Source organism: Microbacterium sp. LWH3-1.2 (genome assembly GCF_040675855.1).
Taxonomy (GTDB): domain Bacteria; phylum Actinomycetota; class Actinomycetes; order Actinomycetales; family Microbacteriaceae; genus Microbacterium.
The window spans coordinates 729,950-786,014 of record NZ_JBEGIK010000001.1 but is presented as its reverse complement, the minus strand read 5'-3'; the positions used below and the strand labels follow the sequence as shown (position 1 = coordinate 786,014).

General features: G+C 70.6%; 51 protein-coding genes (2 of these 51 cut by a window edge). 36 read left to right on the top strand and 15 right to left on the bottom strand.

The features are described 5' to 3' along the window. Positions 1-901: the 3' portion of an ABC transporter substrate-binding protein gene (locus MRBLWH3_RS03750; protein WP_363428844.1), read on the top strand. The gene continues 467 nt to the left of window position 1, outside the view; 901 of the gene's 1,368 nt are visible here — the last part of the coding sequence; the start codon falls outside the window, past its left edge; the stop codon is at positions 899-901. Positions 902-933: 32 nt separating this feature from the next. Continuing rightward, positions 934-4,110 (top strand): hypothetical protein, encoded by a 3,177-nt coding sequence (locus MRBLWH3_RS03745; RefSeq protein ID WP_363428843.1) that lies wholly within the window; start codon positions 934-936, stop codon positions 4,108-4,110. A 241-nt stretch (positions 4,111-4,351) separates the two neighbouring features. On the opposite strand, the gene MRBLWH3_RS03740 is transcribed toward MRBLWH3_RS03745, so the two are convergent. Beyond that, positions 4,352-6,844 carry a transglycosylase domain-containing protein gene (locus MRBLWH3_RS03740; RefSeq protein WP_363428841.1) on the bottom strand — a complete coding sequence of 831 codons (2,493 nt, stop codon included), beginning with the start codon at positions 6,842-6,844 and terminating at the stop codon, positions 4,352-4,354. A 157-nt stretch (positions 6,845-7,001) separates the two neighbouring features. On the opposite strand from MRBLWH3_RS03740, the gene MRBLWH3_RS03735 reads away from it, so the two are divergent. After that, complete coding sequence (locus MRBLWH3_RS03735) at positions 7,002-7,568, top strand: dihydrofolate reductase family protein (RefSeq protein WP_363428839.1); 567 nt, start codon at positions 7,002-7,004, stop codon at positions 7,566-7,568. A 49-nt stretch (positions 7,569-7,617) separates the two neighbouring features. Here the strand turns inward: MRBLWH3_RS03735 and MRBLWH3_RS03730 are convergent, their stop codons facing one another. After that, the gene (locus MRBLWH3_RS03730) at positions 7,618-8,529 is read right to left on the bottom strand and encodes a LysR family transcriptional regulator (protein WP_363428837.1); all 912 of its coding nucleotides are present in this window, start codon (positions 8,527-8,529) and stop codon (positions 7,618-7,620) included. A gap of 73 nt (positions 8,530-8,602) precedes the next feature. Between MRBLWH3_RS03730 and MRBLWH3_RS03725 the strand changes: the two genes are divergently transcribed. From MRBLWH3_RS03725 to MRBLWH3_RS03715, 3 genes are all read left to right on the top strand, one after another. Then, positions 8,603-9,550, top strand: a complete 948-nt coding sequence (locus tag MRBLWH3_RS03725; RefSeq protein WP_363428835.1) for an EamA family transporter — start codon at positions 8,603-8,605, stop codon at positions 9,548-9,550. A 139-nt stretch (positions 9,551-9,689) separates the two neighbouring features. After that, positions 9,690-10,055: an ArsR/SmtB family transcription factor gene (locus MRBLWH3_RS03720; protein ID WP_363428833.1), complete on the top strand. Its 366-nt coding sequence runs from the start codon at positions 9,690-9,692 to the stop codon at positions 10,053-10,055. A 5-nt stretch (positions 10,056-10,060) separates the two neighbouring features. Beyond that, entirely contained in the window at positions 10,061-11,101 is a 1,041-nt protein-coding gene (locus tag MRBLWH3_RS03715) for a cation diffusion facilitator family transporter (RefSeq protein WP_363428831.1), read from the top strand. Between the two features lie 103 nt (positions 11,102-11,204). Here the strand turns inward: MRBLWH3_RS03715 and MRBLWH3_RS03710 are convergent, their stop codons facing one another. After that, the gene (locus MRBLWH3_RS03710) at positions 11,205-12,092 is read right to left on the bottom strand and encodes a LysR family transcriptional regulator (RefSeq protein ID WP_363428829.1); all 888 of its coding nucleotides are present in this window, start codon (positions 12,090-12,092) and stop codon (positions 11,205-11,207) included. 113 nt (positions 12,093-12,205) lie between these two features. Here MRBLWH3_RS03710 and MRBLWH3_RS03705 point away from each other — a divergent pair, with 113 nt between their 5' ends. Continuing rightward, the gene (locus MRBLWH3_RS03705) at positions 12,206-13,141 is read left to right on the top strand and encodes an aldo/keto reductase (RefSeq protein ID WP_363428827.1); all 936 of its coding nucleotides are present in this window, start codon (positions 12,206-12,208) and stop codon (positions 13,139-13,141) included. 126 nt (positions 13,142-13,267) lie between these two features. On the opposite strand, the gene MRBLWH3_RS03700 is transcribed toward MRBLWH3_RS03705, so the two are convergent. Next, positions 13,268-13,954 carry a type 1 glutamine amidotransferase domain-containing protein gene (locus MRBLWH3_RS03700; protein WP_363428825.1) on the bottom strand — a complete coding sequence of 229 codons (687 nt, stop codon included), beginning with the start codon at positions 13,952-13,954 and terminating at the stop codon, positions 13,268-13,270. Positions 13,955-14,073: 119 nt separating this feature from the next. Here MRBLWH3_RS03700 and MRBLWH3_RS03695 point away from each other — a divergent pair, with 119 nt between their 5' ends. Beyond that, entirely contained in the window at positions 14,074-14,976 is a 903-nt protein-coding gene (locus tag MRBLWH3_RS03695; RefSeq protein WP_363428823.1) for a LysR family transcriptional regulator, read from the top strand. Positions 14,977-15,038: 62 nt separating this feature from the next. On the opposite strand, the gene MRBLWH3_RS03690 is transcribed toward MRBLWH3_RS03695, so the two are convergent. Both MRBLWH3_RS03690 and MRBLWH3_RS03685 read right to left on the bottom strand, forming a co-directional pair. After that, the gene (locus MRBLWH3_RS03690; protein ID WP_363428821.1) at positions 15,039-15,218 is read right to left on the bottom strand and encodes a CsbD family protein; all 180 of its coding nucleotides are present in this window, start codon (positions 15,216-15,218) and stop codon (positions 15,039-15,041) included. A gap of 38 nt (positions 15,219-15,256) precedes the next feature. Further along, entirely contained in the window at positions 15,257-15,427 is a 171-nt protein-coding gene (locus MRBLWH3_RS03685) for a hypothetical protein (protein ID WP_363428819.1), read from the bottom strand. Positions 15,428-15,587: 160 nt separating this feature from the next. On the opposite strand from MRBLWH3_RS03685, the gene MRBLWH3_RS03680 reads away from it, so the two are divergent. Together MRBLWH3_RS03680 and MRBLWH3_RS03675 are read left to right on the top strand one after the other, a co-directional pair. Then, on the top strand, positions 15,588-16,400 hold the full coding sequence (locus MRBLWH3_RS03680; protein WP_363428817.1) for an alpha/beta fold hydrolase: 813 nt from the start codon (positions 15,588-15,590) through the stop codon (positions 16,398-16,400). Continuing rightward, the gene (locus MRBLWH3_RS03675) at positions 16,397-16,705 is read left to right on the top strand and encodes a SelT/SelW/SelH family protein (RefSeq protein WP_363428815.1); all 309 of its coding nucleotides are present in this window, start codon (positions 16,397-16,399) and stop codon (positions 16,703-16,705) included. Before MRBLWH3_RS03680 ends, MRBLWH3_RS03675 begins: the two co-directional genes overlap by 4 nt. A 78-nt stretch (positions 16,706-16,783) precedes the next feature. Here MRBLWH3_RS03675 and MRBLWH3_RS03670 read toward each other — a convergent pair whose 3' ends face one another. Both MRBLWH3_RS03670 and adhP read right to left on the bottom strand, forming a co-directional pair. Continuing rightward, positions 16,784-17,221: a hypothetical protein gene (locus MRBLWH3_RS03670; RefSeq protein WP_363428813.1), complete on the bottom strand. Its 438-nt coding sequence runs from the start codon at positions 17,219-17,221 to the stop codon at positions 16,784-16,786. A 164-nt stretch (positions 17,222-17,385) separates the two neighbouring features. Beyond that, entirely contained in the window at positions 17,386-18,399 is a 1,014-nt protein-coding gene (adhP, locus tag MRBLWH3_RS03665) for an alcohol dehydrogenase AdhP (protein ID WP_363435266.1), read from the bottom strand. A 226-nt stretch (positions 18,400-18,625) separates the two neighbouring features. Between adhP and MRBLWH3_RS03660 the strand changes: the two genes are divergently transcribed. From MRBLWH3_RS03660 to MRBLWH3_RS03650, 3 genes are all read left to right on the top strand, one after another. Further along, positions 18,626-20,011, top strand: a complete 1,386-nt coding sequence (locus MRBLWH3_RS03660; protein ID WP_363428811.1) for a pyridoxal phosphate-dependent decarboxylase family protein — start codon at positions 18,626-18,628, stop codon at positions 20,009-20,011. A 94-nt stretch (positions 20,012-20,105) separates the two neighbouring features. After that, complete coding sequence (locus tag MRBLWH3_RS03655) at positions 20,106-20,834, top strand: acyl-CoA synthetase (RefSeq protein WP_363428809.1); 729 nt, start codon at positions 20,106-20,108, stop codon at positions 20,832-20,834. Further along, positions 20,831-21,175 (top strand): amino acid transporter, encoded by a 345-nt coding sequence (locus MRBLWH3_RS03650; protein WP_363428807.1) that lies wholly within the window; start codon positions 20,831-20,833, stop codon positions 21,173-21,175. The genes MRBLWH3_RS03655 and MRBLWH3_RS03650 overlap by 4 nt, the downstream gene beginning before the upstream one ends. Before the next feature lie 41 nt (positions 21,176-21,216). Here MRBLWH3_RS03650 and purB read toward each other — a convergent pair whose 3' ends face one another. Both purB and MRBLWH3_RS03640 read right to left on the bottom strand, forming a co-directional pair. Beyond that, positions 21,217-22,599, bottom strand: a complete 1,383-nt coding sequence (gene purB, locus MRBLWH3_RS03645; RefSeq protein WP_363428805.1) for an adenylosuccinate lyase — start codon at positions 22,597-22,599, stop codon at positions 21,217-21,219. A 47-nt stretch (positions 22,600-22,646) separates the two neighbouring features. Beyond that, complete coding sequence (locus MRBLWH3_RS03640) at positions 22,647-23,150, bottom strand: low molecular weight protein-tyrosine-phosphatase (protein WP_363428803.1); 504 nt, start codon at positions 23,148-23,150, stop codon at positions 22,647-22,649. A 296-nt stretch (positions 23,151-23,446) separates the two neighbouring features. Between MRBLWH3_RS03640 and MRBLWH3_RS03635 the strand changes: the two genes are divergently transcribed. Beyond that, positions 23,447-23,749, top strand: a complete 303-nt coding sequence (locus MRBLWH3_RS03635) for a hypothetical protein (protein WP_363428801.1) — start codon at positions 23,447-23,449, stop codon at positions 23,747-23,749. Beyond that, a complete protein-coding gene (locus MRBLWH3_RS03630; protein ID WP_363428799.1) occupies positions 23,746-25,263 on the top strand; it encodes a hypothetical protein in 1,518 nt (505 codons plus the stop codon). Before MRBLWH3_RS03635 ends, MRBLWH3_RS03630 begins: the two co-directional genes overlap by 4 nt. A gap of 1 nt (position 25,264) precedes the next feature. Here the strand turns inward: MRBLWH3_RS03630 and MRBLWH3_RS03625 are convergent, their stop codons facing one another. Further along, the gene (locus tag MRBLWH3_RS03625) at positions 25,265-25,654 is read right to left on the bottom strand and encodes a phage holin family protein (protein ID WP_045301844.1); all 390 of its coding nucleotides are present in this window, start codon (positions 25,652-25,654) and stop codon (positions 25,265-25,267) included. Positions 25,655-25,794: 140 nt separating this feature from the next. Between MRBLWH3_RS03625 and MRBLWH3_RS03620 the strand changes: the two genes are divergently transcribed. The 11 genes from MRBLWH3_RS03620 to MRBLWH3_RS03570 all read left to right on the top strand — a co-directional run bounded on the left by MRBLWH3_RS03620 (position 25,795) and on the right by MRBLWH3_RS03570 (position 37,431). Continuing rightward, entirely contained in the window at positions 25,795-26,883 is a 1,089-nt protein-coding gene (locus tag MRBLWH3_RS03620) for a histidinol-phosphate transaminase (protein ID WP_363428797.1), read from the top strand. 95 nt (positions 26,884-26,978) lie between these two features. Then, complete coding sequence (locus tag MRBLWH3_RS03615; protein ID WP_363428795.1) at positions 26,979-28,109, top strand: thiamine pyrophosphate-dependent dehydrogenase E1 component subunit alpha; 1,131 nt, start codon at positions 26,979-26,981, stop codon at positions 28,107-28,109. 56 nt (positions 28,110-28,165) lie between these two features. Continuing rightward, positions 28,166-29,131 (top strand): alpha-ketoacid dehydrogenase subunit beta, encoded by a 966-nt coding sequence (locus MRBLWH3_RS03610; protein ID WP_363435263.1) that lies wholly within the window; start codon positions 28,166-28,168, stop codon positions 29,129-29,131. A gap of 86 nt (positions 29,132-29,217) precedes the next feature. Beyond that, entirely contained in the window at positions 29,218-30,582 is a 1,365-nt protein-coding gene (locus MRBLWH3_RS03605) for a dihydrolipoamide acetyltransferase family protein (RefSeq protein ID WP_363428793.1), read from the top strand. A gap of 425 nt (positions 30,583-31,007) precedes the next feature. After that, the gene (locus MRBLWH3_RS03600) at positions 31,008-31,988 is read left to right on the top strand and encodes a metal ABC transporter solute-binding protein, Zn/Mn family (protein ID WP_363428791.1); all 981 of its coding nucleotides are present in this window, start codon (positions 31,008-31,010) and stop codon (positions 31,986-31,988) included. Next, entirely contained in the window at positions 31,985-32,821 is an 837-nt protein-coding gene (locus MRBLWH3_RS03595) for a metal ABC transporter ATP-binding protein (protein WP_363428789.1), read from the top strand. The genes MRBLWH3_RS03600 and MRBLWH3_RS03595 overlap by 4 nt, the downstream gene beginning before the upstream one ends. Beyond that, entirely contained in the window at positions 32,818-33,696 is an 879-nt protein-coding gene (locus MRBLWH3_RS03590; RefSeq protein WP_363428787.1) for a metal ABC transporter permease, read from the top strand. The genes MRBLWH3_RS03595 and MRBLWH3_RS03590 overlap by 4 nt, the downstream gene beginning before the upstream one ends. 45 nt (positions 33,697-33,741) lie before the next feature. Next, entirely contained in the window at positions 33,742-34,155 is a 414-nt protein-coding gene (locus MRBLWH3_RS03585) for a Fur family transcriptional regulator (RefSeq protein WP_363428785.1), read from the top strand. Continuing rightward, on the top strand, positions 34,142-35,209 hold the full coding sequence (locus tag MRBLWH3_RS03580; RefSeq protein WP_414685279.1) for a permease: 1,068 nt from the start codon (positions 34,142-34,144) through the stop codon (positions 35,207-35,209). The genes MRBLWH3_RS03585 and MRBLWH3_RS03580 overlap by 14 nt, the downstream gene beginning before the upstream one ends. Beyond that, positions 35,202-36,020 carry a TIGR03943 family putative permease subunit gene (locus MRBLWH3_RS03575; protein ID WP_363428783.1) on the top strand — a complete coding sequence of 273 codons (819 nt, stop codon included), beginning with the start codon at positions 35,202-35,204 and terminating at the stop codon, positions 36,018-36,020. The genes MRBLWH3_RS03580 and MRBLWH3_RS03575 overlap by 8 nt, the downstream gene beginning before the upstream one ends. Continuing rightward, on the top strand, positions 36,010-37,431 hold the full coding sequence (locus MRBLWH3_RS03570; protein WP_363428781.1) for a hypothetical protein: 1,422 nt from the start codon (positions 36,010-36,012) through the stop codon (positions 37,429-37,431). The genes MRBLWH3_RS03575 and MRBLWH3_RS03570 overlap by 11 nt, the downstream gene beginning before the upstream one ends. A 235-nt stretch (positions 37,432-37,666) precedes the next feature. On the opposite strand, the gene MRBLWH3_RS03565 is transcribed toward MRBLWH3_RS03570, so the two are convergent. After that, positions 37,667-39,307, bottom strand: coding sequence for an MFS transporter (locus tag MRBLWH3_RS03565; RefSeq protein ID WP_363428779.1), 1,641 nt, complete (start codon positions 39,305-39,307; stop codon positions 37,667-37,669). Positions 39,308-39,380: 73 nt separating this feature from the next. Between MRBLWH3_RS03565 and MRBLWH3_RS03560 the strand changes: the two genes are divergently transcribed. Further along, positions 39,381-40,058, top strand: coding sequence for a DNA-3-methyladenine glycosylase (locus MRBLWH3_RS03560; protein ID WP_363428777.1), 678 nt, complete (start codon positions 39,381-39,383; stop codon positions 40,056-40,058). On the opposite strand, the gene MRBLWH3_RS03555 is transcribed toward MRBLWH3_RS03560, so the two are convergent. Next, entirely contained in the window at positions 40,042-45,255 is a 5,214-nt protein-coding gene (locus tag MRBLWH3_RS03555) for an SCO7613 C-terminal domain-containing membrane protein (RefSeq protein ID WP_363428775.1), read from the bottom strand. The genes MRBLWH3_RS03560 and MRBLWH3_RS03555 overlap by 17 nt on opposite strands. A gap of 392 nt (positions 45,256-45,647) precedes the next feature. On the opposite strand from MRBLWH3_RS03555, the gene rpmB reads away from it, so the two are divergent. The 6 genes from rpmB to MRBLWH3_RS03525 all read left to right on the top strand — a co-directional run bounded on the left by rpmB (position 45,648) and on the right by MRBLWH3_RS03525 (position 50,293). Next, a complete protein-coding gene (rpmB, locus tag MRBLWH3_RS03550; protein ID WP_013584774.1) occupies positions 45,648-45,884 on the top strand; it encodes a 50S ribosomal protein L28 in 237 nt (78 codons plus the stop codon). After that, positions 45,884-46,054 (top strand): 50S ribosomal protein L33, encoded by a 171-nt coding sequence (gene rpmG / locus MRBLWH3_RS03545; RefSeq protein ID WP_018173550.1) that lies wholly within the window; start codon positions 45,884-45,886, stop codon positions 46,052-46,054. The genes rpmB and rpmG overlap by 1 nt, the downstream gene beginning before the upstream one ends. A 3-nt stretch (positions 46,055-46,057) precedes the next feature. Next, complete coding sequence (gene rpsN, locus MRBLWH3_RS03540; protein WP_018173549.1) at positions 46,058-46,363, top strand: 30S ribosomal protein S14; 306 nt, start codon at positions 46,058-46,060, stop codon at positions 46,361-46,363. A gap of 146 nt (positions 46,364-46,509) precedes the next feature. Continuing rightward, complete coding sequence (locus MRBLWH3_RS03535) at positions 46,510-48,057, top strand: alpha-N-arabinofuranosidase (protein WP_414685278.1); 1,548 nt, start codon at positions 46,510-46,512, stop codon at positions 48,055-48,057. A gap of 38 nt (positions 48,058-48,095) precedes the next feature. Further along, positions 48,096-49,097, top strand: a complete 1,002-nt coding sequence (locus MRBLWH3_RS03530; protein WP_363428770.1) for a LacI family DNA-binding transcriptional regulator — start codon at positions 48,096-48,098, stop codon at positions 49,095-49,097. 95 nt (positions 49,098-49,192) lie between these two features. Then, positions 49,193-50,293, top strand: a complete 1,101-nt coding sequence (locus MRBLWH3_RS03525; RefSeq protein WP_363428768.1) for an alpha/beta hydrolase — start codon at positions 49,193-49,195, stop codon at positions 50,291-50,293. Positions 50,294-50,446: 153 nt separating this feature from the next. On the opposite strand, the gene MRBLWH3_RS03520 is transcribed toward MRBLWH3_RS03525, so the two are convergent. Beyond that, entirely contained in the window at positions 50,447-51,283 is an 837-nt protein-coding gene (locus MRBLWH3_RS03520; RefSeq protein WP_363428766.1) for an alpha/beta hydrolase, read from the bottom strand. A gap of 224 nt (positions 51,284-51,507) precedes the next feature. Between MRBLWH3_RS03520 and MRBLWH3_RS03515 the strand changes: the two genes are divergently transcribed. From MRBLWH3_RS03515 to MRBLWH3_RS03505, 3 genes are all read left to right on the top strand, one after another. Continuing rightward, complete coding sequence (locus MRBLWH3_RS03515) at positions 51,508-52,101, top strand: TetR/AcrR family transcriptional regulator (protein ID WP_363428764.1); 594 nt, start codon at positions 51,508-51,510, stop codon at positions 52,099-52,101. Between the two features lie 211 nt (positions 52,102-52,312). Beyond that, positions 52,313-52,600 (top strand): HU family DNA-binding protein, encoded by a 288-nt coding sequence (locus MRBLWH3_RS03510; protein WP_045301792.1) that lies wholly within the window; start codon positions 52,313-52,315, stop codon positions 52,598-52,600. Between the two features lie 102 nt (positions 52,601-52,702). Further along, the gene (locus tag MRBLWH3_RS03505; RefSeq protein ID WP_363428762.1) at positions 52,703-54,682 is read left to right on the top strand and encodes a cytochrome c oxidase assembly protein; all 1,980 of its coding nucleotides are present in this window, start codon (positions 52,703-52,705) and stop codon (positions 54,680-54,682) included. A 1-nt stretch (position 54,683) separates the two neighbouring features. On the opposite strand, the gene MRBLWH3_RS03500 is transcribed toward MRBLWH3_RS03505, so the two are convergent. Then, a protein-coding gene (locus MRBLWH3_RS03500; RefSeq protein ID WP_363428760.1) for a SulP family inorganic anion transporter crosses the window boundary here: on the bottom strand, positions 54,684-56,065 show its 3' portion. The gene runs 391 nt beyond the window's last position; the window shows 1,382 of its 1,773 coding nt (coding positions 392-1,773); its start codon lies off the right edge, out of view — the gene reads right to left on this strand; the stop codon is at positions 54,684-54,686.

Genomic DNA, 56,065 nt, shown 5'->3' with positions numbered 1-56,065 from the left:
CGCGACCTTCTACAACGAGAAGATGGTCGAGGAAGCCGGGATCACACCGGAACAGCTGTCCGAGCTGGCTTGGAGCCCCGATGGCTCCGGCACCTTCGACGAGGTGGTCGCGGCGCTCACCGTCGACGCGAACGGCGTGCGCGGCAACGAGGACGGGTTCGATCCTCGCAACGTCGCGGTGTACGGTCTCGCGCTGAGCGGAAACGGCTTGAACGCGTCGGGCCAGCAGACGTGGGCACCCTACGCGCTCGGCAACGACTGGTACTTCGGCGACAAGACGCCCTGGACCACCGAGTGGAACTTCGACGACCCGAAGTTCGTCGAGACCATCGAGTGGTACAAGAGCCTCCAGGAGCGCGGCTTCATGCCGTCGGTGGACATCGCTCTGTCCGAGGCCGACCCGCTCAACGGCTACCTCGCCGGTCGCTACGCCCTGGTCACCGATGGCAGCTGGATGAACGGGTCCTACCTCGGCCAGTCCGACGTCCCCACGAAGGTCGTGCCGACGCCGGTCGGTCCGAGCGGGCAGCGCGCCAGCGTCTTCAACGGCCTCTCGGATGCGATCTGGGCCGGCAGCGAGCACCCGGACCAGGCGTGGGAGTGGGTGAAGTACCTGGGATCGGCCGCATGTCAGGACGTCGTCGCCGAGAACGCGGTCGTCTTCCCCGCCATCAAGACGTCCACGGAGCTGGCCACTGCGGCGTTCGCCGAAAAGGGGTGGGATGTCTCGGGCTTCACCGTGCAGGTCGATGACGGCACGACAGCCCTTCTGCCGATCGCCGACCACTGGTCCGAGATCAACGACACCGTGACGGCTGCGGTCGAGTCGTTCCTGCAGGGCAGTGCCGACAGCAGCGTCTTCAAGACCGCGAACGACAGCGTCAACGCGCTGTTCCAGTGACGAACTCACCGATCCCCGAAGGAGTGGAACCAATGTCAACCCAACTCACCAGACGCGCAGGTGGAATCCTGCTGACCACCGCCGTGGTGGCCGCAGGCGTCCTCGCCGTCGCGACACCGGCGGTGGCCGCGAGCGAATCCGTCACTGTCGATTTCAGCGACTCGACCGGTGCCGTACACGGTGGAGCGACGGGCTATCTGTACGGTCTCGGCGATCCCGGCGTGCCGACGACGTCCGTCGTCGCCGGCGCGGGGGTCCGCCACGTCACTCAGATGCCTGAAGGCGGACTCCAGCATCCCAACGGCGGCGCTCTCACCAATGCGCCCGACTTCTTCTCGTCAGGAGGCGAGGAGATCTACATCAACATCCAGGACGACTACGCCCAGTGGCCCTATGCGGGAAACACGTATCCCGGCCAGGCGGAGTACCTGACGCACGTCGAGAAGGTCGTGCAGAAGGTCGCCGACGTCACGGATCCGGAAGACTACGAGCGGTACATCTTCACGCCGTTCAATGAGCCCGACTGGATCTGGTACGCCGACTGGGCGACGCGGAAGGAGCAGTTCTTCTCCGACTGGTCGGCCGCGTACGACCTCATTCAGGAGATCATGCCGGGCGTGCGCGTCGCGGCGATGGGCGATTCGTACTGGCACGCCGACCGCACACGCGATTTCCTCGCGTACGCGAAGGAGCACAACCAGGTGCCGGACGTGTGGACGTGGCACGAGCTGTCCGACTCGTCCTTGCAGTACTTCTCGTACAACCTCTCCACCTTCCGATCCATCGAGGACCAGCTCGGCATCGAAGACCTGCCGGTGAACATCACCGAGTACGCTCTGCGACGTGATACCGGGGTGCCCGGTCGCATGATCCAGTGGATGTCGATGTTCGAGCGGGCCAAGGTCGACGCCCAGGTCGCGTACTGGTCGCAGTCGGGCAACCTCGACGATCACGTGGCGCAGGTCAACGGCGGAAACGGTGCCTGGTGGCTCGTCAAGTGGTACGCCGACCTCACCGGGGAGACAGTGCGGCTCACCCCGCCCGTGGCGAACCGCCCCGGAACGGTGCAGGGCATCGCCGCGATCGACGAGTCCAGGAAGACGGCGACGGTGCTGTTCGGCGGCGGTCAGGTCGATGCGCAGCTGAGCTTCACGGGCCTGGACGCGTCGACCTTCGGCGGACAGGTCGACGTGCAGGTGCAGCGCACGCAGTTCAGCGGCCAGGAGGGGTTCGCCGAGCAGCCGCCGGTCATCCTCTCCACGCGGATCTCCCTCGACGGGTCCGGTGGCGGAAGCGTCACCGTGCCCAATGGAGACCCCATGGACGCCTATCGGGTGATCATCACTCCCGCTGTCGAGTCGGCGCCGGTCGTGGATGCCGCGTGGCAGACCCGCGTCGAAGCGGAGGCGACCACGCTCGCCGGGGGAGCGACCGTCACGAGTCTGGCGACCAACGCCCAGGCGACGTCGGGTTTCAAGGACGTGCGCGGGTTCTCCAACGCCGCTGCATCGTCGACGTGGACTGTCGATGTTCCGCGTGATGGCAGGTACCTGCTCGGCATCCAGTACGGGACCAGCGAGAAGGCCGACGGTACGAACATGAAGTCCGGTCGTCACGCGCTGTTCGTCGATGACGCCTTCGAGGATCTCGTGCAGTACACCTCGACGCTCAGCGTCACGTACAAGGGCCGTGTCGAAGTACCGGTGACCCTGACGGCCGGCACGCACACCCTGTCGCTGCGGGCGAGCCAGAACGGCACGGCCGCGCTTCCGGGCAGCAACGTCGCACTCGACCGTCTCGACCTCACCGAGGCCACGGCCGCGGAGAAGTCCACCTACCCGGCGACGCTCGCCCGCCTGTCGGGCGATGCCACTGTGTCGTGGGGTGCGGGGTCGTTCGGCGGCGGCGCGACCCTCGGTAGCGACGGCCAGGCGGCCTTCTACTTGGGTGCAGCCGAAGACGGGTACTACGACCTCACGGTCGAGTACGAGACGACGGATGCCGGCGACCTCGCGGTCGAGCTCAACGATCGCGAACTCAGCGGCATCGGTGCCGAGACGGCCGGCACCTGGAAGACCACGGCGACGGTCCACGTCGCGCAGGGGATCCAGGAGCTGACCGTCGCGGGAGCGGGAGTGAAGGTCCGCGGCGTCACGCTGGAGCGCAATGCAGAGGCCGACTCGCGCGTGGTCACCATCCAGGCGGAAGACCCGTCGGTGACGCGTTCAACGGGCACGACCGTCGAGACCCCGGCAGCTACCTACGGGTCGAACGCGCAGGGGCAGTACGTGGGGTGGCTCACGGCCGGCCGCACGCTGACCATCCCGCGCCCGTCCGGCACCGATGCGGGCCAGTACAACCTCCTGGTCCACTTCGGCAACGCCACACGGAACACCACGCACCCGTACAACACCGACGGCATCAGCCGGCGCGCGACCGTCACCGAGGTCGGGGGTGAGAACAGCGCGACGGGGTACTTCCGGTACAACTACAGCTACTTCAACTTCTGGTGGCAGAACGTCCCGCTCGACCTCACGACCGACGACGGCGCGCTGGTCGTGGGTAACCCCACGGGGGATGCGCCGAACATGGACGCGTTCCAGCTGGCGCCTCTGATGGCGTCACTGGTCACCGAGCGGGTCGACCCCGATACGGTCAAGCCGGTCGCCACGCTGGTGACACCGACGACGGCAGGTCCCTTCCGAGCGCTGGAACTGCGGGTGGATGCCACCGACGACCGTGGCCTGCAACGCGTCGTGGCAAACATCTATAAGGACGGCAAGCTGGTCAAGAGCACGCAGACCGCGGCAGACGGCGAGCGCACGGCCACCCACTCGGCGACCGTCACCCTGCCGGACGGCGCATACACGATCAAGTACAACGCCTCTGACCTCGCGGGCAATGTCGCGAAGACCGGAACGTTCGACGTCACGATCGATGCGACCCCGCCGACGGCGACGATCAAGGAGGGGACGTCTTACACGGTCAAAACCGGTGAGACCTACGATCTGATCTCGTTCAAGCTCCACGATGCGGGCAAGATCGACAAGGTCGAACTCAACGGCAAGACGAAGGACCTGACCGACAACGTGTGGTCGGACATCAACTTCATCGCGCCGCCCAGGTTCGGTGCCGTGCAGGGGGTGAACACGCTCGTCGTGTTCGACGTCGCGGGCAACACCCAGACGTACACCTTCACGCTCAACTAGGTCTCACCGCGCGAAGAACGCCCGGCCCGCCCCCGCGCAGGCCGGGCGTTCTTCGGCCCCATGCGGACGTCGTCGGTCACCTCTCGCACCGACCTCGCGCGCAGCGTTCGACGCTGCGGGGGACATTCTGAAACGTCCTTTCGCGCAGGACCGGCCAACGGGCACTTCGGCGATGCGGTGACGCCTCCCAGCCTCCACGGAGATGAGTACCAAGCGGCCTCACCGGAATCCGCCCGTGGCGTCAACCGTTTCCGTTCCCGTTGTCGTCCGGGGGCTGGTCCGGGGCGGGAGCGGGGCCAGGGGCAGGGCCAGGTGCGGGGGCGGGGCGGGGCGGCGGCGCGGCGCGGCGTACCAAGTCGGCGGGGGGCGCGGGGAAGCCGCCGGCCGGGTAGAGCTGGTTGGCGGCCGCCTGAATGTCCCGGGTCATCGGAAGGCGGATGGTCGACAGCGCGCGGCCGTTGTAGAAGGACCGGAACACGTCACCGAATCCGGTGGTGTTCCCCACCCACACCGCCGTCGTCACGCGGGTGCTCGACTCGACGAGCCACGTCTGGATGTTCTCGTGCGTTCCCGTCTTGCCCATCATCGGCGTCCCGTCGTTGGGGTTGCCGCCCGACCCGGTGCCGCCGGGGCGCATGACGCCCTGCAGCGCGAACGCCGTCGCGGCCGCCACTTCGGGGCTGATGGCCTGCGTGCACCGGTTGCCGGGGACCGGCAGCTCGACGCCGTCGGAGTTCACCACGCGCTCGATGGCGCGCGGCTTGCAGTAGACGCCGTTGTTCGCCACCGTGGCGAACGCCCCGGCCAGGGCGACGGGTGCGATGTTCTTCGTGCCGATGATCGACGCGGCGCCGTCGAGATTCACGGGGGCGCCGTCGCCGAGGGTGACGCCCATGCGGGCCGCGACTGCCTCGATGTCGCAGAGGTCGAGCTGCTCCGCCATGCCGAGGAAGCCGCTGTTGAGCGACTGTGCCGTGAACTGCATCGGCGTTCCCACGTAGCCCGGAGTGCCGCCGAAGTTGCGCACGACGTGGTTCTCGCGGTTGACCCAGGTGCCTTCGCAGCGGTCGCGCAGGCGAGGGATGGCCCGCAGCGTGCCGTTGACGCTGTCGGACAGCGTGTGCCCCGTCTCGAGCCAGTCGATCAGCGTGAACAGCTTGAACGTCGATCCGGTCGGGAATCCCGTCGAGACCCCGTGCATCATGTCTCCGGCGTAGACGAGCGATGTGTACGCGGGGTCCGTGAGCGAAAGGTCGCGGTCCTCTGTGAACCGGTTGTTCTGGCTGATCGCGAGAATGCGCCCGGAGCCCGCTTCGATGCTCACCGACGCCGACCCGAACGACATGCCTGCCACAGTCTCCGGGGCATAGCGGTGCATCGCATCCTGCGCTGCGTTCTGCAGGCTCCAGTCCAGTGTCGTGTAGATGTTCAGGCCCTCGCGCGTCAGCGACCTCTTCCTGTCTTCCGGGGTCGCGCCGAACGCGCTCGCGTAGTCCGGGTCCAGGCGCACGGTGTTCACGATGTACTGGCAGAAGAACGGGGCGGCGCTGGACCCGCACCTCGTGGGCGGCGGCTGCAATGCCGGCGTGATCGGCTCGATCGCCGCCGCCACGTACTGCTCGACGGTGATCCGCCCGTCTTCCCGCATCCGGTCGAGGACGTAGAGCTGCCGGCCCTTGGTCGCGCTGTATGCGTCCCCGGCCGCGAGGTACTGCTCCTGCGTGATCGAGCCGTCGGCGAGGAGAGTGTCGAGACCCGCGAGCGTACCAGGGGTGACGTCGTCGAGGGAACCGTCCGCGGCCTTGTTGTAGGTGGCCCCGTCGGCTCCGAAGATCGAGCCCCCCGGCCGGTCGATCCGGAACGTGTTGGGGTTCTGCACGATGCCCGCGAGCGTCGCCGCCTGGGTCAGCGTGAGGTTCGCCGCAGTGGTGCGGAAGTAGAACCGTGCCGCGGCCTCGATGCCGTAGGTCGTGCCGCCGAAGTTCGCGATGTTCAGGTAGCCCAGGAGGATGTCGTTCTTCGAGTACTTCTGCTCGAGCTGGACGGCGTAGCGGATCTCCTGGAGCTTGCGCTCGTAGCCCTCGATACCGTCCGCCTGGGTCGCGTCCTTCCAGCACTCCCGCAACACATGCTCGCGAGACAGCTTCACCACAGGGGCGCCGTCCTCGTCGAGGACCGCCTCACCCGCCTCGTTCGTCTCGTAGAGCGTCCCCGCATCGCGTTCGCAGCGCTGGACCAGCACGTTCTTCACGTACTGCTGGCTGATCGAGGAACCCCCCTGCGTCTGACCTCCCTGGGCGTTCTTGATGAGCGCGCGCGTGGTGCCGACGATGTCGACCCCGCCGTGCTGGTAGTACCGGGGATCCTCGGACGCCAGGATCGCGTCGTACATGACGAGCGACACCTGATCGAACTCGACGGGTTCGCGATTCTGGTCGTAGAAGGATGTCAGCTCGACGTCCTGTCCGCTCGCGGGGTCGCGGGCGTAGATCGTGGTCGGCAGCATCAGGCGGTCGATCTCGAGGTAGCTCGGCATGCCGTCGAACAGCGACACGGCAGAGCCCGCCGCGTGTCCGGAGATGGCGATGGCCGGGGCGAGAGGCGCCACGACGAGCACGCCCGCGATGACGCTGAGCGCGAGGAGTCCGACGAGACCGCCCAGCACCCCGGCCGCAGTGCGCCGGTAGGGCGGCAGGGACGGGTCCTCTGCCGAGACCTCTCGTGACCGCTTCATGCTGCTTCCCATCTGCGGTGTGAGAAATCATGTCAGACCGCCCGCGATTGCGCGACGGGTTCCGATATGCCGACCCGGCGCATAGTCTCGGGCGCGAGGCATCCGCTCGAAAAGGAGTCCTGCGCGCAGGCGCGGAACCGGACACGAGGAGACTCTCATGCAGACCGTGACGGTCGACTTCATCATCTCGCTCGACGGCTACGGGGCCGCGGAGGGGTGGCCGGGATTCTGGGGAATGGAGGGACCCGAATACCTCGGCTGGCTCGCGGAGTCGCCAGAGAAGGACGACCCGCTGCTCATGGGCGCGACGACATATCGCCTCATGTCGGAGCTCACCGCTGGGGGCGAGGAAGGCACCGACATGCTCGGCGGGGTGCAGAAGTACGTCTTCTCATCGACTCTCGAGGATCCGCTGGCGTGGGAGAACTCCACGCTGGTCCGCGAGGACGCGGTCCCGTTCGTCCGGCGGTTGAAGCAGGATTCCGACCGCCCGCTGCGCACCCTCGGCAGCGTCGCTCTCTGCCGGTCGCTCCTGCTCGCGGGGCTCGTCGATCGGTACCGCGTCGGCGTGTTCCCGGTGATCACCGGGGCGACCGGACAGGATCGCATCTTCGACGGCTACCCCGACGTACGGCTGGATCTCGTCGAGGCCCGCACGTTCGACGGCCGCATCCAGCTGCTCGAGTACGTGCCGACGGTGCTCGACCGCCCGCCCGACATGTGATCGGGCACCCCTGAGCGGGACGGATGCTGCGGCCGCAGCATCCGTCGCCTCACCACGTGCGCGCGTGCTCCACGAACGCGTCGAGCGCCGTGCGCAGCGCGGGAGAATCCTCCTGCGACCGGCGATGGACGGCGAGCACGTCGCGCGTCGACGCCGGTGCAGCGGTGGGGATGGCCACCAGGTCCGGTCCGAGGTCACCTCGTCCGAGGCGCGGCACCAGCGCGACCGCCCGGCCGGCGCGTGCGAACTCGAGGTGGTTCTGGAACTCCATCGACTCGTGCACGATGCGCGGTGCGTTCGGTACGCCGTCGAACAGCCGCCGCAGCCACTGCCGGCAGATGGTGGCCTCGAACGTCGCGACCCAGGTCTCGCCCGCGAGCTCCTCGGGGTGCAGCTCGGTGCGGCCGGCGAGCGGATGGTCGCGGTGCAGGATGACGTCGGCGACGTCGGTGAACAACGGCGTCGAGACGAGGTGGTCGGGCATCGCGAGGGCGACCCCGCCCCACCGGTGGACGACGCCGAGGTCGCGCTGACCCGATGCGACGAGCGCGATCGTCTCCCACGGCTCGCTCTCGCGCAGCGGCAGCGAGAGATCGGGGTGCCGCTCGGCGAGGTCGCTCAGCACCGGTATGACCAGCCCGCGCACGACGGTCGAGAACGCCGCGACCCTGATCTCGCCGACGACCCGATCGCCGGCCCCAGCGGTGAGCTGGAGATCCGCGCGGAGGCGCTCGAGGTCGGCGAGGATCGGCGTGGACGCGACGACGAGGCGCGTGCCCGCCTCCGTGAGGATCACTCCCCGCCCCGCGCGTTCGAGGAGGGGGATGCCGGTCTCGCGCTCGAGACGCTTGACCTGCTGCGATACCGCGGACGGCGTGTAACCGAGGCTCGCCGCCGCGGCGACCACGCTGCCCTGCGTGGCGACCGCGCGAAGGGAGAGCACCGCTTCAAGGTCAATCATGAAGCAACGCTACATCGTTTCGTGGAGAAAGCATCGCTGGTGCTTCATTCGATGCTCGGGTGAAGTGGGACTCATGAAGAGACGCGACATGGTGCTGGCAGCAGCCGTGGCATCGTTCTGGGGATTCAACTTCGTCGTGATCGACTGGGGGATGACGGGCGTGCCGGCACTTCTCTTCGTCGCGATCCGCTTCCTGGTGGTCGCGCTTGCGGTCTTCGTCGTCCCGCGGCCCCGCACCTCCTGGCGCACGGTGGTCGGCGTCGGCCTCTTCATGAGCCTCGGGCAGTTCGGACTGCTGTACACCTCGATGGCGCTGGGGCTTCAGCCGGGTCTCGCCGCGCTCGTGCTCCAGGCGCAGGCGGTGTTCACGATCCTCATCGCGGCCGCGGTGCTGCGTGAACGCCCGACCGCGCCGCAGATCGCCGGTGTCGCACTAGGCGTCGTCGGCCTCGCCATCGTGGCCGCCGGACGAGGCGGCGATGCTCCCGCCCTCGCCGTGGCGCTGGCGCTCGCCGCGGCGTTCTCGTGGGGCATAGGCAACGTCATCTCGCGTCGCGCCGGGTCCGTCAGCGGGCGGGGCCGCTTGGGCTCCCTGTCGCTCACGGTGTGGTCGGCCCTCGTGGTGCCGATCCCCGCGCTGATGCTCTCCTTCGTCGTCGAAGGCCCGGTGGCGATCGTCGCGGGGATCGCCGCGTTCGGCTGGCAGTCTGCGGTCTCGACGCTCTACACGGCCGTGTTGTGCACGATCATCGGCTACTCGATCTGGAACGGCCTGCTCGCTCGCAATCCGTCCGCCGCGGTGGTGCCGTGGGTGCTGCTCGCGCCGGTCGTCGCGATGGCGTCGGCCGCGCTGCTGCTCGGCCAGATCCCCACTCCCGCGGAGCTCGTCGGCGGGATCCTCCTCGTCGGAGGCGTGCTCATCACAGGACTCCGCCGGGTGTCGTTCCGTCGGCGCGTGACGACGGATGCTGCCACCCGGCGATCGGTTAGAAGGGCGGTGCGCCCGGCCGTCCGCGGATGACGTCGCGCGCAGCTTCTGGAGCGGCGTCCTCTCTGCGCCCCTGTCTTCCTTGCCGCCGGCGCGTGGGCCGCCCTCGCGAAGGGCTGATCGGACCTCTTCGGAGAGTCGTCCTGCAGAATCGATGATGTAAGATCTGCGTATGCGTGCAGATAAGCAGGGATGCGGATACGCGGTCGAGAGCCCCTTCGTCGAGCTCGCGGTCGAGGTCTTCGCGATGCTCGCCGACGCCACCCGGGTGCGGATCGTCCTTGCGCTGCACGACTCGCGCGAGCTCTCGGTGAATCACCTCGCCGAGATCGTCGACAAGTCGCCGGCGGCCGTGTCCCAGCACCTGGCCAAGCTCCGGCTCGCCCGCATCGTCTCGACCCGCCAGGAGGGTCAGCGGGTCTTCTACCGGCTCGAGAACGAGCACGCATCGCGCCTGGTCGCCGACGCGATCTTCCAGGCCGAGCACTCGCTGGGCGGCACGCCCCGCCACCACCGGGCCGAGAAGGCCGCCGAATGAGCGCGATGACCACCGGTAACCACGCCCACGACGAGGGCCGGCACCACGCCGGTCACGGCCACGGCGCCCACGACCACGGCGCCCACGATCACTCCCACCCCGGCGGCCTCCGCGGTGTGCTGCACGAGCTGTTCCTACCGCACTCCCACGACGCCGCCGACTCGATCGACGATGCGATGGAGGCGCACTCCGCCGGCATCCGCGCCCTGAAGATCAGCCTGGTCATCCTGCTCGCGACGACGGTGCTTCAGGCGGTCGTCGTGGCGTTCAGCGGCTCCGTCGCCCTCCTCGCCGACACCGTCCACAACCTGTCCGACGCCCTCACGGCGGTCCCGCTGTGGATCGCGTTCGTGCTCGGTCGTCGCGCGTCCTCCCGTCGCTACACGTACGGACTGGGTCGGGCCGAAGACCTCGCGGGCCTGTTCATCGTCTTCGTCGTCGCATTGTCGGCCGTCGTCGCGGCCTGGCAGGCGATCGATCGCATCCTGCATCCGCAGCCCCTTGACAATCTCGGGTGGGTGATCGCCGCGGGCGTCATCGGATTCGCTGGCAACGAGGCGGTCGCGATGTACCGCATCCGGGTAGGCAAGCGGATCGGCTCGGCGGCGCTCGTCACCGACGGTGTCCACGCCCGCACCGACGGCTTCACGTCGTTGGCGGTCGTGCTCGGCGGCATCGGCGTGCTCTTCGGCTTCCCGCTCGCCGATCCCCTTGTCGGCCTCATCATCGCGGCCGCGATCTTCGTGCTGCTCATCGGGACTGTGCGCAGCGTGGGGCGCCGGCTCCTCGACGGCGTCGAACCCGAACTCGTCGACCGCGCCGAGCACGCCGTCGAGCAGGTCGACGGGGTCGAGCGCATCGGTCGCGTCCGCCTCCGCTGGGTCGGACACCGCCTCCAGGGCGACGCGATCGTCATCGCCGCACCGGGGACGGATGCCTCGCTCCTGGCCACTGCGGCGGAATCCAGCATCCGTTCGCACCTGCGCAACGTCGACGACTTCACGGTCACCGTCCGGTCCACGATGGACGTCGGCGGTCGCGAATAGGCTCGTGGGCTGTCCGTGACGACGCGCCACGGCGCACGAGCACCCCAAGGGGTCCTGCTCGACCGGCGGCACCGGGCTCGCGAGACCGTCCGGCGCACGACCGTCATGCTGCCTCGGCTTCGGCACGCTCCTCGTCGAGGATCTCGAGAAGACGGGGCGCGAGCGAGGCGTTGCCGGCCACGAGGGTCGACACGACCCACACCGGAGCGCCGGGAGGGACGGGGAGCGCGACCAGGCCTCTCGCCTGCGGCTTGTTCGCGACATGCTGCGGAACGATCGCGACGCCGAGCCCGCGCACGACGAGGTCGAGGAGGGTGTGGACGTCGTCGACGGCGCAGCGCACCCGCCGCTCGACGCCGTGCCGGTGGAACGCGTCGTCGTTGATGGTGCGCAGGGCCCATGCCGGCCGGAAGTCCACGAAGTCGGCGTCGCGGAGGTCCTTCCAGCGGGAGACCGGGCGCTCGGCCAGCGCATGACCGTGTGGGACGAGGAGCACGAGCGGTATCCGCGCGAGCTCCGCGACGGCGGGCGCCGGCGCGGGGTCGGCGCTCGCGACGAACGCGACGTCGAGATCGCCGGCGGCGACGTGCTCGACCAGCTGGTGCGACCCCGCCTGCACGAACTGGATGTCGACGCCGGGGTGGCGGCGGTGGAAGCGCTCGAGGAGCAGGTTCACGTCCACCGCACCGAGACACTGCTCGGCCCCGACGCGCAGCGAGCCGGCCAGCTGGTGCGAGGCGCGGATGACGGCGTCCCGACCGGCGGCCGCCTGAGCCAGGATCTCGCGGGCATGCGGCAGGAGCGCGAGGGCCGCGGACGTCGGCTCGACTGAGCGGGTGGTCCTCTCGAAGAGCTTCGCGTCGAGCTCCTGCTCGAGTCGGCGGATCGACGCCGACAGCCCGGACTGCGAGACGCGGCACCGCTCGGCGGCGCGGGTGAAATGGCGCTCCTCGGCGAGCGTGACCAGGTACTCGAGCTGGCGGTGCTCCATGTCACATCCATTCGATTGGGTTCTCAATCGCAGAATATACAGTTGTTGGACTTCTTTGTGGGCGATGCCTAACGTGGACCGGGCAGCAACGACCCGATCCGAGAGCGGAACCCATGAAGACCATCGAACTCAGCGGCATCGAGCGCCCCGCACCCAACGTCGTGCTCGGCCTCATGCGCATCCAGGACCTCGACGACGACGCGGTGCGCACGCTCGTCCGCACCGCGCGCGACGCCGGCATCGACTTCTTCGACCACGCCGACATCTACGGCCGCGATCTCCACGGCTGCGAGGTGCGCTTCGCCGAAGCGATGCGGCTCTCGTCTTCCCAGCGCGCCCAGGTCACGATCCAGACCAAGGCCGGCATCGTGCGCGAGGGTCCGTACTTCGACTTCTCGTACGAGCACATCGTCGAGTCGGTCGAGGGGTCGCTGCGCGCCCTCGACACCGACTACATCGACATCCTGCTGCTGCACCGGCCCGATGCGCTGGTCGAGCCCGACGAGGTCGCGCGCGCGTTCGACGAGCTCGAGGCCGCAGGCAAGGTGCGGGCGTTCGGCGTGTCGAACCACACGCCGCGCCAGATCGACCTGCTCAAGAGGTCGGTGCGCCAGCCGATCGTCGCGAATCAGATCCAGCTGTCGATCACCCACTCCCCGACCATCGCACAGGGCGTCGCGGCGAACATGCAGGGCGAGGAGCAGTCCCTCACGCTCGACGGCGGCGGAATCATCGACTACTGCCGCCTCCACGACATCGCGGTGCAGGCATGGTCGCCGTTCCAGGCGGGCTTCTTCACCGGCGTGTTCCTCGACTCGCCGGACTACCCCGAGCTCAACGCCGCGATCGACCGCCTCGCGCGGAAGTACGACGTGCCGCCGATCGCGATCGCGGTGGCATGGATCACCCGCCACCCCGCGCGCATGCAGGTCGTGCTCGGCACGACGAACCCCGAGCGGGTGAGCGGCGCCGCCGAGGGCTCCGACATCCCGCTCACGCGCGCCGAGTGGTACGAGCTGTTCCGGGCCGCCGGCTACCGCGTGCCCTGACCCCGGCCGACGTCGACGAGCGCGCGGGCTTCCGGCGGTACGCGCCGCAGCAGCCTGTCGCCTGACCCGTCGGACGCGAGGTGCGGATGCCCTGACGTCCGCACCTCGCGGATCACGCTCGCCCGGTCATCGCGCGGCGAGCACCTCGACGAGGCGCTGTGCCGTCGCCACGCTCGATTGCGGGTTCTGGCCGCTGACGAGCGCGCCGTCGGCGACGACGGTGATCGACCACGGCTCACCCGACTCGACGATCGCGCCGAGATCGCGCAGCCTCGACTCGACGAAGTACGGAGACGCGTCGCGGAGGCCGCCCTGGTGCTCCTCCGCGTCGGTGAAGACCGCGAGCCGGCGCCCCGCGAACGCGAAGGAGCCGTCGGCGCGAACCGCGCTCAGGAGGCCCGCCGGACCGTGGCACAGCACGCCGACGACCGCGTCGCGGTCGACCGCGTCGATGAGCAGGCGGCCGAGGTCGGCATCGGCGGCGAGGTCCACCATCGGGCCGTGCCCGCCGGGCAGGGCGATCGCGTCGTACTCACCGTCCTTCACGTCGGCGAGGGCGCGCGGGTGCGCGAGCAGTTCGTCGATCGACGCGAGGTACGCGCGCAGTTCGTCGGCGGTCTCCCCGGCGAGGCTGCCGGGGTCGACGGTGGGGCGGGCGCCGCCCGGCGTCGCGAGGTCGACCGTGTGACCAGCGGCGACGAGCCCGCGGTGCAGCTCGACGAGCTCCTCCGCCCAGAATCCGGTCGGGTGGGCCGTGCCGTCGGTGAGCGCGATGGCGTCCGCGCCGGTGACCGCCATGAGTACGTGTGCCATGTCTTCTCCCGTTCAGGTCGGCGACTCGTGCGAGCCGCCGACGAAGGGAACGAGGCATCCATCGACATCATTTCCTATGCTGGAGGCCTGTCATAGATTTCTTGATGGACGGATGCCGCATGCAAGAGCTCGATCTGCTGCGCACGCTGCTCGAAGTGCACCGCGCGGGGTCGATCACGGCAGCGGCCGCGCGGCTCGGAATGAGTCAGCCGTCCGTGAGCGAGCGGATCACCCGGCTCGAAACGGAGCTCGGGACGCCGCTGTTCACGCGCTCGGCGCGGGGAGTCGTCCCGACGCCCGAGGGCGACGCACTGGCCGCGCGGGTGGCCGCGCCCGTGGACCGGCTGCGGGAGGTCTGGGCCATGCCGGCGGTGACCGGGCCCGCCGAGACAGTTCGGATCGGCGGCGCCAGCGACGTCGTCGCAGCGCGGGTCATCCCCGCCCTCGCGCCGCTCACGAGCCAGGGCCTGCGCCTCGCGTTCACTCTGGGCCTCGCGCACGACCTGCTCGCGCGCCTTGCCGACGGCGGGCTGGACGTCGTGGTGTCATCCGTGCGGACGCCGGTGCGGGGCATCCGCTATCGCGGGCTCATCGACGAGGAGTTCGTGCTCGTCGGGGCGCCGGTGCTCGCCCGCACGATCGACCGCAAGCGTCTCGCCGCGGATCCCGCCGGCGCGCTGCAGCATCTGCCGCTCGTGGCCTACGATGCCGACCTGTCGATCGTGCGCCGGTACTGGCGCAGCCAGTTCGGCCGTCGACCCGCCAATCCCGTGGCGATCACGGTGCCCGACCTGCGGGGGGTACTGGCGGCCGTCGTAGCCGGAGCGGGCGTCTCCGCGCTGCCGCGCTATGTCGCAGAACCCGCGATCGGCGCGGGCACCGTCGAACTGCTGCACCGATCGGACGAGGCGCCGATCAACACCCTGAACCTCGCGATCCGAGCCGCTGAGCCCGCGACGCCGGCGACCATTCGAGTCATCGACGCGCTCGTCGAGCGGGCGCGCGAGTGGGATGTGCTCTGACGGGCCTCCGCGCGCGACGATGCCCCGGGTCCGCCGGGAGCCCGGGGCATCGTCGCGGCAGATCACCGGTCGTCGGTGAACGCGTCCTTGATGTCGTCGCCGGCCTTCTTCATCTTGGCGCTGGCCTGGTCGGCCACGCCCTCGGCCTGCAGCTTCTCGTTGTCGGTCACGTCGCCGACCGTCTCCTTCACCTTGCCCTTCATGTCTTCTGCGTTGTGCTTGATGTCGTCATCCAGACCCATGTCGGGATCCCTTCTCTTCGTGCCTTTCGTGGCGAGGCTCAGTACTGGGTGAGGTCGGCGCGCGCCACGCCGTCGAGCCCGACCCGGTCGACGCGGCGGTGGTGGCTCCTGCCCGCCATGCCGCCCGGGACCGCGGCGACGACACGGGCGAGGTCCCCGTCGGTCCGCCGCGGATCCGTCGTGCGGTAGTCGCGGTCGTCGGTGCTCATGTCCCGAACGTAGGCGGCCAGCATCCGCTTGCTCAGCCCGTTGCCAATCGGTGCACGGCGGCGTAATCTGTGCGACCTTCCGCCCGGCCGGAAGGGAACGACGGCGGATGGCGGCACTCGCGTGCAACGCGGGCCGAACGTGTGGGAGCAGAATGGCGATATGGATGCCGTCGCCCCGATCCTGCGCACCGAGATGCCCCCGCCGAGCTACATCATGTCGGCGGAGGGATACCAGCTGGCGACCTATGCGTGGGGGGAGACCGATGCCGACGCCGTCCTGTGCGTGCACGGCTTCGCGTCGAACTGCCGCGACAACTGGGTCGAGACCGGGTGGGTGCGCATGCTCACGAACGCCGGATATCGCGTGATCGGCGTCGATCAGCGCGGCCACGGCGCGAGCGACAAGCCCGACGACCCCGTCGCGTACTCGATGGGCGCGTTCGTCGCCGATCTCATCGCGGTGCTCGACACGTACCTCGTCGACGACGTCCGCTACGTCGGCTACTCCCTCGGGGCCCGTGTCGGCTGGCAGTTGGCAGTCGACGCGCCGGAGCACGTCAGCCGCGCCGTGCTGGGCGGAATCCCCGACGGGCGCCCGCTCGGACGGCTGCGGATCGAGCAGGCCCGCGCATATGCCGAGGAGGGCATACCCGTCGAGGACCCGGTGACCCGGAACTACGTGACGCTCGCCGAGCGTGTGCCGGACAACGATCTGCGAGCCCTGATCGCGCTCGCCGAGGGCATGCGGTTCGGCGACGCCGACCCCGACCCCGAGCGGCCACCGCGGCAGCCGGTGCTGTTCGCGACCGGATCGGAGGACGCGATCCTCGAGCGGTCGAGAACGCTCGCCGCGACGGCGCCGAGCGGGCGGTTCATCGAGATCCCGGGGAGGCACCACTTCAACGCGCCCGGCTCGCGGGTGTTCCGCGACGCCGCCGCGGAGTTCCTCGGGCCGGGCGGGGGCGCGGCATGACGCACACCATCCGCGTCGTCTACTGTACGCAGTGCGCCTGGATGCTCCGCGCGGCATGGGTCGCGCAGGAGCTCCTCACGACCTTCCAGGACGAGCTCATGGGCGGTGGGGCGACGCTCGAACCGGGCACCGGCGGCATCTTCGAGGTCTACGCCGACGACGATCTCGTGTGGTCGCGCAAGGCCGACGGCGGATTCCCCGACATCGTCGCCCTGAAACGCCGCGTGCGCGACCGCATCGCCCCGGGCCGCACGCTGGGTCACGCCGACCGGGCGGCTGCTACGCCGGCCGCCCCCGATCACTGACCTCACGCACGACGTCGGGGCGCAGCATCCGTGTCGATGACGGATGCTGCGCCCCGAGGTGCGCCGCAGAGACAGCGGTCAGGACACCGCTGTCGCGACGAGTTCGCTGATCTTCTTCTCGACCGCGGGAGTCCATTCGAGCACGGCGAAGCCCGTCGCCCACATGTCGCCGTCGTCGAGGCGGGCGGGCTCGTCGAACTGGATGGTCGCGTAGCGGGTCTTGAACTTCGAGGACGGCTGCGTGAAGACCACCACCTTGCCGTTCGCGTTCGCGTACGCGGGGAACCCGTAGAACGTCTTCGGCACGAGGTCGGGGGCGACCTCGCCGACCACCTTGTGCAGGCCCTCGGCGATCTCCCTGTCGGTGCCGTCGAGCTTGCCGATCGCCTCGAGCACCTGCTTGGTCCCTGCTTCGCGGCTCTTGCCCGCCTTCGCCTGGTCGCGCAGCTCCTTCGCGCGCTGCTTGACCGCGTCGCGCTCCTCCTGAGACAGGCCGTCCGATGCCGTCTTCGCCATGATGCTCTCCTCACGCTCGTGGGCGCCTCCGCGTCCCGTGATCCTCACGCTACCGACGGCGTTCCGGTGGCGCTTCTCCATTCCTGCTCGATCGCGGGCGACGGCACGACGCAGGGGCGAGGCCTCCGCCCCGCCCCTGCGCTCGCGGCGTCACCGCAGCGGCGTCACTCGAACCGCATCACGATGCGGCCGTCGATCTTGCCGTGCTCCATGCGCTCGAAGATGTCGTTGACGTCGTCGATCGACTCGACGGCGACGGTCGGGTGGATCTGGCCTCGCGCGTAGAAGTCGAGGGCTTCGATCATGTCCTGGCGCGTGCCCACGATCGATCCGCGGATCGTGATCGCACGGAGCACGATGTCGAAGATGTCGGCGGGGAAGTCCCCCGGAGGCAGGCCGTTGAAGACGATGGTCGCGCCGCGGCGGGCGACGCCCAGCGCCTGGCCGAACGCCTTCGGGTGCACCGCGGTGACGAGCACGCCGTGCGCGCCTCCGGTGCGCTCCTGCACGACGGCCGCCGGGTCCTGCGTGAGCGCGTTCACCGTGAGCTCGGCGCCGTGCCGGCGGGCGAGCTCGAGCTTGGCGTCGTCGATGTCGACGGCGGCTACGCGCAGGCCCATGGCGCGGGCGTACTGCACCGCGATGTGGCCGAGGCCGCCGATTCCGGAGATCACGACCCACTGCCCGGGCCGGGCCTCGGTCATCTTGAGACCCTTGTAGACGGTCACGCCCGCGCAGAGGATCGGGGCGACCTCGACGGGGTCGGAGCCCTCCGGGATGCGGGCGGCGAACCGCTCGTCGACGAGCATGTACTCGCCGAAGCTGCCGTCGACGGAGTAGCCGCCGTTCTGCTGGTCGGGGCAGAGCGTCTCCCAGCCGGTTCGGCAGAACTCGCAGACGCCGCAGGCGCTCCAGAGCCATGCGTTGCCGACGAGGTCGCCGACGGCGAGCGAGGTGACACCGTCGCCGAGCGCGACGACGCGGCCGTAGCCCTCGTGCCCGGGGATGAGGTCGGGCTTCGGCGCGACGGGCCAGTCGCCGCGGGCCGCGTGGAGGTCGGTGTGGCACACACCCGTGGTCAGCACCTTGACCAGCGCCTGGCCGGGGCCGGGGGTGGGGATGGGCACGACGCGCACGTCGAGGGGCCGGTCGGGCGCGGTCACGACGGCAGCGCGCATCGTTCCCGTGGGCGTCGCGGCGGCGTGTGCGCTCTGCGAGTCGGTCAGGATCGTCATCGATATCACTTCCCTGGGGCGGGCGTTCGCCGCCCTCTGATCCGACGGTAGGCGCGGGAAGGTTGCACGACGTTGCGTTCCGTCGACCGCCACGGCGTCGCCGGCGCTCCCTTGAACGCCGTCGCCCGCCCCTTTAGCGTGAGGTGTCACCCGATCGCCAGGAGCCCCCATGACCTCGCCCAGCGCCCCCGACCAGATGCACGCCATCTCGGCCGACACCCGCCACACCGTCGAGGACGTGCTGGAGTACGCGCGGCGCCGGGCGCTGTACGAGGACGTGCCGCTCGACAAGCCGATGACCCCGCGCGACCTGGAGCGCCTCGCGTCCGGTTCGATCACGCCCGAGGGGATCGGCTCGCGGCGCGCGATCGCGCTCTTCGAGAACGTCCTCGCCCCGGCGTGCGTGTCGACCGACCACCCCGGGTATCTGTCGTTCATCCCCTCGGCCCCCAGCAAGGCCTCACTCGCCTTCGACGTGGTGGTCTCCGCATCCGCCATCTACGGAGGCTCGTGGGTCGAAGGCGCCGGCGCTGTGTACGCCGAGAACGAGGTGCTGCACTGGCTCGCGAAGGAGTTCGGCCTGCCCGCGGGTGCGGGGGGCGTCTTCGTGCAGGGCGGCACGATCGGCAACCTCTCGGCACTCGTGACGGCACGGGATGCTGCGCGCCGCCGCGCGGCCGACGAAGGGCGCCCGACCCCGCCCCGGTGGGTTGTCGTGTGCAGCGCCGAGGCGCACTCGTCGATCGCGTCGGCCGCCGCGGTCATGGACGTCGACGTGGCCGCCGCGGAGGTCGACGCGGACGGGCGCCTGCACGGCGATGCGGTGGCGCGCGTGCTCGACGAGCACGGCGAAGCGGTGTTCGCGGTGGTCGCCACGGGTGGCACGACCAACTTCGGCATCGTCGACGACATCGCGAGCGTCGGGGCCGTCGCGCGCGAACGGGGCATCTGGTTCCACGTCGACGGCGCGTACGGCCTCGCCGCCATGCTCGTCGAGCGCATGCGACCCGTGTTCGCGGGCGTCGAGCTCGCGGACTCCGTCATCGTCGACCCCCACAAGTGGCTGTTCGCCCCCTTCGACGCGTGCGCGCTCATCTACCGCGAGCCCGCACTGGGACTGTCGGCCCACACGCAGAAGGCCGAGTACCTCGACACGCTCACCGGCAAGCCCGACTGGAACCCGTCGGACCTCGCCATCCAGCTCACCCGCCGGGCGCGAGGCCTGCCGCTGTGGTTCTCGCTCGCCACCCACGGCACCGAGCAGTACCGCGCCACGATCCAGTACGGCATCGACCTCGCGCGCCGCATCGCCGACGAGATCGAGTCGCGCGACGGCCTGTCGCTCGTGCGCGACCCGCAGCTGTCGGTCGTGGTGTTCCGTCGCGAGGGCTGGACGCTCGCCGACTACGAGGCGTGGTCGGATCGCCTCCTCGAGGAGCAGCACGCCTTCGTCGTGCCCAGCTCCCACGCGGGCGAGCCGGTGCTGCGGTTCGCGATCATCTCGCCGCTGACCACGTTCGAGCTGCTGACCGCGATCCTCGACACCCTCCAGTGACGGGCAGATCGTGCCCGAAAGCTCCCAGCCGGGACGGACGTAGACTGGAGGCATCCGTTCTCACTCTGAGAACCCGCCGCTCCGCAGGATCACCGTGACCTCAGCCGATTCCCGCACGTTCGCCGTGCGCCACGTGCAGCTCGCACGCGCCGCGTTCGCCGCGCTCGCTGCGCTCATGATCACGTTCTCGCCCGACCACTCCGCTCTGGTCGGCAGCTCGGTGTTCAGCGGCTTCACGATCGCGACCGGACTCGTGCTGCTGCTCGCAGTGTGGCTGGTGTATCCCCAGGGGCTCCGCTGGCCGTCGGCCGCGCTCGGTGGCGTCGCCATCGTCGCGGGCATGGCGAGCGGCCTCCATCCGCTCCGCACCGTCACCGGCTTCTTCGTCATCGTGATCGCGTGGGCCGTCCTCAGCGGCGTCATCGAGCTCATCGCGGGCTGGCGCGGCCTCCTCGGCCGTCGCGAGCGGCGCGAGATCGCGCCCGGCGTCGCCGACGCGCGGCCCGCGGCACTGGTCGGGCCCCGTTCCGAGAGTCGCGACGCGGCCGTCGTCGGCGCCCTGACGATCCTCCTCGGCGTCGCACTGCTGCTCGTGCAGCCCGCGTACGCGCTGGACTACACGATCGAAGAGGCGCACGCCACGTTCACCCTCACCGGCATCACGATCGGCGTCGGACTGTTCGGCGGCTATGCCGCCATCGTCGCCGTGTACCTCGCCATCGCCGGCTTCTCGCCGCGTCCCGCTGACGCCGGAGAGTCCCCCGACATCACGGCGGAGGCGTCCGCGTCCGCCGATCCCACCCCTCAGAAGGACTCCGCGTGAGCCACGAAAGCCCCACCCGCCGCGACCTCATGAAGCCCCTGCAGCTGCTCGGGCTCGCCTTCGCGGCCGCCCTGTTCGCGGGCGTCGTGACCCTCGTGTCGATGGGCTTCTTCCAGCAGCGCGCCCCCGGCGAGGCCGAACGCGCGGTCGTCACGGCACTCGTCATCGCCGGCGTCAGCTTCATCGCGGTACTGCTCATCGTGTCGCTGCTCCTCCTCGCGGTCGACCCCGCGCAGGTGACGAAGCAGATCGACAAGCCGGTGCTCTTCGACGACGGCGCCGACGCACCCGGGCAGGACCACGGGCCGGATGCCGCAGCATCCGGCGACCCGAAGGCCTGACCCGCAGCACCGGTGCTGCTGCCGGGCGCGCCGGGACGAGGTCAGCCGAGCTCGTCGACCAGCTTCGAGGCGAGGCCGTCGTAAGTCGCCGGCGTCAGGGCGAGCAGACGCTCCTTGGCCTCGTCGCCGATGTCGAGCCCGCGCACGAACTCGGCGAGCTCGGGGGCACCGACACGGCGGCCGCGGGTGAGGTCCTTGAGGAGCGCGTACGGGTCGTTGATCTGCGAGCGTCCGGCAGCGATCTCGGCGCGCACCACCGTCTGGATGGCCTCGGCGAGCACCTCCCAGTTCGCGTCGAGGTCGGCCCGCAGCACGTCCTCGGCGAGCGAGATCTCCTTGAGCCCGCGCTGCAGGTTGTCGAGCGCGAGCAGCGAGTGCCCGAATGCGACGCCGATGTTGCGCTGCGTGGTCGAGTCGGTGAGGTCGCGCTGCAGGCGGCTCGTCACGAGGGTCTGCGACAGGGTCGCGAGCAGGCCGCCCGAGATCTCGAGGTTCGCCTCGGCGTTCTCGAACCGGATGGGGTTGATCTTGTGCGGCATCGTCGACGACCCCGTGGCGCCCGCCACCGGGATCTGGGTGAAGTAGCCGATCGAGATGTAGGTCCAGATGTCGGTCGCGAGGTTGTGCAGGATGCCGCCGGCGTGCCGCACGCGGTCGTACAGCTCGACCTGCCAGTCGTGCGACTCGATCTGGGTGGTGAGGATGTTGAAGTCGAGACCGAGGCCTTCGATGAACGCGCGCGAGACCTCGGTCCAGTCGACGTCGGGGGCGGCCGAGAGGTGCGCCGACCACGTGCCGGTGGCGCCGGAGAACTTCGCGAGGTACTCGCCGCTCTCGATCTGGTCGGCGACCCGGCCCAGGCGCCACGCGAAGACGCCGAGCTCCTTGCCCATGGTCGACGGCGTCGCCGGCTGGCCGTGCGTGCGCGAGAGCATCGCGGCGTCGCGGTGGTTCACGGCGAGCTCGGTGAGCGCGGCGATCACGGCGCGCAGCTTCGGCAGCCACACGCGCTGCACGGCCCGCTGCACCGTGAGGGCGTACGAGGTGGAGTTGATGTCTTCGCTGGTGCACGCGAAGTGGGTCAGCTCGGCGATCGCGTCGAGATCGAGCGCCGAGAGGCGGTCGCGCACCAAGTACTCGACGGCCTTCACGTCGTGGCGGGTGACCGACTCCTTCTCGGCGAGCCAGTCGATCTCGGTCTGCCCGAAGTCGAGGTAGAGCGCGCGGAGGCGCCCCTTGTCGACCTCGGCAAGGGGCGAGGTCCCGAAGAGCGAGCGGTCGGTGAGGGCGATGAGCCACTCCACCTCGACCTCGACGCGGGCCCGGTTGAGGCCCGCCTCCGAGAGATACTCGCCGAGCTCGCTCACGGCGGGGCGATAGCGCCCGTCGAGGGGGCTGAGGGGCTGAGGGGGAAGTGAGGTCACGGTGGCTCCCGTCGGTCTCGGCGAAGACGACCGTCGATCCGGTGTCTTCACACCGGGCGGATGGCGGGTTCGAGTTGCCGGAAGAGCGCCCGGCTCGCACTCTCGATCATACCGAGCACCTCGTCGAACATTCCGGGCCCGGCATAATACGGGTCGGGCACGTCCAGCGTGCGGGCCGTCGGATCGAACGACAGCAGCAGTGCGATCTTGTCGGCGTCGCCCTCGGTGCGCGCCCAGCCGCGCAGGATCCGCTCGTGGCTGCGGTCGAGCGCGACGACCAGGTCGCTGCGCGCGAAGTCCGAGTGGGTGAACTGGCGCGCCCGGTGATGGCTCCCGTCGTAGCCGGCACGCTCGAGCGCCTCGATCGTGCGGAGATCGGCCCGCTCGCCGACGTGCCAGTCGCCGGTGCCCGCGCTCGTCGAGGCGACGCGCGAGCCGAGGCCGGAGGCATCCGCGAACTCCCTGAACACGACCTCCGCCATCGGTGACCGGCAGATGTTTCCGGTGCACACGAACACGACGCGGAAGGGCGTCGCGTCGGTCGCGGTCATGGGGTCCATTCTGGACCGAGCAGACACGGAACGTTAACGAGTTCTCCTTCCAGGGTCTTTCGATGACGGATGCTGCTCCCCCAGCGTGTGACGAGCGGGCGGCGACCATGCTGATCTTCGTGTGCGCGCCGGGCGCCGCGCCGCCGGGCGCCGGTGACAGCGTCAGCGTCGCGGGCGGGGAACGGCGCCTCTCCGTCGTGTGCGGCTCTCCTCCACAGGGGGTGCGCCCGTCCCGGCTGTGAACAGATCGCCGCCGGCGCATCCTGCGACTGCGCCCGCGCGGCGACGATCGACGTGTGACACCGCTTCAACCGACCGCCGGACAGACGTCCCACCAGCTCGCCCAGATGGCGCGCGACCTCGCGCGGCTCATCGACCGGATCACGGATGCCGCGCTCATCGCCCGCGGCCTCGCCGATGCGGTCGACTGGCAGGCGAAGGCCGCGACCGCGTTCCACGATCGGGCGACGCGCTGGGCGGGCGACGTCTCGGGGCTCGCGTGCCTCGCCGAGACGGCCCGGCACGACCTGGCCCGGGCACAGGAGCGCGCCGCCCTCGCAGAGTCGTTCTCCGGCCTGTACCCGGGGGCGGGGCGATGAGCGACACGATGCCCGGCCCCGGCATCCACAACCCCGACGTGGCGCCGGAGGTGGGTCGCCTCGGCCCGAACGAGGGCGCCGTCGGCGTGATCGCGGAGCATTGGCCGCGGGTCGACGACGGCCTGCAGATCCGCGGCGGGGGCGCGGTCGCCGTCGACACTGCGACGCTCTCGGCGGCGGCGGTCCGTTTCGACACCGCTCGGGAGGAACTCACCCGGATCGCCGTGCGACTCCGCACGCTCCGCGCTGAGCTCGCGACGCTGCCCGAGCACACCGCCGACGCCCGGGCCTCGGCATCCGTGCTCGTCGCGAGACTCGACGGGGTGCAGGCCGAAGCGGACGAGATCGCCGCCGCGCTGCGGGAAGCCGGCTACGCGTACGAGATGGTCGAGATCGAGGCCGAGCACCGCGTCGCGGTGCTCGCGGGCGACACCGCCTGGGCGCGACGACTGGACGCCCGGATGACCGCGCTGGCCGACGCGCATCCCGACGCATGGCGCATGGCACTCGGAGCCCAGTTCGAGCGCGCCGTGATGTGGCCGTCCGAACTCGTGCGCCAGGCGACGCAATGGGGCGTGACGGTGGGTGGCGAGGTGAGCGACCCCGGTTCGATCGTGGTCGGCGCCGCCGCCGGGCTGCTCACGCTCGGCGGAGCGGCCGGCCTCGGGCTCGCGGGCACGGGGAGGCTCTCGCGCGACGCGCGGCTCTCCGGCACCGCAGGGCCGGTGACCGTGACGTCCGTCGCACCGGCCTCGCCGCGCAGCGCCGTGCCAGGGGCCACGCCCGCGCTCGGCGTCGGATCGGCGTCGTCGATGAGGTCGCCCGCGTCGGTGGCGCCGCAGAGCCTGGCCGCCGTGACGGAACGGATGCCGGGGGCCGGGGACTCACGGGTGCGCGTGGAGCGGTATTCGATGCCGGACGGCTCGCGGCAGTACGCCGTGTACATCGCGGGCATGCAGTCCTTCGACCTGGGCGGTCGGGAGCCGTGGGACAACGCCTCCAATGTGGAGCTCTACACAGGGAATACTTCCGACTCGTACGTCGCGACACGGGCCGCCCTCGCGCAGGCGGGCGTGGAGCCGGGCGACACCGTCCACATGTTCGGGTTCTCGCAGGGCGCGATGATCGCCGGACACCTCGCCCTGGAGGGCGGCTACGACACGCGGACGCTGGTGTCGATCGGGTCGCCCGTCGACGCCGATGTCGGATCGGAGACGCTCAGCGTGACGCTGCGGCACACCGATGATCCCGTCGCCGGACTCGCCGGCGGCGGTCACGGCGCCGCGGTCGGCGCACCCGGGAGCTTCATCGCCGAACGTGTCTTCGATCCCGAGGTCGGAACGGACGAACCTCGGCTGCCGGCCCACCGGCTGAACGCCTACGCCGAGACGGCCGCGCTCGTCGATGCCTCGACCGATCCGCGAGTCGGCGCCCTGCGCGACGTCTTCGTCGATCTCGCGCGCGCGGAATCGGTCCACGTGACCGAGTACGCGGCCACGCGCGATGCGGACTGAGTCAGTCCTTGCGGGGGCGGATGATGATGCCGACGACCCAGTTGATGAGGGTGATGATGATCGCGGCGACCACACCCCACCAGAAGTCCTCGACCCGCAGGCCCCAGTTCCAGAAGCTCGTGAACCAGGCGGTGAGCCACAGCAGGAACGCGTTGATGAGGAGGCCGATGAGCCCCAGCGTCAGGATGTAGAGAGGGAATGCCAGCACCTTGATGACCGTGCCGATGATCGTGTTCACGAGTGCGAAGATCGCGGCGACGATCAGCAGGGTCAGGATCAGCTGGAGAGTCTCGCCCGGTGGGAATGGGATGACCGAGACCTGGAGAGCCGGGATCAGGGTGACGACCCAGATCGCGAAGGCGTTGATGACCACGCGGATGAGGAAGCCCATAGTGGGGCCAGTCTTCCACGGCCCTGCCCGCGACCGATAGAAGCCCGTGCTCGACCCGCGGTGCCGGGCCACGGACACCGGCGACGGACCCCGGCCACGGCAGGGAGGCGCATCCGATCCCCCGCTCGTAGACTCGGGGCGTGACCGACGCCCCCGAGATCCCCGTTCGCGTGCGCCCCGAGGTCGCCGCTCTGCCCCCGTACAAGCAGGGCCGGCAGGCCGGCGCGGACGCGTTCAAGCTGTCGAGCAACGAGAATCCGTTCGATCCGCTGCCCGGGGTGCTCGAGCGGGTGCGGAATGCCTCGGCGTTGAACCGGTATCCGGATGCGACGGCCGCACGTCTGCGCGAGCGGCTGGCCGAGCGGTTCGGCGTCGGCGCCGACTCCGTCCACATCGGCGCGGGCAGCGTCTCGATCCTCGCGCAGCTCGTGCTCGCGACATCCGGTCCCGGTGACGAGGTCATCTACGCGTGGCGCTCGTTCGAGGCCTACCCGTGGCTCGCCGTCGTCGCGGGCGCCACCGCCGTGCAGGTGCCCCTCGCGGAGGGCGCCCGCCATGATCTCGACGCGATGGCCGCCGCGATCACCGACCGCACCCGCGCGATCATCGTGTGCAGCCCCAACAACCCGACCGGTCCGATCGTCACGCAGGCCGAGTTCGACGCCTTCGTCGAGAAGGTGCCAGCCGATGTGCTCGTCATCCTCGACGAGGCGTACGCCGAGTTCGTCACCGACCCCGAGTCCGTCGACGGGCTGCGCGTGCTCGGCGGGTCGGGTCGCCCGAACGTCGTCGTGCTCCGCACCTTCTCGAAGGCCTACGGGCTCGCCGCGCTCCGCGTGGGCTACGCGATCGGGCACCCGCGGGTGCTCGACGCCGCCCGCAGCACCGCGATCCCGCTGTCGGTCACCGCCCACGGCGAGGAGGCCGCGCTCGCGAGTCTCGATGCCGAGGACGAGCTTCTCGAGCGCGTGCGGGTCATCGCCGACCGCCGAGATCGCCTGGCCGATGGGTTGCGCGAGGCCGGCTGGAGCGTCCCCGCGGCGCAGGGCAACTTCGTGTGGCTGCCTGCCGGAGATCGGACGATGGCGTTCGCGGCGACGTTCGAGGAGGCGGGCCTGATCGTCCGGCCATTCGCCGGCGACGGCATCCGCATCTCGGTCGGCGAGGAGGAATCCGTCGAGAAGGTGCTGCGGATCGCGGCGACGGTCGCCGCTCAGCGCGAAGCATGAATGCCGATGCGATTGTCGATCGTGTGCGGTGGATCTCCGCATCCCTTGTCGAACGCATGCAGAACCGCGCATGCACGGAGAGATAGCGTGAGTTTATGATCCCGGTCGACGACGCCGCCCTCGTGCGGTTTCTGGAAGCGGACGGAACGTTCGCGCCGAGCCCTGCCGCCGAACCGTATCGGCAGGCCGTCGAGAGTCTCAGCGACGCCGATCTCGAGACGTTCTACCGAGACATGGCCGTCATCCGCGCCTTCGACGTGCAGGCGACCAACCTGCAGCGGCAGGGACAGCTCGCCCTCTGGCCGCCGAGCTACGGCCAGGAGGCCGCGCAGGTCGGCTCCGCCCGCGCCGCACGTGCGCAGGACCACCTCTTCCCGTCGTATCGCGAGCACGTGGTCACGAAGATCCGCGGTGTCGACCCGATCGACATCATCCGCGTGATGCGCGGTCTGACGCACGGCGGGTGGGATCCGACCGACCCGAAGAACGGCAACACGCACATCTACACGCTCGTCCTCGGCTCGCAGACGCTGCACGCCACGGGCTTCGGGATGGGGCTCGTCTTCGACGGGCGCTGCGGTACCGGCGACCTCGACCGCGACGAGGCAGTGATCGTCTACTACGGCGACGGCGCCTCCAGCCAGGGCGACGTGCACGAGGCGATGGTCTTCGCGGGCAGCTACCGCACACCCGAGGTGTTCTTCCTCCAGAACAACCAGTGGGCGATCTCCGTGCCCGTCGCGACGCAGTCGCGATCGCCGCTGTACAAGCGCGGCGAAGGCTACGGCATGCCGAGCACCCTGATCGACGGCAACGATGTGCTCGCGAGCTGGGCCGTGACGCGCACGGCGCTCGATGAGGCGCGCGCCGGCGGCGGGCCGCAGGCGATCGAGGCGATGACCTACCGGCTCGGAGCCCACACCACGAGCGACGACCCCACCAAGTACCGCACCTCCGACGAGGAGGAGTCGTGGCGCCGCCGCGACCCGATCGCGCGCATGAAGGCGTTCCTGATCGGGAAGGGGGCGTCCGATGCGTTCTTCGCGGACGTGGATGCCGAGTCGCAGGCTCTCGCCGACGACGTCCGCACCCGCACCAACGCCCTCGGCGGCCTCGAGCGCGACGACATGTTCGCTCACGTGTACTCGGAGCAGCACCCGCTCGTCGACGAGCAGCGGCAGTGGCTCGCCGACTACGAGGCATCCTTCGAAGGAGGCGCATCGTGACCACGACGACCACCGCTGCGGCAGCCACCGACGCGGCCGCGCCCGCCGCGCAGACCATGCCCTTCAGCCGGGCGATCAACGCCGGTCTGCGCGCCGCGCTCTCGGGCAGCGACCGGGTCCTCCTCATGGGTGAGGACATCGGCAAGCTCGGCGGTGTCTTCCGGGTGACCGAGGGCCTGCAGGCCGAGTTCGGCGAGCAGCGCGTGCTCGACACGCCGCTCGCCGAGTCCGGGCTCGTCGGCACCGCGATCGGACTCGCGATGGCGGGCTTCCGGCCGGTGGTGGAGATCCAGTTCGACGGGTTCGTCTTCCCGGCGTTCGACCAGATCACGACGCAGCTCGCGAAGCTCACGAACCGCCACGAGGGTGCGCTGCAGATGCCCGTCGTCATCCGCATCCCGTACGGCGGGCACATCGGCGCCGTCGAGCACCACCAGGAGAGCCCCGAGGCGTACTTCACGCACACGGCGGGCCTGCGGGTCGTGAGCCCGTCGACGCCGAACGACGGCTACTGGATGATCCAGGACGCCATCGCCTCGCCCGACCCGGTGATCTTCCTCGAGCCGAAGAGCAAGTACTGGCAGAAGGGCGAGGTCGACACGTCGGCGCGCGCGCTGCCCCTCCACGCGTCGCGCATCGTGCGCCGCGGCACCGACATCACCCTCGTCGGTCACGGCGCGATGGTGACGACGATGCTGCAGGCCGCGGCGCTCGCCGAGGCCGAGGGAACGAGCATCGAGGTCGTCGACCTCCGCTCGCTGTCGCCGGTGGACTACGGGCCGATCCTCGACTCCGTGCGCCGCACCGGCCGCATGGTCTACGCGCAGGAGGCGCCGGGCTTCACGTCGCTCGGCTCGGAGGTCGCCGCGAGCGTCATGGAGCGCGCGTTCTACGCGCTCGAGGCGCCCGTGCTGCGCGTGTCGGGCTTCGACGTGCCCTTCCCTCCCGCCAAGCTCGAGGGTGCGTACCTCCCCGACGCCGATCGCATCCTCGAGGCCGTCGACCGGTCCCTCGCCTACTGACCCCCCGCCCCGGACCGCGAGAGAACTCCACCTCTCGGCGACCAGCTGTACTCTCGCGAGAAGGGCGGGATCGAAAGGACTTCCGCATGAGCACCCAGACGTTCGTCCTCCCCGATGTCGGCGAAGGCCTCACCGAGGCCGAGATCGTTCAGTGGCGCGTCGGCCCCGGCGACACCGTCGCCGTCAACGACGTGCTCGTCGAGATCGAGACCGCCAAGTCCCTCGTCGAGCTCCCGTCGCCGTTCGCCGGTACCGTGGGCGACCTGCTCGCCGCCGAGGGTGAGACGGTGAACGTCGGTGCGGCGATCATCACCATCGCATCGGAGGCGGATGCTGCGGCCCCGGCGATCGTCGGACAGTCCGAGCACGGCGAGCCGGCCGAGGCTGCCGGCGAGGGCTCGGTGCTCGTCGGATACGGCACGGGCGGACACGTCCAGTCGCGGAGGCGCAAGCCCGCGGTTGCGGCCGAGGAGCGGGTCGCAGCATCCGTCGGGGTCATCGCCAAGCCGCCGATCCGCAAGCTCGCGCGCGATCTCGGCGTGGAGCTGTCGGCCGTCGCGCCCACCGGCCCTGCCGGCGAGGTGACCCGTGAGGACGTCGTGCGGCACGCGTCGCAGGCGAGTGTGTTCCGCAACATCGAGACCCCGGAGTGGGGTCGCGTGCGGGACGAGACGATCCCCGTCTCCACCGCCGCGCCCGCGTCCGGCCCGGCCGCCGTCGCACCGTCGACGCCGGCGCCCGACGCCGCCGGCCGCGAGGAGACCATCGCGGTGCGGGGCGTGCGCAAGGCGACGTCGTCCGCGATGGTGCAGTCGGCGTACTCGGCCCCGCACGTGTCGGTGTGGACCGACGTGGACGCCAGCCGCACCATGGAGCTCGTCAAGCGACTCAAGACCTCGCCGGACTTCGCCGACATCAAGGTGTCGCCGCTGCTGATCATGGCGCGCGCCGTGATCTGGGCGGCCCGCCGCACCCCCATGGTGAACGCGGCCTGGGCCGATGTCGAGGGTGGCGCCGAGATCCGCGTGCGCAACTACGTGAACCTCGGCATCGCCGCGGCGACGCCGCGCGGCCTGCTGGTTCCCAACATCAAGGACGCGCAGGACCTGTCGATGCGCGAGCTCGCCCGGGCGCTGGAGAAGCTCACGCTCACGGCGCGCGAGGGCAAGACGACCCCGGCCGACCAGCACGGCGGCACCATCACGATCACCAACATCGGCGTGTTCGGCATGGACGCGGGCACCCCGATCATCAACCCCGGCGAGGCGGGCATCGTGGCGCTCGGCACCATCCGCCAGAAGCCGTGGGTCGTCGACGGCGAGGTGCGTCCTCGCTGGGTCACGACCGTCGCCGGCTCGTTCGACCACCGCGTGGTCGACGGCGACGGCATGTCGCGCTTCATCGCCGATGTCGCGTCGATCCTCGAGGAGCCCGCCCTCCTCCTCGACTGAGGGTCTGTCCCCGTCATCATTCCTCAGGCCTCAGGCCTCGGGCAGCAGGCCTCAGGCCTCAGGCAGCAGCATCCGCTCCTCATTTGAGGACCTGAGCCGGGATGCGGAGTGCTCGAGCCGCATGGCTCCTCATCTCGGCAACGCTCCTCGATTGAGGAGCACGTTGCTGAGGTGCGCCGAGCTCGCGCGGGCAGCGCTTCGTCGTTCCCCGGGGCCCTGGCAGCAGCATCCGCTCCTCATCTGAGGACCAGAGCCGAGATGCGGAACGATCGAGCTCGTGGGCTCCGCATCGCAGCAATCCTCCTCAATCGAGGAACCGGTGTCGTCGGGCTCGCGTTGCTGCGTGAGCCGGAGGTTCATTGACGTTCAGGAGGCACCTCGGTGCAGATTTGAGAACGATTCTCATTAGCGTTAGGGTCGAAGGCATGACCTCCCTGCGACGTTCCCTGCCCGTGCTCGGCCTGGCGGCAGCATCCGTTCTCGTCCTCTCGGGATGCGCGGGTACCGCCGTCGGTGAAGACGCGGGCGACGGGATGATCGCGGTCGTGGCGTCGACCAATGTGTACGGCCAGATCGCCGAGGAGATCGGCGGCGACCTCGTCGACGTCACGTCGATCGTGACGAACGAATCTCAGGATCCGCACTCGTTCGAGCCCAGCGCGCGCGACCAGCTCGCCGTGTCGAAGGCCGACCTCGTGATCGAGAACGGCGGCGGGTACGACGCATTCATCGACGCGCTCATCGAGTCCAGCGGCACGGAGGCCCCGATCGTCACCGCTGTCGAGTACTCGCACGACTGGCCCGAGAACGCCGGCCACGACGAGGAGAGCGCCGACGACGACCACGACGCCCACGACCACGGCGACCACGAGCACGTCGAGGGGTTCAACGAGCACGTCTGGTACGACCCTCACACGATCGCGCACGTCGCCGAGGCCATCGCGGTCGAGCTCGGCGAGCTGAGCCCCGACGATGCCGAGACCTTCACCGCCAACGCCGAGGCCTTCGCCGCCGGGATCGCCGGCCTCGAGGTGTCGCTCGACGAGATCGGTGCGGCGGACGCCGGTGAGAAGGTGTTCGTCACCGAGCCCGTGCCGGCGTACCTCGTCGAGGCGGCCGGACTCGTGAACGCGACGCCCGCGAAGTTCAGCGAGGCGGTGGAAGAAGGACAGGATGTCGCGCCCGCGACGCTGCTCGAATCGCTTGCGCTCGTGCAGGGCGGCGAGGTGCGCGTCGTCATCACCAACACGCAGACCGGCGGCGCCGAGACGCAGGAGATCGTCGACGAGGCCGACGGGCTCGGCATCCCGGTGATCGCGTTCTCGGAAACGCTGCCGGAGGGGCAGACTTACATCTCGTGGATGCAGGCGAACATCGAGGCGCTGAACGGAGCGCTCCAGGCGTGACGCCGGCATCCCCCGGCGCGGGGCGTCCCGTCATCCTCAGCATCAGGGATGCCGCACTCCAGCGCGGCGACCGCGAACTCTGGGCGGGCCTCGATCTCGATGTGCACGCCGGCGAGCTCGTCGCCGTGCTCGGCCCGAGCGGCTCGGGCAAGACGACGCTGCTGCGCGCGATCCTCGGTCTCGAGCCGCTCTCGCGGGGAGCGATCAGCGTCGAGGGGCACGCGGTCGAGCACCGCGGCAGCCGCAGCATCGGCTACATCCCGCAGGCCCGGCCGCTGCCGCGCGACACGTCGCTGCGGGGCCGCGACCTGGTGACGCTCGGCGTCGACGGGCACCGCTTCGGCTTCCCGATCCCCCGCCGGAGCGATCGCGCGCGGGTCGACGCGCTCATCGACGCCGTCGGCGCGCGCGACTTCGCGGATCGACCCGTCGGCCTCCTCTCGGGCGGCGAGCAGCAGCGCCTTCGCGCGGGCCAGGCGCTGGCGGACGACCCGCGGCTCCTGCTCTGCGACGAGCCGCTCACGAGCCTCGACCTCGCGAACCAGCAGGCGGTCATCGGCCTCATCGACCGGCATCGCCGGGAGAAGGATGCCGCGGTCCTGCTCGTCACGCACGACATCAACCCGCTGCTGGGGAAGGTCGACCGCATCCTGTACATCGCCAACGGGCGGTTCACCCTCGGCACGCCGCAGGAGGTGCTCCGCTCCGACGTCCTCACGGCGCTGTACGGAGCGCACGTGTTCGTGCTGCGCGCGGGCGACCGGCTCGTGGTGGTCGGAGCGCCCGACGCCGAGGCATCCCACCACCATCACGACCACGGGGCTCACGAATGAACTGGAACGACATCGCGGACGCGATGTTCGGCGGGCTGCCCTATTACGGCGAGATCCTCGCGCTGGTGTCGAACTCGGTGTGGGCGGGCGCGGTGCTCGGGCTCGTCGGCGGGCTCGTGGGCGTCTTCGTCATGCAGCGCGACATGGCATTCGCGGTGCACGGCATCAGCGAGCTGTCGTTCGCGGGCGCCGCGGCGGCGCTCCTCATCGGCTGGGACGTGGTCACCGGGTCCATCGTGGGCTCGCTCATCGCGGCCGCCATCATCGGCGTGCTGGGGGCGAAGGCGCGCGACCGCAACTCGATCATCGGCGTGCTGATGCCGTTCGGGCTGGGTCTCGGCATCCTGTTCCTCTCCCTCTACGACGGCCGCAGCGCCAACCGCTTCAGCCTGCTCACCGGCCAGATCGTCTCGGTGCAGACCGGACAGCTCGGCTGGCTGATCGGGATCGGCGCGGTCGTGCTGCTCGGCCTGCTGCTCATCTGGCGCCCGCTTCGGTTCGACTCGCTCGACCCGCAGTCCGCCGCGGCACGCGGCGTACCGACCACCGCCGTGTCGCTCGGCTTCATGCTCCTTCTCGGCCTCATCGTGGCCGTCGCCGTGCACATCATCGGGGCGCTGCTGGTGATGGCCCTCCTCGTCACGCCCGCCGCCGCGGCCATGCGGATCGCGTCGGGGCCCCTCTCGGTGCCGCTGCTGTCGGCGCTGTTCGGCTTCGCGTCGGCGATCGGCGGCATCCTCCTCGCGATCATGGGCACCCTCCCGGTGAGCCCGTACATCACGACAATCTCGTTCCTGATCTACGTCGTGTGCCGAGCGGTCGGTGCCCGCCGCGGCCGCGTCGCCCGTGTCGCCCTGCCGGAGTCCGCCCGATGACCGGCGCCCGGATGACGCTCAGGACCCCTCGGTAGACTCGCCCCCATGGCTCAGCGCAACACGTGGCAGCGCGAACGCGTGCGCGAAGCGCTCTCGGACGCCCGCGGATTCGTCAGCGCGCAGTCGCTGCACGCCACCCTCCGCGGCGAGAACACCGGCATCGGACTGGCCACCGTGTACCGCGCCCTCGCCGGGCTCGCCGCCCAGGGCGAGGCGGATTCGCTGCAGAGCCCGGAGGGCGAGGCGCTCTATCGCGCCTGCTCCAGCACCGGCCATCACCACCATCTGATCTGCCGCTCCTGCGGACTGACCGTCGAGATCGAGGCGACGGACGTCGAGCAGTGGGCCAAGGGCACCGCCGAGCGCCACGGATTCCGCGACGCAGAACACGTCGTCGACATCTTCGGGCTCTGCGCGAGCTGCGCCGCCGCCCGGGATGTCCAGCGTGACGCGAACTGAGCCCGGCACGCGGGCGCGCTCGCCCGAGCACCGCCACGGATCGACGACGGATGCTGCGCCGCAGCCATCCGCGCATGCCCGTGCCCTGCTCTGGCTCGGCGTGGGCGTGGTCGTCGTCGCCGGCCTCTTCCTCATCGACTGGCTCGCGCCGACCCTGTTCCCGGCGTCCCTGCCCACCCGCGCGCAGGACGGGCTGACCCTCGCGATCAGCGTGCTCATCGAGTCGCTGCCGTTCGTGGCGCTCGGTGTGGTGCTGTCGATCGTCGTGCAGGTGTGGGTGCCCCCAGGCGTCATCGAGCGATGGATGCCGCGGCGCGGGTGGGCCCGACGCGCGGTGCTGTCACTCCTCGGCATGATCGTGCCGGTGTGCGAGTGCGGCAACGTACCGTTCGCGCGTGGCCTCCTCATGCGCGGATTCTCGGTGCCCGAGACTCTGACGTTCCTCATCGCGGCGCCGATCGTGAACCCCATCGTCATCATCACGACCCACCAGGCGTTCGGCTTCAGCGACGGCATCCTCATCGCGCGCCTGCTCGGCGGGTACGCGATCGCGAACCTCGTCGGATGGCTGTATTCGCGGCATCCGTCTCCCGACGCCCTGCTCACCGACCGCTTCCGCGACACGTGCGAGCTCGTGGTGCACGAGCCGGGCGGCAAGTGGCGGCGCACGCTCGCGCAGTTCGTGATCGAGCTGCGCGCGGTGATGCCGGCGCTCGTCATCGGCTCGGCGCTCGCCGGCGCGGTGCAGGTGCTCATCCCGCGCGAGGCGCTGCTCGCGATCGGCGCCAACCCCGCACTGTCGATCGTCGCGATGATGGCCCTCGCGATGGTGGTGTCGATCTGCTCGAACGTCGACGCGTTCTTCGCGCTGTCGTTCGCCTCGACCTTCACGCCCGGGTCGATCGTCGCGTTCCTGCTGGTCGGACCGCTCGTCGACGTCAAGATGCTCGCGCTGATGCGCACGACGTTCACATGGCGCACGCTCGGGGGCATCGTCGTGGTCGTCGTGCTGTCGGCCTTCGCGATCGGGACGGCGGTGAACCTCCTTGCGTAGAGCAGGCTTCGTCGGCACGCGGTGGCTCGGAGTCGGGCTGGCCGCGGCGCTCGCCGTCTTCACGATCTCCCTCGCGGTGACGGGACGGCTCGGGCTGTACATCAACCCCGACTCCACGTGGTTCGCGGTGTCGATGGCGGTGTTCGTGCTGATCGGCGCTGTGGCCTCGTTCGCGCTCCCGCTCGGGGCGGAGGCCGACCACGGCCACGACCACGGTCCGAAACCCTTCACCCCGCTCGTTGAGCGAGCGAGGAACGAGCGAGTCGAAACGCCTGAGCGCGGTCACGACCACGACCACCATGCCTCGCACCCTCTCGGGATCGCGGCCACGGTCGTCGGAGGGGTCGCGGCATCCGGGGTCGTCGTGCTCACCCTCGTGCTGCCCCCGGCCTCGCTGAGCGCGGAGCTCGCGATGTCGCGCGACGTGGGCGCGACGCCGCTGTTCGGCGGGGCCGACACGGTGCAGCTGGCCTCGACCGGCGACACCGCCTCGTTCGGGGTCGGCGAGTGGGCGACGGTGTTCGCGACGGCGACGAATCCCGACGCGTTCGACGGCGAGACCGTCGAGCTCACGGGGTTCGTGACGCCGGGAGAGGGCGACGCCTTCGACCTCACGCGCCTGGTCATCACGCACTGCGTCATCGACGCGCAACCCGCCAGCCTGCCCGTCGTGAGCGGCTCCGGCGCGCCCGACACCGGGCAGTGGGTCACGATCACCGGCACCGTGCGCTCCTCATCGGACGGTGAGCTCGTCGTCGACGCGGCCGCGGTCGAGGAGATCGCCGAACCCGAGGACCCGTATGAGTACTGACCGGACCTCGCGTCGCTCGCGGTCCCGGCGTCGCCGGGGCCGCGCGTTCGTCGGGACCTTCGCGATCGTCGTCGGCCTGCTGGCCGTTCTCGGGCTCGCCGGAGCGGCCGCGAGCGTCGCGCAGGGGCCCCGGGTGACGGAGGCGTACGTGGATCCGGAGGCGGCGGCCGCAGCATCCGGTGCCCGTCTCATCGTGACCACCACCCAGTCGCTCGCCGAAGTCGACCCGTCGCAGGTGACGATCACGCCCGCGACGCCGTTCGCCGTCGACACATCGGGGCGCAGCGTCGGCGTGCGGTTCACCCTGCCACTGTGGGACGACACGGAGTACACCGTCACGATCGACGATGTCGCCTCGCTCGGCGGCGGGCCGACCGCGACGATCACGCAGACCTTCCGCGCGCCGGCGGCCGAGGTGTTCCTGATGCAGCGCGGGACCAATGCCGGCGACCTCATCTACCGCACCGACCTCGCCGGGCAGAACGCGGTGCCGGTGTTCCGGCACGCGCACATCGAGGACTTCCGCGCGACGGCCCAGCACCTCGTCGTCTCGGTGCGCACCGACGACGATCAGGCCGGCCTCGTCGTGACCGACCTCGACGGCGAGAACGCGCACGAGCTGCCGCTCCCCGGAGACGGATACGTGTCGAATCTGCAGACCGCCGACCGCGGTGAGCGCATCGGGTACACCTTCTCGGACGCCGAGCTCAGCACCGACTCCGGCCGCGAGAGCCGGCTGTACACGGCGTCGCTCAGCGATCCCACCGCAGAACCGGTCGCGATCGAGGTCGAGGGCGCCGATCCCCGGGTCGCGGAGTGGCGCTTCGTGCCCGACACGGACAGCATCCTGCTCCTCTCCTTCGACGGCTCGCTGCTGCTGACCGGATCGGAGAGCTCGAGCAGCGCGCCGACCGCGCTCGGTGACGCGATGACGATCGAGGGCATCGCTCGCGGCTCCGGCGAGGCCGTGGTCGACCGCCCGGACCTCGCCGCCGTCATCGACCTCACCGACGCGAGCGAAGAGCCGCTCGTCGCGTCCGACATCGACCTCGGCGGCACCACCTCGGTGACGCCGCTCCCCGACGGCTCGACGATCCGCACAGCGGCGGTGCTCGACGCCGACGGCGTGCCGACCGGGCGCACATCGGTCGCCCGTGTGGGCGCGGACGGCGCCACGACCATGCTCACCGAGATCGCCGACACGGATGCCGTCATCCAGGTGTGCGTATCGCCCAGCGCCCGGTACCTCGCGGTGCTCGTGGCGCCTGACGCGGTGACGAACTCGTACGACACCTACCAGCACCCGCTGCCCGAGCGCCCCGAGACGCGCATCCTCGAGGTGGCCGACGGCGACCCCGTCGTCGCCCTCAACGGCGCCTCGATCTCATGGTGCCAGGTGCCCCCGCGCTGACCTCGAGGCGAGGCATCCGTTCGCGCTCCCTCACCCGCATCCGTTCGCGCTCCTCACCCGCCTCCGTTCGCGCTCCCTCACCCGCATCCGTTCGCGCTCCCTCACCCGCATCCGTTCGCGCTCCTCACCCGCATCCGTTCGCGCTCCTCAATTGAGGACGAGAGCCGAGATGCGGATGGCTCGCGCGGTTCTGGTCCGCATCTCGGCGCAGATCCTCAATTGAGGACGCGATGGGTCAGGAAGAGCGAGCGGATGCTGCGTCCTCGTCGTCCGTGTTCGAGGCCGCCGGAACCGGCAGCTTCGACGGCAGGCCGCTCGACAGCATGAGTCCGAGCAGGGTGAGGGCGAACACGAAGAAGAGCGACTGCCGCAGCGATTCGACCTGCGTATCGGCGTACAGCTGGGCGACCTCGGTGGCCGATTCAGGGTCGGCTCCGGCATCCGTCAAGAGGTCCTCGGCCTGCTGCTGCGAGATGATCGGCGCGCCCTTCGACGCCGACGCGACGACCTGGGCGCGGATGTCGTCGGGGATCGTCGTGCTCTGCTCCACCGCGGCGGTGAAGCCCGAGGTGAGGAGCAGGATGAAGACCGAGCCGACGATGGCCGTGCCGAACGACGACCCGAGGTTCTGGAACGTGCCCTGGAGCCCGCCGACCTCGGACGTGTCGGACTGGTCCACCGCCGACATGTTGACGTTGCCGAGCTGCGAGGCGAGCAGACCGAATCCGGCGCCGACCACGAACATGCCCGCGGCGAATGCGAAGTCGGCGAGCTCGGGCTGCACCGCGAGGAACACCACGAGCACGCCGAGGCCCAGCGTGAGCTGCCCGACGCGGCCGATGTTCCGCGCCGACCGCACCGTCGAGAGCCGCGATCCGAGGATCGAGAACAGGATGAGCCCGAGCGAAAGCGGGAGGATCTTGAGGCCGGTCTGCAGCGCGTCGAACCCGAGGATCGTCTGCAGGTAGACCGGAACGACGAAGAACAGAGCGGCGATCGCGAAGTACTGCGCCATGAACATCGTCAGGCCGCTGCGCAGCGCGGTGATGCGCAGCAGGCTGACTTTCAGCAGCGGAACGCGGCCGCTCCGCTCGAGCTGCTGCTGCCGCATCACGAACAGCCACAGCACGACGAGGGACAGCAGGATCATGTAGGCGACCGGTGAGATGCCGAGCGGGGCGAACGGCTGGCCATTGATCACCGGCGGGTCGAGCGGCTGGAACCAGCCCCAGGTCTTGGACTGCAGGATGCCGTAGACCAAGAGGCCCAGACCGAGTGCCGACAGCACGACGCTGAGCAGGTCGATGCGCAGGGTGCGGTCGCCGGGCACGTCTTTGATCCGGCCCGACACGATCAGCACGAGGGTCATGACGACGGCTTCGGCGACGAAGACGTAGCGCCACGACGAGTACGTGGTGACGAGGCCGCCGATGAGGGGGCCCGCGGCGGCGGCACCGCCGGTGACGGCGCCGAGCACTGCGAAGGCGACCACGCGCTCGCGGCCGGTGTAGTTGATCGCCGCGAGGGCGGCGATCGCGGGGATCACGAGCACGGCACCGAGGCCCTCGACGAGCGACCAGCCGAGCATCAGAACAGTGAGGTTGGGGCTCAGCGCGGTGGTCAGCGAGCCGATGCCGTAGATGACGGAGCCGATGCGGAAGGCGAGGCTGCGGCCCCAGCGGTCGCCGAGCTTGCCGCCGGTGAGCATGAACGCCGCCATCGTGAGCGCGTAGAACGTGATCGCGGCCTGCATGCCCGAGATGTCGGTGCCGAGATCGTGCGCGACGGTGGAGATCGAGACGTTCATCACCGTGCTGTCGAGCACCATGATGAACTGCGAGACGCTCAGCAGGATGAGCACGAACCATTTCCCCATGCGCGAACAGTAGCGCTCGCCGAGGCGGCGCGACGCGGTTGTTGCGTCGGCGCGCGGACGTAGACTCGGCCCCATGGCGCGGGACCTCTGGCGTGCGGCGACCCGCGCAGACCTGCAGGGCCTTCCGGCCGACGTCGCGCCCCGCCTGCTCGGGGCACGCCTGACAACGGTGGTCGAAGGCGAGACGGTGGTAGTGCGACTCACGGAGGTCGAGGCGTACCACGGTCGCGGCACCGGGCCGGTGCCTGATCCCGGCTCGCACGCGCGCATGGGCCAGACCGCCCGCAACGCCACGATGTGGGGCGAGCCCGGCCACCTGTACGTCTATCTCAGCCACGGCATCCACTCCTGCGTCAACGTCGTGTGCGGGCCCGACGGGGTCGCCGGCGGTGTGCTGCTGCGGGCGGGTCAGGTGAGGGAGGGGACGGATGCTGCGACCCGCCGCCGGCCCGCGGCCAAGACACCGCGCGACCTGGCTCGCGGGCCCGGCCGGTTCGGCGATGCGGTGGGGCTGCGGCATCCGTTGCACGACGGCATCGACGCGATCACCGGTGCGCCGCTGCAGGGCGCGGTGGCGAGGCTCGAGCTGCTCGCCGACCCGCTCGCCGAGGTCGCGTCGGGGCCGCGCGTCGGCGTCGCAGGCGTGGCCGGCACCGCCGCGTTCCCGTGGCGGTACTGGATCCCGGGCGATGAGACGGTGTCGCCGTTCCGCTGGGGGCGCGGCGCGCGGGAAGTCAGCGAAGCGACGTGACCGCGACGACGGTCGTGCGCAGCGCCCTCATGTTCTTCTCGTAGCGGGCGGCCATGAAGATGAGCAGCGCGCCGCCCACCCCGAGCCAGAGCCACCACGGCACCGCCACGTAGGCGGTGGAGATCCAGGGCCACAGCTGGGCGACCCCGTGCACGATCAGCACCGCGGAGCCCAGCAGGAGCGGCGCCTGCAGTCGGTAGACCGCCCCCACCACCACCATCGCGAGTGCCACGACGCCGAGCGACACGATGCGCCACAGCTCGGACTCCCCCAGCCAGGGCTCGTCCGCGGCGCCCGACCCGCCGAAGTCGTGCAGCAGCGACGGCACCGTCAGCAGCGCGAGCCACGGGCCGAGCGTGGGCCAGGTGCGCGACCGCGGTGCACGTCGCAGAGTGCGCACGCCGTACACGATCCCGCCGAGGGCCGGTGGCACCGTGACGAGTTCGCTGGGCCGGACGTCACCGACGGTGAGCGCCATGATGCCGAAGCCCGCACCCGCGAGGGCGGCCGCGACCGGCAGGGCCAGGCCGAGCCGCCTGCGCGCGGCGGTGCCGACGACGGTGGCGGCGGTGAGCGCCGACATCACCGCCGCGGTGCGGAGCTCGTCGCCCGACTGCTGCACGAGCAGCAGCTGCAGCTCGGCGAGGGCGAACAGCGCCGAGGCGACCGCGAAGCCCGCGCCGGCGGTGAGGCCGACGGCGCGCGACGGCGTCGCGCGGATCGCCGCGATCGCGACCGCGACCGCGATCCCCGCGCCGGCGACCGCCCAGAGGTCGGGCTCGAGGCCGCCGGCGGGCGCGATCTCGAGGAACCGGATACCGCACGCGACCACCGCGACGACGAGCCCGCCCACGGCGAGCACGCCGCCCAGCGGTGCCCAGTGGCGCAGACTCAGCACCGAGGCGCCGGCCACCCCGAGCGCGCCGCCGATGACGGCGGTCACGGTCGTGAGCACGAGATCGGCTTCGGGACGCGTGAGCGACATCGCGACGAGCAGGGCGGCGCCGGAGCCGGCGAGGACGGCCGCGCCGCGGGCGGCGGCGGGTGCCGAGCCGCGTGCCGTCAGCAGGACCGCCACCGCGATGACACCCAGGCCCACGACGATGGCCACCGCGGCGTCACCTTCGAAGCCGGGCGGGACGAGCCCACGCAGCCCCATCACGACCGCGGCGAGGCCGAGCAGCATCGCCGTCGGCGTGCGCAGGGTCCAGACGTCGACGAATCGCGGGGTCTGCCGCGCGGACGGTGTGACGGCGACACCGGCGGGCGGCGCGAACTCCGGCGGCACGGCAGGCTGCACCGGGGGTGCGGCGGGCGTGGCGTAGGAGGAGAACTGCTCGGCCGGCACCTCGCGCGCGGGCTCCCGCACCGCGGCCGCTCCGCCCGCAGCGGCGAGGGTGAGTGCCACGTACGCCCAGATCCGCGCAGGTTCCGCCGCGACGAGGAGGCTCGGCGCGCTGGCGAGCACGACACCCACGATCCACGCAGGCCCCTCCGAACCGGGCCATGCGGCGCCCGCCCGCCGCCGACGGAGCATGCCGAGGACGGCGCCGGCGAGGCACATCGCGGCGACGGGGAGCGACACCGCCTCGACCTCGGACGCCGCGCCGAGGAACCAGCCCGCCACTCCCACGACGAAGGCGCCCGCGAGCGAGATCCAGCGGGTGGTGCCCGTCAGGGGCAGGCTGTCGAATCCCGCCGCCGAGAGGTGCAGCGCGGCGAGCATGATGATCGTCCCGGCGACGATGCGCGGCTCGTCGGCGACCGGCACGATCGCGACGACCGCGGCGACGAGGGCCGCCGGAGGCACGACGAGCGCGTACAGGCCCGACGAGAGGCGGCTCGGCCGGGCGAGGGCCATGCCCCAGCCTGACGCGTACGCGACCGCGACCAGCAGCACGAGCCAGAGCACCTGCGACCCCTGCCCCTCGAAGGCGCGCTCGACGGCGACGAGTCCGACCGAGACCACCGCGACCGCGGCGCCGAGCGCAGCGGCGGGACGGATGCTGCGCACCGGTGTGAACGACAGCGCCAGGCACACCGCCACCGCGACGAGCGCGATGACCGCGCCGCGCAGCGGCTCCCCGGTCCACCCCGCGACGGCGGGCGCCCAGAGACCGAGGGCGAGACCGCCGGTCAGCGCGACGCTCCCCTCCGCGCGACGGCGCAGCCGCACCAGGAGCACCGCGAAGGCCACGAGCACGACGGCCGACGGCACCACGTACGACTCCACGGTGAAGGAGGTGCCGGGGGTCCCGGCATCCAGCCACGACCACCACGCGATGATCGCCGCCGCGACCGCCGGCCATGCCAGAAGGCGACGGGGGGCGTCGGGGAGCGGCATCCCGTCCCGCTTCGTCGCGAAGCGATCGTCGGCCGCGTCGGCTGCGATCGCCCCCACCCAGCCACGGGAGATGGATGCCGCCGCGAAGCCGAGGGCGACGAGCGCGAGTGCGGCCCACACGAGCAGAGGCGTCACCGGCCACACCACGACGAGCACGGTGAGAGCTGCGCCGAGGTCGGCGGCCAGTCGGCGCAGCACTGCGGGGCGCGGTCGCGGCGGTGCGGGCGCGATGTCGGCCGGCACCCGCGGCGCCGTCGCCGGCGGAGCCTCGGCGCCCGCGCGATGACGGAGCGCGGTGGCCGCCGAGACGAGCGGCACGACGACCGCGGCGGCGGTCAGGGCGAGCGGAGCCCAGTCCGCGTCGCGCAGGCCGACGGCGCTGAGCACGTCGTACGTCGTCGCGGCCGCGACCGGCGCCGTCAGGGCCGCGGCCAGGATCGGGGGCACTCCGGCGATGCGGGTCGGGCCGAACGCGACGATCGTGAGTCCCGTGAGCAGGAGTGCGCCGCGCGCGATGCCGAGGCCCGGCTCGCCGATCGCGGTCAGCAGCGGGTTCGCCGGCACACCGCTGCCCGGCGTCGTCACCGTCGTGAACGCGCCGATGAGGCCGAACACCACGAGCACCTCGGCGGAGGTGGCCAGCGCGGTGCGGCTGGCGCGCTCCACCGGCAGCGCGATCGCAGCGATCAGGGCTGCCAGAGCCACCCACTGCAGCAGCGCCGCGATGACCGGTCCCCCCGCGCCCGTCAGGCCCGTCACGGCAGCGAGGGCGCTCGGAGCGAAGATCGTCGACAGCGCGGCGACGGCGACGGGAGCGACGGCCGCGGCCACCGCCGCGACGTCGGTCGGCCGCAGCACCATCCGCAGGGCGATGGGGTACGCCATCGCGGAGGCGATTCCGACGAGCCACAGCCACGGCGCGGCCGCGCCGCCGACGTACGCCGTCACGGCGGCGGTCCCGCCGGCGACCAGGTACCCGATCGGGACTCCTCGCGCCGCGATGCCGGTGTCGGGATCGGGCTCGGCGACGGCCGGACCGCCGCGGCGGCGATGGCCGCCCCGGACGATCGCGACGACCGCGACGGTGAGGACGACCAGCGCGACCGCGATGCCGACGAGGACGGCGGGCACCGCGGTGCGGGCACCCGCGACCAGCAGGAGGATCGTCGCCACCGTCGGGACGAGCCGGCGTGGCAGCGGGCGGGCGAGCGTGGGCGCGGCGAACAGCAGTCCCGCGATGACCGCCCCGGAGATCAGCGCGAGCAGTGGCGCCTCCGGCGCCGCGGCGGGGAGGGCGAAGGCGTCCGTCCGCCACACCGTCCACGAGGCGCCGATCGCGGTGACGGCCGTCATTCCCCAGGCGAGCAGCACGACGACGATCGACGACCCTCCGACGATGGCGGAGGCGATCGCCGCAGGCAGCCACGCGGGGGTGCCGCGGCGGTTCCGTACGACGTCGATGACGACGGCGACGAGCACGGCCATCACCGGTGCGACGAGCACGCCGTACAGGGGCAGGTCGCTGCGGAGAGCGAGCTGCCAGCCCGCCAGACCCGCCGCGGCCGTCGCGACGACCGAGCCGACCCCGGAGACCATGCCCGCCGCGGGCAGGGGTGCGCCGTCGACCGGGCGGTGGGCGAGCCACGCGTGGGCGATGCCGAGCACGACCAGCCCGAGGGTGGACCAGATCACGACAGGCAGCGCGTCCCAGGTCATGAAGGCCGCGGTGAGACCCGCCGCGACCAGCGCCCCCGCGCCGCTCAGCGCGAGCACGAGGCGCTCGGCGACGGCGTCCGCGCCGCGCCGCGCCGACGAGAGGGGTGCGGGGAGCGCGTGCACCAGGCCGCCGGCCGCGGCCCCGAGCAGGCCGGCCGTCAGCGCCTCTGCGGTGGGCAGCGACGTCAGACCGCCCACGAGGAAACCGAGGCCCGCGGGCAGGGCGAGCGAGGCGGCGAGGTCGGGTCCGCGCAGGTGCGAGATCCGCGCCCAGACGCGGCAGAGCACCGCGACGACGAGGGCAGACACTCCCGCGTACAGGGAGGCATCGGTCGACCCGGTGCCGAACAGGTCGTTCGCCCGCACGGCCCACGCGTCGAGTGCGAGCAGTCCCACGCCGAGCACGCCGATCGCCTCGGCCGTCGCCCCCAGATCGCGACGGCGCAGCCACGACGCCAGCGCGATGGTGGCCAGCGTGATGCCGCCGATGATGAGCGCCCGCACGGCGATGCCGGCGACGAACCACGCCAGCAGCAGGAAGAACACGGCGGCGACGCCGACCAGCGAGACCCCGACGATCAGCAGCAGCACCGGGACGGTCAGCCGGCGACGGTGAGCGGATGTCGTCACCGCCGCGGACGCGGACGCCCCAGGGCCCTGAGGCACCGAGGCGGCGGGCGCGGGTGGTGTGGGCGGTCGCGAGGGCACCACGATCTCGGCTGCCCTCGTGGGAGCCGAGATGGCGGACCCCGGCACGGTGACGAGCCCGATCGCGTCGGGGGTCGTGAGAGACGTCACGTCCGCGGGCCCGGCGACGACCGTGACCGCGCCCGTCTCTGCCGCGACGGGCACGGGCATTGCAGCGAAGGTCGCGGGCGCAGCATCCGTCGTCGCCGTCGCAGCCGTCACGTGCGCGAGGCGGATCGTGTCCATCAGCTGCTGGCGCGACAGTTCGAGCGTGAGCATCTGGCGGCCGATCTCCAGGACGCGGGGCGCTCGCGGGTCGGCCAGCGCGAATCCGCACGCCTGGCATACCTGCGCCGTGACGGCGGTGAAGCACGACGGGCACCGGTGCGCGTCGGCGAGATCGAAGGGAGACGCGGGCCACAGGGGGCCGTCGTCGTGCGATTCGCTCATGTCATCCCCTCTCCGGGATTGACGACATGGTCCAGGAAGATCCGCCGCGCGCGCGAGAATTTGTGGACAGCCACAGGCCCCTCGGCGCCCCGGGCGGTTCGCATTGGACCACTTGCCAGGAAAGATTCCTGCCCCGGAATATAGCGGCGCTCGCACGGAGCGCCCTGCAACCTCGACGCGCGGAGGCGGAACCGGGCGGCGTCAAGTCCGACACGCCGTCCGTGCTAGACTGACTCTTTGTCTGCGCGCCTCCAGCACGCAGTACGTGTCTCGACTCGCTTCGCTTGCTCAACGACCGGAAGATTCCGGCCGGTGGCGGCGCATGCATCGAGATGCAGACAAGGGATCTTGGGTGGGGCCGTCCGGCCCCACGGTACTAAGGAGACATCACTATGGCAGCAGTGTGCCAGGTGACTGGAGCGGTTCCCGGCTTCGGTCACAACATCTCGCACTCGCACCGCCGGACGAAGCGCCGCTTCGACCCGAACGTGCAGAAGAAGACCTACTTCGTTCCGTCGCTGGGTCGCAACATCAAGCTGAACGTTTCGGCCAAGGGCATCAAGGTCATCGACGCCCGCGGCATCGAGGCGGTCGTGCGTGACCTCCAGGCGAAGGGTGTGAAGCTCTAATGGCCAAGAAGGCACAGGACGTCCGTCCGATCATCAAGCTGCGTTCGACCGCGGGCACGGGTTACACCTACGTCACGCGCAAGAACCGCCGCAACAACCCCGACCGCATCGTGCTCAAGAAGTACGACCCGGTCATCCGCAAGCACGTCGATTTCCGAGAGGAGCGTTGATCCATGGCTAAGAAGAGCAAGATCGCGCGCAACAAGCAGCGCCAGGAGGTCGTCGACCGCTACGCCGCCAAGCGCCTCGAACTGAAGAAGGCGCTCGTCTCGCCGACGTCGACCGACGAGGAGCGCGAAGCCGCTCGCGTGGGCCTGCAGAAGCTGCCCCGCAATGCGTCGCCGGTCCGCCTGCGTTCCCGCGACGTCATCGACGGCCGCCCCCGCGGTGTCCTCACGAAGTTCGGCATCTCGCGTGTCCGCTTCCGTGACATGGCGCACCGTGGCGAGCTGCCCGGCGTGACCAAGTCGAGCTGGTAAGCACCCGCTTCACAGAGGGCCCGGAGTTTCTCGGAACTCCGGGCCCTCTGCTTTCATTCGACATCCGGACGCACGCATTCGACATCCGGACGCACGCATTCGACATCCGGACGCACGGTGTGTATCGTTACAAATCGCCGAATCCGATGTTTCGAAGGAGAACACCCGTGCCCGACCTCCGCGCCCGCGCCGTCGTCGACCTGGACGTCCCCGGTCCGGTCATCAGCCGCCACCTCTACGGCCACTTCGCCGAGCATCTGGGGCGGTGCATCTACGGCGGGTTCTACGTCGGCGAGGACTCCTCGATCCCCCACGAGCGCGGCATCCGGCTCGACGTCGTCGAGGCGCTGAAGGGCATCGGCATCCCGAACCTGCGCTGGCCGGGCGGCTGCTTCGCCGACGAGTACCACTGGCGCGACGGCATCGGCCCGAAGGAGTCGCGGCCGCGCATGGTCAACACCCATTGGGGTGACGTCGTCGAGAACAACCACTTCGGCACGCACGAGTTCATGGACCTGTGCGAGATGCTCGGCGCCGACGCGTACGTCAGCGGCAACGTGGGCAGCGGCACCGTGCAGGAGATGAGCGACTGGGTCGAGTACCTCACGCGCGACGGCGACAGCCCGATGGCGAGCCTGCGTCGCGAGAACGGGCGCGCCGAGCCCTGGAAGGTGCCGTTCTGGGGCATCGGCAACGAGGCCTGGGGCTGCGGCGGCAACTTCACCGCCCCGCAGTTCGCGTCCGAAGCGCGCCGCTACGCGACCTTCTGCCGCGACCACGGCGGAAACAAGCTGTACCGGATCGCCGCCGGGGCGTCGGACGACGACCTCACCTGGACGACGGCGCTGATGGAGGCGTTGAACTGCCTGGGGTGCCAGCACGACCCCAAGAACATCTTCCAGGCGATCTCGTTCCACTACTACACCGTCGCCGGCACCTGGGAGCACAAGGGCAGCGCCACCTCGTTCTCCACCGAGGACTACTACGCGACGATGTCGAAGGCGCAGGACATCGAGCGGGTCATCAGCACGCACGCCCGGATCATGGACGCCTACGACCCGGGAAAGAGGGTCGGGCTCGTCCTCGACGAGTGGGGCACGTGGTGGGACGTCGAGGAGGGCACGAACCCGGGCTTCCTCTACCAGCAGAACACCGTGCGCGACGCGCTGGTGGCCGCCGTGCACTTCGACGCGTTCCACCGCAATGCCGACCGCCTCGTGATGGCCAACATCGCGCAGACGGTGAACGTCCTGCAGGCGATGCTGCTGACGGATGCCGAGACCGGCGCTCTCGTGCTCACGCCGACGTACCACGTGTTCGAGATGAGCCGCGGTCACCACGATGCGACGTCGCTCGCCGTCCACATCCTGGACGCCCCCGATCCCCGCGAGGCGGACGGGCGACCGCTGCAGGTGGTGTCGGCGTCCGCCAGCACCACGGGCTCGACCGCGCTGCTCTCGCTGAGCAACCTGGACGCCGAGGCATCCCTGACCATCGACGTCGACCTCCGCGGCCGCGCCGTGACGTCGGCGACCGCCCGCGTGCTCGCCGGCGACTCGGCCGCCGCGCACAACACCGCCGAGACGCCGGATGCCGTGGCCCCCGTGGCGCTGGACACCGAGCTGCGCGAGGGCACGCTGCGCGTGACGCTGCCGGCGCACTCGTTCGCGACGGTCGCGCTGCAGCTGGCCTGACGGCCGACCCCGGGACGGCCGAGGGATAGAGTTCGGCAATGGCCACCCTGCGCGACGTCGCCAAGGCCGCCGGCGTCTCGCCGATGACGGTGTCGAACGTGCTCAACAAGCACCCGCATGTGCGCGCGGAGACGCGTGAGCGGGTGCTCAAGGCGATCGACGACCTCGGCTACCGGGTCAACGTCGCCGCTCGCAACCTGCGGGCGGGGCGCACCAACACGATCGGGTTCGCCGTGCCGGAGGTCGAGTCGCCGTACTTCGGGCAGCTGGCTTCGCGCATCATCGCGAAGGCGCACGATGCGGGCTATCGCGTCGCGATCGAGCGGACCGGAGCGTCGCGCGAGAACGAGCTCTCGGCGATCGCGTCGTCACGCACGCGGATGTACGACGGCCTGATCCTCTCAGCGGTCGGTCTCGGACCTGCCGACCGCGAACTGCTCGACACCGACATGCCCATGGTGATCCTCGGCGAGAGCATGTTCGGCGCACCCGTCGATCACATCGCCCTGCCGAACGAGGAGGGCACCTACGCCGCGACGACGCACCTGATCGAGAGGGGATGCCGCCGGATCGCCATCGTGCAGGGTGGCGACCCGGACCGGCTCAGCGTGACATCCTTACGGCACGCGGGATACCGGCGGGCGCTGGCCGATCACGGGATGCGCCTCGATCCCGCGCTCGTCGCCGAACGCCATCACCTGAGTCTGGAGGACGGGCGAACCGCCGCGCACCAGCTCGTCGACGCCCACGCCGGTCTGGACGCCGTGGTGTGCATCACCGACACCGTCGCGCTCGGGGTGCTGCGGGGACTCGCCGACCGCGGGCTCTCCGTGCCCGCCCAGGTGCGCGTGGTCGGCTTCGACGACATCCTCGAGGCCCGGTACAGCGTGCCGAGCCTCACCACGATCAACCCCGATCATGAGGAGGTCGCCCGGCTCGCCGTCGAGCTCCTGCTCGCGCGGCTGGCGGACGCCCCGAACTGGCAGCCCAAGGACCACGTCACCGGGTTCCGCCTGGTCGCGCGGGAGTCGACCGGGTGAGCCCCGCGTGAGCAGGCCGGGGGTTCTTGGGAACTCCGGGCCTTCCGCATGTCAATGGCGTGCCTCCGCCCGCCCGCGGGCGGGAGGATGGGGACATGCCGCTGGACCCGTTCTTCGAAGAGCGCCTGCGGGTGCATCGCAAGTACATGTTCGATCAGGCGATGGGTGCCGTGAGGACGCGCCTGACGGCCCTGTGGCCGTTCAGCCGCGGCGCCGGCCTTCCCGCCGCAGCACCGGCCTCCGCCGATGAGACGTCCAGACCCGCGAAGAAGAAGGCGGATCCGGCCCTCGACCGCCACGCCCGCGCGCGGGCGCGGCACCGTCGCGCGGCGCTCGCGTGGGACCGCACCGAGCTGAGCACGGTCGGCACGCCCGGACCCGAGGTGCGCATCACCGAGCACCAGGTCGCCGTGCCGGGTCATCCGTCGGTGCGCGTGCGCGTCTACCACCCGTCCGTCGCGGGCGGTGCGCCGGTGCCCGCCGTGCTGGCGTTCTTCGGCGGGGCCTTCCGCATCGGGGGCATCGATTACCCGACGACGGATGCTGCGTACCGCCGCCGGTGCGTCGACGCCCACGTCGCGATCGCCGCCGTCGACTACGCGCTCGCGCCCGAGCACCGCTACCCGGTGCAGATCGAGCAGGCGTATGCGGCGCTCGACTGGCTGTGCGACTCCGCCGGCGAGGTCGGAGTCGACCCCACGCGCATCGGCGTGCTGGGCGTCTCGGCGGGTGGCAGCCTCGCGGCCGCGCTCACGCTCGTGAACCGTGACCGCGCGAACCACCGCCTCGCGCTGCAGGTGTTGGAGGTGCCCGTCGTCGATCTGACCGGGGCCCATATGGATCTCGGCGCGATGCGCGCACTGCGCATCCCGCGGTTCCTGACGACGCGGGAGCTCCGCTCGGTGGCGCGCACCTACCTCGTCCGGCCTCAGGACGCCCGTGAGCCGTACGCCTCGCCGTTGCGCGCGGCGTCGCACGAGGGACTGCCGCCCGCAGTGATTCTCACCGCCGAGTACGACCCGCTGCGCGGCGATGGCGACGCGTACGGAGCGGCGCTGCGGCGGGCCGGCGTCGACGCGAGCGTCGTCCGCTACCAGGGCGTGACCCACGACACCCCGATCTTCACGGGTGTGCTGCCGGCCGCCCGCCGCTGGCACGACGACGTGGTGGCCGGCCTTCGTCGCCTCCACGCCTGAGGCAGGGGGAAGGCCCGGGGTTCGGAAGAACCCCGGGCCCGTGCGTCCCACCGCGGACACCGGCCGGGACACCACCCGGCCGCCGAACCACCAGTGCGACTGGGAGCTCGACGACCGGGTGCTGTCGGCGCGGCGCGGGGGCGCAGCATCCGTCTACTTGGCCGCCTCCGTCTCGCGCACCTGGTGCGTCGTGGCCCACTGGAGGGCGTAGTCGGCGATCTCCTCCCACCCGTGCTGGCTGACGAGGCGGTGGGTGCGCCCCGCGTACTCCTTGTACTCGACGATCGCGGGGCTGCCCGACTTCTGGTACTTCTTCACGATGGCCTTGCCGATCGCCGGGGGCACGACGTGGTCGATCTCGCCCGTGATGATGAGCAGCGGCGCGCGGTCGGTGCGGCCGTAGTCGACGTGGGTCACGCCGCCCTTCTCGTTGAGTACCGAGCTCACCCCTTCGAAGAACACCTTGTTGTAGGAGTTGACGGCGTACTCCTCCCAGATCTTGTCGGACTCGCTGCGGGGGAGGTCGTTGCCGAAGGTGAAGTGGAAGTGACGCTTGCTGAGCGGCTTGGCGCCGTTGATGCCGAAGGGGTTCGACAGGATCGGCGTGCCGGTCCACAGCGTCGACAGCGGCAGCGCGGTCACGCCGGCGGTCTGCCCGGGGGCGACGCCGACGTAGGCGACGCCGAGGCCGCGGTCGGCGAGCATCTGCGTGAGGACTCCCCCGAAGGAGTGGCCGATGATGATCGGCTTCTCGGGAAGCTCGCGGATGATGCGCTCGTAGTTGTCGGCGATCTGCTTCAGGCCGATGCCCTTCAGTGCCTCGGGGTTCTGGCGGATGTCTTCGACCGTGCGGTCGTCGATGCCGGGCCAGCCCGGGACGATGACCTGGTGGCCGGCAGCGCGGAAGCGCTCGGCCCAGGTGTCCCAGCTCTTCGGGGTCATCCAGAGGCCGTGGATGAGGACGATGGGGGTCTTGGTGATGGTGTTCATTTCGTGCTCCCTGAGGTGGTGTTGCGGTGGTGTGCGATTCAGTCTCAGATCCCGGATCGTGGTGTTTCCGGCTGATGTGACCGATGGTAGACCGAACGTTCTATCTATGCAAGACTATTCCCAGAGAATCTTGAAAAGATTTCGGATGCCTCGTACGTGCCTCGATTCCGCGCCCGGTCAGCGCGCAGAGACGGTGGCACGATGGAGGGGATGGAGGGGGATCCATGAGCTCCACGATCGCCGCGTCCGACGCGGCAACCCACCGGTCGCCGGCGCGTCGGCGACTGCTCGAAGCCGCGACGCAGCTGTTCTACAACGAGGGGATCCACTCGGTCGGGGTCGACCGCATCATCGAGGAGGCGGGTGTCACCCGCGCCACGATGTACAAGCAGTTCGCCGGCAAGGAAGGGCTCGTGCTGGCGTACCTCGAGGGCGAGGACCAAGGGCTGCGGGCACTGTTCGCCCACGCGTCGCAGGCGTCGGACGACCCCGAGGTTCTCCTCGACCTCGTCGTCGCCGGCATCGAGCAGGACATCCGCGATCGCCACACTCGCGGCTGCCCCTTCATCAACGCCGCCGCCGAATACCCCGACGAAGGACCGGTGCGCGAGCTCATCGCCGACCACCGCGAATGGTTCCGCGAGACGCTGCGGCAACTGGCGGCCGGTGCAGGGCTGCGCGATCCCGAGGGGGTCGCCGCATCCCTCGTCCTGCTGCGCGACGCGGCACTCGTCGGCGGCTATCTCGACGGCCAGGCTCGGGTAGGACCGGCCTTTGCCCGCACCGCACGCGATCTGATCGCGGCGCACAAGGGGTGAACGCTGTCGGCGTAATCGAGGCTCAGGAGTCACTTTCGTCACTCTTTTCACACGACACGCAGCCCTAATCTCCAGAAATCCGCAGAAATACGCGGATCTGTCGGCCACGTCAGGTACATTCGGGACCGGTCGATCCGACCAGCCGGGGGGCGACGCCAACCGGTCCGAGCAATGACAAGACGGCACTCGTCGTCTTTGGAGGACATACCAAATGGCCGACAAGACCATCACCAAGACCGAGCTCGTCGCGAGCATCGCGAGCGCGACCGGCCAGAGCCAGTCCGCCGTCTCTGGCGTGCTCGACTCCCTCTTCTCCACCGTCTCCGACGCGGTCGCCGCCGGCAGCAAGGTCTCGATCCCGGGCTGGATCGCGTTCGAGCAGGTCGCCACCTCGGCTCGCACGGGCCGCAACCCGCAGACCGGCGAGGAGATCAAGATCCCCGCGGGCAAGCGTGTCAAGGTCACCGCGGGCTCGAAGCTGAAGGCCGCCGTCAAGTAACTCCGACGCACACCTCAGAGAGGGGATGCCGCACACCGCGGCATCCCCTCTCTGATGTTCCGGGCGGAGATCCGCACGGGCCCCGCAACGTAGGCTTGAGGGGTGAACCCCCGCGCCCTGCGGGCCGTCGGGCCCGCGATCCTCGTCGTGGCCGCGCTCGCGGTCATGGTGTGGGCGCTGGCGTTCGGCGGCGGCGCCGCGCCGCTCGCGATCGCGGACCCCGGACCCCTCGTCCGCTGGGGGCTTCCGACCGCGAAGCTCTTCGTCAACCTCTCCGCCGCCGGCATGGTGGGCGTGCTGGTGACGGCACTGTTCGCGTTGCGAGCGGGGGACCGCGCGTTCGACGTCGCCCTGGACACGGCGTCGATCTCGGCCGCCGTGTTCACGATGGCCGCGGCCGCCACCGGCTTCCTCACGTTCGTCGACGCGTTCAACCCCGTCCTCAGCATCGGGCCGGAATTCGGCGCGCAGCTCGGCCGCTTCATCGTCGAGACCGAGGTCGGGCGCACCTGGCTCATCACCACGATCGCCGGCGCCGCCCTCACGGTGCTGACCTTCGCTGTGCGCTCGTGGACCGCGACGTTCTTCGTGGCGCTCCTGGCCGCGGCATCCCTCGTCCCGATGGGAACCCAGGGCCACTCCGGCGAAGAGGCGTTCCACCACGAGGCGATGACCGCGCTCATCCTGCACATCATCGCCGCGGCGGTGTGGCTGGGCGGCCTGCTGCTCCTGATGGTCGTGCGGCCGCTGCAGTCCCGTGACGACAGTGTCGCGACGGTCGCCCGTTACTCGAGCATCGCGCTCGCCGCCTTCGTCGTGGTGGCGGTGTCGGGCATCGTGCGCGCGGCGATCGGCCTGCAGGACTGGTCGGCGCTCGTCTCGCCGTACGGCGTGATCCTCGGCGTGAAGGTGCTGGCGCTCGTCGGCCTCGGCCTCCTCGGCGCCTGGTACCGCACCCGCCTCATCGGGAGGATGAAGATCGCGGATGCTGCCGCCCGCGCCTTCTGGACGCTCATCCTCTTCGAACTCGTCCTGATGGGCGTCGCGAGCGGCGCAGCGGCTGCCCTCGCGCGCACGCCCCCGCCGGTCGCGCCGCTGATCCCCGCGACGCCGACGCCGGCCGAGCGCCTGACCGGCGCGCCGCTCCCGCCCGAGCTCACGGTCGACCGGTGGATCACCGCGTGGAACATCGACCTGCTGTGGGCCGTCGTCGCGGGGTTCGCGATCTTCTTCTACCTCGTGGGTGTGTGGCGTCTGCGCCGCCGCGGCGACGCGTGGCCGGTGTACCGCACGATCATGTGGGTCGTCGGCTGGCTGCTGCTCGTGTGGGTCACGGGCGGGGTCATCAACGTCTACCAGGACTACCTCTTCAGCATGCACATGGTCGGGCACATGCTGCTGACCATGGCGATCCCGCTGCTGCTCGTGCCGGGCGCACCCATCACGCTCGCGGCGCGCTCGATCCACAAGCGCGACGACGGCACCCGCGGCGGCCGGGAGTGGCTGCTGTGGGCCGTGCACTCGCCGGTGGCGCGCGTCCTCACGAACCCGTTCGTCGCGGCAGGGCTCTTCATCGGCTCGCTGTGGGTCTTCTACTACACCGATCTCTTCCGCTGGTCGCTGTACGACCACCTCGGGCACGAGTGGATGATCGCGCACTTCCTCATCACGGGGTATCTCTTCGTGATGAGCCTCATCGGGATCGACCCCGTGCCCTACCGCCTGCCGTACCCGGGGCGCCTGCTGCTCCTCATCGGCGTGATGGCGATGCACGCGTTCTTCGGCATTGCGATCATGATGCAGGAAGGCCTCATGATCGCCGAGTGGTTCGGCTCGATGGGTCGCACGTGGGGCGCGACGCCGCTCGAGGACCAGTACACCGGCGGCGGCATCGCCTGGTCGATCGGCGAGATCCCGACACTCATCCTCGCGATCACGGTCGCCATCCAGTGGAGCCGCAGCGACGACCGCGAGACCAGGCGCCGCGACCGCCACGCCGACCGGACGGGCGACGCCGAGCTCGAGGAGTACAACGCCCGCCTGGCCGCCCTGGCCGAACGCGACGCGCGCGCCGGCGGCTGAGCTACCCTTTCGCGCTTCCGAAGGGCTCGTCGCCACCCTCGTCGCGGCGCGGCGATTCGGCCGCAGCATCCCATTTCGTCCCGGCGATGTCGCCGCGCAGCGTGCCCGTGACCTCGTCGACGGCGGCGCCGACGGTCGGGGCGAAGCGATCGGGCGTGAACCGCTCGGTGAGGCCGTAGCGGGCGAGAGCGTCGACGACCGGCGACTTCATCTCGGCGATGATGAGACGGATGCCGCGTGCCCGCAGGTAATCGTCGAGCTCGACGAGCTCGTCGGCGGCCGTGGTGTCGATGTCGGTGATCGGCTCGGCGGCAAGGATGACGGTTCTCACGGCAGGGCCGGCGGCGCGGACGCGCGAGCGCACCCAGTCGTCGAAGATCGCTCCGTTCGCGAAGAACAGCGGCGCGTCGAACCGCACGATCACGACGCCGGGAACCCTCTTCCCTTCGGGGTTGCGCGACAGGTCGTGGTAGCCGCGCAGGCCTTCGACGCGCCCGAGCTCTGCTCGGTACGGGCGCCACGAGCGGTTGACGAACGCGATGAACGACAGCCCGATCGTGATGACGATGCCCTCGAGAACCCCGAAGACGAGGACGCCGAGGAACGCGGCCGCGGAGAGAATCGCGTCGACGACGTTGATGCGCACCAGTCGCACCACGCCGCGCGCGTCGATGAGGCTGATCGCTGCGCTGATGACGACGGCGGCGAGGGTCGCCGACGGGAGGAATCGCGTGAGGTCCGGCAGCACGAGGATGAATACGATGAGCAGGACGGCGCCGACGACGCCCGTCAGCTGCGTGCGGGCGCCTGCCTGCTCGGCGACCGGAGTCCGCGACGACGACCCCGAGACCGGGAAGCCGCCCAGCGCGCCGCCGGCCAGGTTCGCCACGCCCAGCGCCGCCATCTCCTGGCTGCCGCTGACGCTGTCGCCGCGGCGGGCGGCGAAGGTGCGGGACAGCACCGCGGTGTCGGTGAACGCGATGAGGGCGATGCCGGCGGCGGGCAGGGCCAGAGAGACGACGTCCGTCCACTCCAGTCCGGCGAGTGCGGGCGCGGGGAGCCCCTGCGGAAGGGCGCCGACGACGGCGATCGCGGACGCAAGACCCAGGATCGCGACGAGCACCATGGACAGCACCACCACGACGAGCGTGCCGGGCACGCGCGAGCGCAGCGCGCGCAGCGCGAAGATCACGACGAGGGAGCCGACGCCGAACGCGGTTGCCACGGGGTCGATCCCTCCCGCAGCGATCGCTTCGGCGATCCCGACGGCGCCCTGCCACAGCGTCGGCGCGTCCACCGAGAACCCCAGCAGCTTCGGCAGCTGCGACAGGATGACGATGACCGCGATCGCGTTCAGGTAGCCGACGCGGATGGGCTTCGACA

What these genes read in the sequence shown, in the direction of transcription:
- MRBLWH3_RS03745 (WP_363428843.1), top strand. Translation starts at nt 934, where the DNA reads ATGTCAACCCAACTCACCAGACGCGCAGGTGGAATCCTGCTGACCACC.
- MRBLWH3_RS03740 (WP_363428841.1), bottom strand. Translation starts at nt 6,844, where the DNA reads ATGAAGCGGTCACGAGAGGTCTCGGCAGAGGACCCGTCCCTGCCGCCC.
- MRBLWH3_RS03735 (WP_363428839.1), top strand. Translation starts at nt 7,002, where the DNA reads ATGCAGACCGTGACGGTCGACTTCATCATCTCGCTCGACGGCTACGGG.
- MRBLWH3_RS03730 (WP_363428837.1), bottom strand. Translation starts at nt 8,529, where the DNA reads ATGATTGACCTTGAAGCGGTGCTCTCCCTTCGCGCGGTCGCCACGCAG.
- MRBLWH3_RS03725 (WP_363428835.1), top strand. Translation starts at nt 8,603, where the DNA reads ATGAAGAGACGCGACATGGTGCTGGCAGCAGCCGTGGCATCGTTCTGG.
- MRBLWH3_RS03720 (WP_363428833.1), top strand. Translation starts at nt 9,690, where the DNA reads ATGCGTGCAGATAAGCAGGGATGCGGATACGCGGTCGAGAGCCCCTTC.
- MRBLWH3_RS03715 (WP_363428831.1), top strand. Translation starts at nt 10,061, where the DNA reads ATGACCACCGGTAACCACGCCCACGACGAGGGCCGGCACCACGCCGGT.
- MRBLWH3_RS03710 (WP_363428829.1), bottom strand. Translation starts at nt 12,092, where the DNA reads ATGGAGCACCGCCAGCTCGAGTACCTGGTCACGCTCGCCGAGGAGCGC.
- MRBLWH3_RS03705 (WP_363428827.1), top strand. Translation starts at nt 12,206, where the DNA reads ATGAAGACCATCGAACTCAGCGGCATCGAGCGCCCCGCACCCAACGTC.
- MRBLWH3_RS03700 (WP_363428825.1), bottom strand. Translation starts at nt 13,954, where the DNA reads ATGGCACACGTACTCATGGCGGTCACCGGCGCGGACGCCATCGCGCTC.
- MRBLWH3_RS03695 (WP_363428823.1), top strand. Translation starts at nt 14,074, where the DNA reads ATGCAAGAGCTCGATCTGCTGCGCACGCTGCTCGAAGTGCACCGCGCG.
- MRBLWH3_RS03690 (WP_363428821.1), bottom strand. Translation starts at nt 15,218, where the DNA reads ATGGGTCTGGATGACGACATCAAGCACAACGCAGAAGACATGAAGGGC.
- MRBLWH3_RS03685 (WP_363428819.1), bottom strand. Translation starts at nt 15,427, where the DNA reads ATGAGCACCGACGACCGCGACTACCGCACGACGGATCCGCGGCGGACC.
- MRBLWH3_RS03680 (WP_363428817.1), top strand. Translation starts at nt 15,588, where the DNA reads ATGGATGCCGTCGCCCCGATCCTGCGCACCGAGATGCCCCCGCCGAGC.
- MRBLWH3_RS03675 (WP_363428815.1), top strand. Translation starts at nt 16,397, where the DNA reads ATGACGCACACCATCCGCGTCGTCTACTGTACGCAGTGCGCCTGGATG.
- MRBLWH3_RS03670 (WP_363428813.1), bottom strand. Translation starts at nt 17,221, where the DNA reads ATGGCGAAGACGGCATCGGACGGCCTGTCTCAGGAGGAGCGCGACGCG.
- adhP (WP_363435266.1), bottom strand. Translation starts at nt 18,399, where the DNA reads ATGCGCGCTGCCGTCGTGACCGCGCCCGACCGGCCCCTCGACGTGCGC.
- MRBLWH3_RS03660 (WP_363428811.1), top strand. Translation starts at nt 18,626, where the DNA reads ATGACCTCGCCCAGCGCCCCCGACCAGATGCACGCCATCTCGGCCGAC.
- MRBLWH3_RS03640 (WP_363428803.1), bottom strand. Translation starts at nt 23,150, where the DNA reads ATGACCGCGACCGACGCGACGCCCTTCCGCGTCGTGTTCGTGTGCACC.
- MRBLWH3_RS03630 (WP_363428799.1), top strand. Translation starts at nt 23,746, where the DNA reads ATGAGCGACACGATGCCCGGCCCCGGCATCCACAACCCCGACGTGGCG.
- MRBLWH3_RS03625 (WP_045301844.1), bottom strand. Translation starts at nt 25,654, where the DNA reads ATGGGCTTCCTCATCCGCGTGGTCATCAACGCCTTCGCGATCTGGGTC.
- MRBLWH3_RS03615 (WP_363428795.1), top strand. Translation starts at nt 26,979, where the DNA reads ATGATCCCGGTCGACGACGCCGCCCTCGTGCGGTTTCTGGAAGCGGAC.
- MRBLWH3_RS03610 (WP_363435263.1), top strand. Translation starts at nt 28,166, where the DNA reads ATGCCCTTCAGCCGGGCGATCAACGCCGGTCTGCGCGCCGCGCTCTCG.
- MRBLWH3_RS03605 (WP_363428793.1), top strand. Translation starts at nt 29,218, where the DNA reads ATGAGCACCCAGACGTTCGTCCTCCCCGATGTCGGCGAAGGCCTCACC.
- MRBLWH3_RS03600 (WP_363428791.1), top strand. Translation starts at nt 31,008, where the DNA reads ATGACCTCCCTGCGACGTTCCCTGCCCGTGCTCGGCCTGGCGGCAGCA.
- MRBLWH3_RS03590 (WP_363428787.1), top strand. Translation starts at nt 32,818, where the DNA reads ATGAACTGGAACGACATCGCGGACGCGATGTTCGGCGGGCTGCCCTAT.
- MRBLWH3_RS03585 (WP_363428785.1), top strand. Translation starts at nt 33,742, where the DNA reads ATGGCTCAGCGCAACACGTGGCAGCGCGAACGCGTGCGCGAAGCGCTC.
- MRBLWH3_RS03570 (WP_363428781.1), top strand. Translation starts at nt 36,010, where the DNA reads ATGAGTACTGACCGGACCTCGCGTCGCTCGCGGTCCCGGCGTCGCCGG.
- MRBLWH3_RS03565 (WP_363428779.1), bottom strand. Translation starts at nt 39,307, where the DNA reads ATGGGGAAATGGTTCGTGCTCATCCTGCTGAGCGTCTCGCAGTTCATC.
- MRBLWH3_RS03560 (WP_363428777.1), top strand. Translation starts at nt 39,381, where the DNA reads ATGGCGCGGGACCTCTGGCGTGCGGCGACCCGCGCAGACCTGCAGGGC.
- MRBLWH3_RS03555 (WP_363428775.1), bottom strand. Translation starts at nt 45,255, where the DNA reads ATGAGCGAATCGCACGACGACGGCCCCCTGTGGCCCGCGTCTCCCTTC.
- rpmB (WP_013584774.1), top strand. Translation starts at nt 45,648, where the DNA reads ATGGCAGCAGTGTGCCAGGTGACTGGAGCGGTTCCCGGCTTCGGTCAC.
- rpmG (WP_018173550.1), top strand. Translation starts at nt 45,884, where the DNA reads ATGGCCAAGAAGGCACAGGACGTCCGTCCGATCATCAAGCTGCGTTCG.
- rpsN (WP_018173549.1), top strand. Translation starts at nt 46,058, where the DNA reads ATGGCTAAGAAGAGCAAGATCGCGCGCAACAAGCAGCGCCAGGAGGTC.
- MRBLWH3_RS03535 (WP_414685278.1), top strand. Translation starts at nt 46,510, where the DNA reads ATGTTTCGAAGGAGAACACCCGTGCCCGACCTCCGCGCCCGCGCCGTC.
- MRBLWH3_RS03530 (WP_363428770.1), top strand. Translation starts at nt 48,096, where the DNA reads ATGGCCACCCTGCGCGACGTCGCCAAGGCCGCCGGCGTCTCGCCGATG.
- MRBLWH3_RS03525 (WP_363428768.1), top strand. Translation starts at nt 49,193, where the DNA reads ATGCCGCTGGACCCGTTCTTCGAAGAGCGCCTGCGGGTGCATCGCAAG.
- MRBLWH3_RS03520 (WP_363428766.1), bottom strand. Translation starts at nt 51,283, where the DNA reads ATGAACACCATCACCAAGACCCCCATCGTCCTCATCCACGGCCTCTGG.
- MRBLWH3_RS03515 (WP_363428764.1), top strand. Translation starts at nt 51,508, where the DNA reads ATGAGCTCCACGATCGCCGCGTCCGACGCGGCAACCCACCGGTCGCCG.
- MRBLWH3_RS03510 (WP_045301792.1), top strand. Translation starts at nt 52,313, where the DNA reads ATGGCCGACAAGACCATCACCAAGACCGAGCTCGTCGCGAGCATCGCG.